General features: G+C 65.3%; 52 protein-coding genes, 1 tRNA gene, 1 other RNA gene and 3 pseudogenes (2 of these 57 cut by a window edge). 29 read left to right on the forward strand and 28 right to left on the reverse strand.

All coding sequences use genetic code 11. The features are described from left to right. Positions 1-624 carry the 5' portion of a DUF6766 family protein gene (locus ACCQ16_RS17865; RefSeq protein ID WP_008577704.1) on the reverse strand. Its footprint begins 18 nt before the window's first position, so the window shows 624 of its 642 coding nt (coding positions 1-624); the start codon lies at positions 622-624; the stop codon falls past the left edge of the window. 218 nt (positions 625-842) lie between these two features. Here ACCQ16_RS17865 and ACCQ16_RS17870 point away from each other — a divergent pair, with 218 nt between their 5' ends. The 6 genes from ACCQ16_RS17870 to ACCQ16_RS17895 all read left to right on the forward strand — a co-directional run bounded on the left by ACCQ16_RS17870 (position 843) and on the right by ACCQ16_RS17895 (position 8,730). After that, entirely contained in the window at positions 843-1,709 is an 867-nt protein-coding gene (locus ACCQ16_RS17870) for an SDR family oxidoreductase (protein ID WP_008577702.1), read from the forward strand. Between the two features lie 435 nt (positions 1,710-2,144). Beyond that, a complete protein-coding gene (galE, locus tag ACCQ16_RS17875; RefSeq protein WP_277573219.1) occupies positions 2,145-3,314 on the forward strand; it encodes a UDP-glucose 4-epimerase GalE in 1,170 nt (389 codons plus the stop codon). Positions 3,315-3,351: 37 nt separating this feature from the next. After that, positions 3,352-4,536: a glycosyltransferase family 1 protein gene (locus ACCQ16_RS17880; RefSeq protein WP_008577698.1), complete on the forward strand. Its 1,185-nt coding sequence runs from the start codon at positions 3,352-3,354 to the stop codon at positions 4,534-4,536. Further along, entirely contained in the window at positions 4,533-5,717 is a 1,185-nt protein-coding gene (glf, locus tag ACCQ16_RS17885; RefSeq protein WP_277573245.1) for a UDP-galactopyranose mutase, read from the forward strand. Before ACCQ16_RS17880 ends, glf begins: the two co-directional genes overlap by 4 nt. A gap of 89 nt (positions 5,718-5,806) precedes the next feature. Then, positions 5,807-6,958 carry a glycoside hydrolase family 1 protein gene (locus ACCQ16_RS17890; protein WP_218560450.1) on the forward strand — a complete coding sequence of 384 codons (1,152 nt, stop codon included), beginning with the start codon at positions 5,807-5,809 and terminating at the stop codon, positions 6,956-6,958. Beyond that, positions 6,955-8,730 (forward strand): ABC transporter ATP-binding protein, encoded by a 1,776-nt coding sequence (locus ACCQ16_RS17895; protein ID WP_127167224.1) that lies wholly within the window; start codon positions 6,955-6,957, stop codon positions 8,728-8,730. The genes ACCQ16_RS17890 and ACCQ16_RS17895 overlap by 4 nt, the downstream gene beginning before the upstream one ends. Before the next feature lie 192 nt (positions 8,731-8,922). Here ACCQ16_RS17895 and ACCQ16_RS17900 read toward each other — a convergent pair whose 3' ends face one another. Both ACCQ16_RS17900 and ACCQ16_RS17905 read right to left on the reverse strand, forming a co-directional pair. After that, the gene (locus ACCQ16_RS17900) at positions 8,923-9,105 is read right to left on the reverse strand and encodes a DUF3606 domain-containing protein (protein ID WP_014091168.1); all 183 of its coding nucleotides are present in this window, start codon (positions 9,103-9,105) and stop codon (positions 8,923-8,925) included. Positions 9,106-9,205: 100 nt separating this feature from the next. Next, positions 9,206-9,820: a DUF4142 domain-containing protein gene (locus ACCQ16_RS17905; protein ID WP_277573220.1), complete on the reverse strand. Its 615-nt coding sequence runs from the start codon at positions 9,818-9,820 to the stop codon at positions 9,206-9,208. A 267-nt stretch (positions 9,821-10,087) separates the two neighbouring features. On the opposite strand from ACCQ16_RS17905, the gene ACCQ16_RS17910 reads away from it, so the two are divergent. Beyond that, positions 10,088-11,251, forward strand: a complete 1,164-nt coding sequence (locus ACCQ16_RS17910; protein WP_277573221.1) for a zinc-dependent alcohol dehydrogenase — start codon at positions 10,088-10,090, stop codon at positions 11,249-11,251. An 85-nt stretch (positions 11,252-11,336) separates the two neighbouring features. Here ACCQ16_RS17910 and ACCQ16_RS17915 read toward each other — a convergent pair whose 3' ends face one another. Beyond that, a complete protein-coding gene (locus ACCQ16_RS17915; protein WP_029820392.1) occupies positions 11,337-11,519 on the reverse strand; it encodes a hypothetical protein in 183 nt (60 codons plus the stop codon). A 288-nt stretch (positions 11,520-11,807) separates the two neighbouring features. Between ACCQ16_RS17915 and ACCQ16_RS17920 the strand changes: the two genes are divergently transcribed. Continuing rightward, the gene (locus ACCQ16_RS17920) at positions 11,808-12,230 is read left to right on the forward strand and encodes a YkgJ family cysteine cluster protein (protein ID WP_372380360.1); all 423 of its coding nucleotides are present in this window, start codon (positions 11,808-11,810) and stop codon (positions 12,228-12,230) included. Positions 12,231-12,263: 33 nt separating this feature from the next. Continuing rightward, on the forward strand, positions 12,264-12,461 hold the full coding sequence (locus ACCQ16_RS17925) for a hypothetical protein (RefSeq protein ID WP_029820395.1): 198 nt from the start codon (positions 12,264-12,266) through the stop codon (positions 12,459-12,461). Between the two features lie 217 nt (positions 12,462-12,678). On the opposite strand, the gene ACCQ16_RS17930 is transcribed toward ACCQ16_RS17925, so the two are convergent. Next, on the reverse strand, positions 12,679-12,891 hold the full coding sequence (locus ACCQ16_RS17930) for a hypothetical protein (protein ID WP_008577678.1): 213 nt from the start codon (positions 12,889-12,891) through the stop codon (positions 12,679-12,681). 325 nt (positions 12,892-13,216) lie between these two features. On the opposite strand from ACCQ16_RS17930, the gene ACCQ16_RS17935 reads away from it, so the two are divergent. From ACCQ16_RS17935 to ACCQ16_RS17950, 4 genes are read left to right on the forward strand one after another with little or no spacing between them, the layout of a single operon-like run. Beyond that, positions 13,217-13,966 (forward strand): DUF3348 domain-containing protein, encoded by a 750-nt coding sequence (locus tag ACCQ16_RS17935; RefSeq protein ID WP_014091172.1) that lies wholly within the window; start codon positions 13,217-13,219, stop codon positions 13,964-13,966. A gap of 10 nt (positions 13,967-13,976) precedes the next feature. Beyond that, the gene (locus ACCQ16_RS17940; RefSeq protein ID WP_372164451.1) at positions 13,977-16,634 is read left to right on the forward strand and encodes a DUF802 domain-containing protein; all 2,658 of its coding nucleotides are present in this window, start codon (positions 13,977-13,979) and stop codon (positions 16,632-16,634) included. Further along, positions 16,631-17,302 (forward strand): OmpA family protein, encoded by a 672-nt coding sequence (locus ACCQ16_RS17945; protein WP_008577671.1) that lies wholly within the window; start codon positions 16,631-16,633, stop codon positions 17,300-17,302. The genes ACCQ16_RS17940 and ACCQ16_RS17945 overlap by 4 nt, the downstream gene beginning before the upstream one ends. Next, entirely contained in the window at positions 17,299-17,964 is a 666-nt protein-coding gene (locus tag ACCQ16_RS17950) for a DUF2894 domain-containing protein (RefSeq protein WP_014091175.1), read from the forward strand. The genes ACCQ16_RS17945 and ACCQ16_RS17950 overlap by 4 nt, the downstream gene beginning before the upstream one ends. A gap of 339 nt (positions 17,965-18,303) precedes the next feature. Here the strand turns inward: ACCQ16_RS17950 and ACCQ16_RS17955 are convergent. The 4 genes and pseudogenes from ACCQ16_RS17955 to ACCQ16_RS17970 form a co-directional block, all read right to left on the reverse strand. Further along, positions 18,304-20,452, reverse strand: a pseudogene (locus ACCQ16_RS17955) (TonB-dependent siderophore receptor). Between the two features lie 83 nt (positions 20,453-20,535). Then, positions 20,536-21,804, reverse strand: coding sequence for a DUF3526 domain-containing protein (locus tag ACCQ16_RS17960; protein ID WP_277569751.1), 1,269 nt, complete (start codon positions 21,802-21,804; stop codon positions 20,536-20,538). Then, positions 21,804-23,240, reverse strand: a complete 1,437-nt coding sequence (locus tag ACCQ16_RS17965) for an ABC transporter permease (protein WP_372380057.1) — start codon at positions 23,238-23,240, stop codon at positions 21,804-21,806. Before ACCQ16_RS17965 ends, ACCQ16_RS17960 begins: the two co-directional genes overlap by 1 nt. 10 nt (positions 23,241-23,250) lie before the next feature. Continuing rightward, the gene (locus ACCQ16_RS17970; protein WP_008577661.1) at positions 23,251-23,973 is read right to left on the reverse strand and encodes an ABC transporter ATP-binding protein; all 723 of its coding nucleotides are present in this window, start codon (positions 23,971-23,973) and stop codon (positions 23,251-23,253) included. A gap of 240 nt (positions 23,974-24,213) precedes the next feature. On the opposite strand from ACCQ16_RS17970, the pseudogene ACCQ16_RS17975 reads away from it, so the two are divergent. Further along, positions 24,214-26,058 (forward strand): annotated as a pseudogene (locus ACCQ16_RS17975) (M14 family metallopeptidase); the annotation flags it as partial. Positions 26,059-26,087: 29 nt separating this feature from the next. Here the strand turns inward: ACCQ16_RS17975 and ACCQ16_RS17980 are convergent. Next, entirely contained in the window at positions 26,088-27,032 is a 945-nt protein-coding gene (locus ACCQ16_RS17980) for a LysR family transcriptional regulator (RefSeq protein WP_372380058.1), read from the reverse strand. A 107-nt stretch (positions 27,033-27,139) separates the two neighbouring features. Here ACCQ16_RS17980 and ACCQ16_RS17985 point away from each other — a divergent pair, with 107 nt between their 5' ends. The 3 genes from ACCQ16_RS17985 to ACCQ16_RS17995 all read left to right on the forward strand — a co-directional run bounded on the left by ACCQ16_RS17985 (position 27,140) and on the right by ACCQ16_RS17995 (position 29,820). Beyond that, positions 27,140-27,541: a Rid family hydrolase gene (locus ACCQ16_RS17985; protein WP_011348740.1), complete on the forward strand. Its 402-nt coding sequence runs from the start codon at positions 27,140-27,142 to the stop codon at positions 27,539-27,541. Between the two features lie 461 nt (positions 27,542-28,002). Further along, complete coding sequence (locus tag ACCQ16_RS17990) at positions 28,003-28,740, forward strand: DNA/RNA non-specific endonuclease (RefSeq protein WP_057680876.1); 738 nt, start codon at positions 28,003-28,005, stop codon at positions 28,738-28,740. 294 nt (positions 28,741-29,034) lie between these two features. Then, positions 29,035-29,820, forward strand: a complete 786-nt coding sequence (locus ACCQ16_RS17995) for an alpha/beta fold hydrolase (protein WP_372380059.1) — start codon at positions 29,035-29,037, stop codon at positions 29,818-29,820. Between the two features lie 51 nt (positions 29,821-29,871). Here ACCQ16_RS17995 and ACCQ16_RS18000 read toward each other — a convergent pair. Next, a non-coding RNA gene (locus ACCQ16_RS18000) (sX9 sRNA) lies at positions 29,872-29,948 on the reverse strand. Positions 29,949-30,008: 60 nt separating this feature from the next. Then, complete coding sequence (locus ACCQ16_RS18005; RefSeq protein WP_011348743.1) at positions 30,009-30,935, reverse strand: LysR family transcriptional regulator; 927 nt, start codon at positions 30,933-30,935, stop codon at positions 30,009-30,011. A 132-nt stretch (positions 30,936-31,067) separates the two neighbouring features. Between ACCQ16_RS18005 and ACCQ16_RS18010 the strand changes: the two genes are divergently transcribed. Further along, positions 31,068-31,718: an FMN-dependent NADH-azoreductase gene (locus ACCQ16_RS18010; protein ID WP_372380060.1), complete on the forward strand. Its 651-nt coding sequence runs from the start codon at positions 31,068-31,070 to the stop codon at positions 31,716-31,718. A gap of 3 nt (positions 31,719-31,721) precedes the next feature. Next, on the forward strand, positions 31,722-32,006 hold the full coding sequence (locus ACCQ16_RS18015; RefSeq protein WP_008577649.1) for a YciI family protein: 285 nt from the start codon (positions 31,722-31,724) through the stop codon (positions 32,004-32,006). 67 nt (positions 32,007-32,073) lie between these two features. Here the strand turns inward: ACCQ16_RS18015 and ACCQ16_RS18020 are convergent. The 3 genes and pseudogenes from ACCQ16_RS18020 to ACCQ16_RS18030 form a co-directional block, all read right to left on the reverse strand. After that, positions 32,074-32,445, reverse strand: a pseudogene (locus ACCQ16_RS18020) (hypothetical protein). A gap of 54 nt (positions 32,446-32,499) precedes the next feature. Beyond that, positions 32,500-32,730 carry a DUF1653 domain-containing protein gene (locus tag ACCQ16_RS18025; protein ID WP_008577645.1) on the reverse strand — a complete coding sequence of 77 codons (231 nt, stop codon included), beginning with the start codon at positions 32,728-32,730 and terminating at the stop codon, positions 32,500-32,502. A 282-nt stretch (positions 32,731-33,012) separates the two neighbouring features. Beyond that, entirely contained in the window at positions 33,013-33,195 is a 183-nt protein-coding gene (locus ACCQ16_RS18030) for a hypothetical protein (RefSeq protein ID WP_057680873.1), read from the reverse strand. A 197-nt stretch (positions 33,196-33,392) separates the two neighbouring features. Between ACCQ16_RS18030 and ACCQ16_RS18035 the strand changes: the two genes are divergently transcribed. Next, entirely contained in the window at positions 33,393-33,638 is a 246-nt protein-coding gene (locus ACCQ16_RS18035) for a hypothetical protein (protein ID WP_057678059.1), read from the forward strand. Here the strand turns inward: ACCQ16_RS18035 and ACCQ16_RS18040 are convergent. Beyond that, on the reverse strand, positions 33,591-35,069 hold the full coding sequence (locus ACCQ16_RS18040) for a SulP family inorganic anion transporter (RefSeq protein ID WP_218507595.1): 1,479 nt from the start codon (positions 35,067-35,069) through the stop codon (positions 33,591-33,593). The two genes, ACCQ16_RS18035 and ACCQ16_RS18040, sit on opposite strands and share 48 nt — an antisense overlap. Positions 35,070-35,331: 262 nt before the next feature. Then, positions 35,332-37,089, reverse strand: a complete 1,758-nt coding sequence (locus tag ACCQ16_RS18045; protein WP_277573247.1) for a chloride channel protein — start codon at positions 37,087-37,089, stop codon at positions 35,332-35,334. A gap of 258 nt (positions 37,090-37,347) precedes the next feature. Here ACCQ16_RS18045 and ACCQ16_RS18050 point away from each other — a divergent pair, with 258 nt between their 5' ends. After that, positions 37,348-37,893, forward strand: coding sequence for a hypothetical protein (locus ACCQ16_RS18050; RefSeq protein WP_011348751.1), 546 nt, complete (start codon positions 37,348-37,350; stop codon positions 37,891-37,893). 30 nt (positions 37,894-37,923) lie between these two features. On the opposite strand, the gene map is transcribed toward ACCQ16_RS18050, so the two are convergent. The 3 genes from map to ACCQ16_RS18065 form a co-directional block, all read right to left on the reverse strand. Further along, a complete protein-coding gene (gene map, locus ACCQ16_RS18055) occupies positions 37,924-38,700 on the reverse strand; it encodes a type I methionyl aminopeptidase (RefSeq protein WP_057680869.1) in 777 nt (258 codons plus the stop codon). After that, the gene (locus tag ACCQ16_RS18060; RefSeq protein ID WP_008577631.1) at positions 38,697-38,921 is read right to left on the reverse strand and encodes a ParD-like family protein; all 225 of its coding nucleotides are present in this window, start codon (positions 38,919-38,921) and stop codon (positions 38,697-38,699) included. The genes map and ACCQ16_RS18060 overlap by 4 nt, the downstream gene beginning before the upstream one ends. Positions 38,922-39,169: 248 nt before the next feature. Further along, on the reverse strand, positions 39,170-40,093 hold the full coding sequence (locus ACCQ16_RS18065; RefSeq protein ID WP_277573225.1) for a LysR family transcriptional regulator: 924 nt from the start codon (positions 40,091-40,093) through the stop codon (positions 39,170-39,172). 131 nt (positions 40,094-40,224) lie between these two features. On the opposite strand from ACCQ16_RS18065, the gene ACCQ16_RS18070 reads away from it, so the two are divergent. The 3 genes from ACCQ16_RS18070 (at position 40,225) to ACCQ16_RS18080 (ending at position 42,881) form a co-directional block, all read left to right on the forward strand. Further along, on the forward strand, positions 40,225-41,007 hold the full coding sequence (locus ACCQ16_RS18070) for an SDR family oxidoreductase (protein WP_277573248.1): 783 nt from the start codon (positions 40,225-40,227) through the stop codon (positions 41,005-41,007). Between the two features lie 56 nt (positions 41,008-41,063). Continuing rightward, positions 41,064-41,471, forward strand: a complete 408-nt coding sequence (locus ACCQ16_RS18075) for a nuclear transport factor 2 family protein (RefSeq protein ID WP_218507593.1) — start codon at positions 41,064-41,066, stop codon at positions 41,469-41,471. A 246-nt stretch (positions 41,472-41,717) separates the two neighbouring features. Continuing rightward, positions 41,718-42,881: an FAD-dependent oxidoreductase gene (locus ACCQ16_RS18080; RefSeq protein ID WP_277573226.1), complete on the forward strand. Its 1,164-nt coding sequence runs from the start codon at positions 41,718-41,720 to the stop codon at positions 42,879-42,881. A 127-nt stretch (positions 42,882-43,008) separates the two neighbouring features. Here the strand turns inward: ACCQ16_RS18080 and ACCQ16_RS18085 are convergent. The 4 genes from ACCQ16_RS18085 to dtd form a co-directional block, all read right to left on the reverse strand. Then, positions 43,009-43,084 (reverse strand) — tRNA-Ile (locus ACCQ16_RS18085). 272 nt (positions 43,085-43,356) lie between these two features. Continuing rightward, entirely contained in the window at positions 43,357-43,677 is a 321-nt protein-coding gene (locus tag ACCQ16_RS18090) for a hypothetical protein (RefSeq protein WP_011348769.1), read from the reverse strand. Positions 43,678-43,870: 193 nt separating this feature from the next. After that, positions 43,871-45,748: an RNA polymerase sigma factor RpoD gene (gene rpoD, locus ACCQ16_RS18095; protein ID WP_008572798.1), complete on the reverse strand. Its 1,878-nt coding sequence runs from the start codon at positions 45,746-45,748 to the stop codon at positions 43,871-43,873. Between the two features lie 108 nt (positions 45,749-45,856). Further along, positions 45,857-46,297, reverse strand: coding sequence for a D-aminoacyl-tRNA deacylase (dtd, locus tag ACCQ16_RS18100; RefSeq protein WP_372380062.1), 441 nt, complete (start codon positions 46,295-46,297; stop codon positions 45,857-45,859). On the opposite strand from dtd, the gene ACCQ16_RS18105 reads away from it, so the two are divergent. After that, positions 46,296-47,312 (forward strand): lauroyl acyltransferase, encoded by a 1,017-nt coding sequence (locus ACCQ16_RS18105; protein ID WP_372380063.1) that lies wholly within the window; start codon positions 46,296-46,298, stop codon positions 47,310-47,312. The genes dtd and ACCQ16_RS18105 overlap by 2 nt on opposite strands. A 9-nt stretch (positions 47,313-47,321) precedes the next feature. On the opposite strand, the gene ACCQ16_RS18110 is transcribed toward ACCQ16_RS18105, so the two are convergent. Beyond that, positions 47,322-47,843, reverse strand: coding sequence for a GNAT family N-acetyltransferase (locus ACCQ16_RS18110; protein ID WP_008572803.1), 522 nt, complete (start codon positions 47,841-47,843; stop codon positions 47,322-47,324). Positions 47,844-48,088: 245 nt separating this feature from the next. Between ACCQ16_RS18110 and ribA the strand changes: the two genes are divergently transcribed. The 3 genes from ribA (at position 48,089) to ACCQ16_RS18125 (ending at position 51,339) form a co-directional block, all read left to right on the forward strand. Beyond that, positions 48,089-49,222, forward strand: coding sequence for a GTP cyclohydrolase II RibA (gene ribA, locus ACCQ16_RS18115; protein WP_008572805.1), 1,134 nt, complete (start codon positions 48,089-48,091; stop codon positions 49,220-49,222). 138 nt (positions 49,223-49,360) lie between these two features. Continuing rightward, on the forward strand, positions 49,361-49,837 hold the full coding sequence (locus ACCQ16_RS18120; protein ID WP_218502679.1) for a PH domain-containing protein: 477 nt from the start codon (positions 49,361-49,363) through the stop codon (positions 49,835-49,837). Next, positions 49,834-51,339 (forward strand): PH domain-containing protein, encoded by a 1,506-nt coding sequence (locus tag ACCQ16_RS18125; protein WP_277573228.1) that lies wholly within the window; start codon positions 49,834-49,836, stop codon positions 51,337-51,339. Before ACCQ16_RS18120 ends, ACCQ16_RS18125 begins: the two co-directional genes overlap by 4 nt. 157 nt (positions 51,340-51,496) lie before the next feature. Here the strand turns inward: ACCQ16_RS18125 and ACCQ16_RS18130 are convergent, their stop codons facing one another. Continuing rightward, the gene (locus tag ACCQ16_RS18130) at positions 51,497-52,555 is read right to left on the reverse strand and encodes a CDP-glycerol glycerophosphotransferase family protein (RefSeq protein WP_209261752.1); all 1,059 of its coding nucleotides are present in this window, start codon (positions 52,553-52,555) and stop codon (positions 51,497-51,499) included. Between ACCQ16_RS18130 and ACCQ16_RS18135 the strand changes: the two genes are divergently transcribed. Continuing rightward, on the forward strand, positions 52,556-53,380 hold the full coding sequence (locus ACCQ16_RS18135) for a glycosyltransferase family 2 protein (protein ID WP_277573229.1): 825 nt from the start codon (positions 52,556-52,558) through the stop codon (positions 53,378-53,380). 196 nt (positions 53,381-53,576) lie between these two features. On the opposite strand, the gene ACCQ16_RS18140 is transcribed toward ACCQ16_RS18135, so the two are convergent. Both ACCQ16_RS18140 and ACCQ16_RS18145 read right to left on the reverse strand, forming a co-directional pair. Next, the gene (locus ACCQ16_RS18140) at positions 53,577-54,854 is read right to left on the reverse strand and encodes an O-antigen ligase family protein (RefSeq protein WP_029820470.1); all 1,278 of its coding nucleotides are present in this window, start codon (positions 54,852-54,854) and stop codon (positions 53,577-53,579) included. 165 nt (positions 54,855-55,019) lie between these two features. Continuing rightward, positions 55,020-56,083: the 3' portion of an ArnT family glycosyltransferase gene (locus ACCQ16_RS18145; protein ID WP_127165553.1), read on the reverse strand. The gene runs 658 nt beyond the window's last position; the window shows 1,064 of its 1,722 coding nt (coding positions 659-1,722); its start codon lies off the right edge, out of view — the gene reads right to left on this strand; its stop codon occupies positions 55,020-55,022.

A 56,083-nucleotide genomic window follows, 5' to 3' on the forward strand; every position in this document is an offset into this window, starting at 1 on the left:
ATGCGGCGCCTCGACCGGCTTGGACTGCGGCGAATCCTTCTGCCGCAACCAGATGGTCAACACCACCAGCGAGAACACCGCCAGGAACTCGCTCTGCCAGTTCTGCATCGATTCGAACCAGAACGCTGCGCTGGTGAAATGCTCCAAGACCGTGATGGGCGGCAAGCCCTTCTGCGCACGTTCCACCACCTCCAGTCGCCAACTGCCGACCAGATGCAGCGCAAAGCTCATCAGGAACAGCGCTCCGAACGCGATGGCCAGCGAATGGTCGTACAGCCGTCGCCATATCCCGCCGGCACGCACCGGCCAGGGCGTGGTGCCAGGCTTGATCTCAACGCTTTCTTCAGCCGGATCGAGCGGGCGCGATTCGGCAGAGCCCACCTGCCGCAACTTCACGGTGAGCAACACGTACATGCCCATCTGCAGGAACTCGCTCTCCCAGTTTTCGAACAGTGCCGACATGAAATGCGGGCTGTGCAGATACGCAGACAGCAGCAGCGTCGGCTGCCCCTGCTCGCGCAATTCGTCGTTGTATGCATGCAACCCGGCATAGATCTGGCAACCGATGAAGAAGATGGTCAACGCAAGCAGACACAACGACAGCCCGTTACGACGCAAGAACATGGATGACCTCCTGACGATGCGCGCAGTATCGAGCGTCCTGGGCAAAACCGCATGAAGTTTGCGTGCAACCGCGCTGTTCCGCATGCCGCGCGATGGGTGACTGCCACGCACAGGGCGCAACCCGCAACACACCACGCGCACATCGTTTAGCCCGGACGTTTACGTTTGCGCGACCACACTGGCGTGCAACCAACGACTTCCACTGCCAGGAGACCACGATGCCCGTACCCAACTATCCACGCCCCCCCTTCAAGCCACAGCAGCAGAGCTTTCCCGGACGCACCGAGAAGATGGACCCGCGCCCGGACCATGGCGAAGACAGCTACGTTGGCCACGGCCAGTTGAAGGGCAAGCGCGCATTGATTACCGGTGGCGACAGCGGCATCGGCGCTGCGGTTGCCATCGCCTATGCACGCGAAGGCGCAGACGTGGCCATCGCCTTCCTTCCCGACGAGCAGGAAGATGCAGCGCGCATTGGCGCGCTGATCGAAAAGGCCGGCGTCAAGGCGCTGCTGGTGGGATGCGACATCAGCGACCCCGGCCAGGCAGCGGCCCTGATCGACAAGGTCAACAGCACGCTGGGCGGCCTGGATATCCTGGTCAACAACGCCGGTTACCAGAAGTACTTCGAGACCTTCGAAGACATCACCCTGGACGAATGGCGCAAGACCTTCGACACCAACGTGCATGCGGCCTTCAATCTGGTACGCCTGTCGGTACCGTTGATGACCGATGGCGGCTCCATCATCAATACCGCCTCGGTGCAATCGAAGAAACCCACGCCCAACATCCTGCCCTACGCCGCGACCAAGGGTGCGCTGGCCAACCTCACCATCGGCCTGGCCGGCGTGCTGGCGGAGAAGAACATCCGCGTCAATGCGGTCCTGCCGGGCCCGATCTGGACACCCTTCATTCCCTCCGGCATGGATGAAGAGTCGGTGGAAAACTTCGGCGGGCAGACGCCCATGGGGCGCCCAGGTCAGCCGGTCGAGCTGGCATCGGCTTACGTGATGCTGGCGGCCGACACGGCCAGTTACACATCGGGCACCTTGCTGACCATCTCTGGCGGCGCAGTCACGCTGTAACGCCGTCGCATTGTTGCCACGCCCGCGTCGCTGATCGAGCGACGCGGGCTTTTTATTGGCTCAATCTTTTAGGTGGATGCTCAGCGCTCACCAGCGCATGCCTCCTCGCGTCTGCTTGTTCGTGCGGTCGTTCGGGCGCATTGCCACAGCGCGCAAAAAAAACGCACAGCCAAGGTGAGTTTCCGGTCAACGTTGCGCTCGCGTGGCACCCACCCGTTCCTGCGGTTGCTCTCACGGTCGGCCTCCTACCGTAGGTGGCGTTGGAACGTGATGCACCACCCCTCTCCAAACAGTGCTGCCCGCCACGCCTGCGTGGCGCAGGTGCGAACCCACTGCTGGCGCAACGACATCGCCCACATGCATCGACGCATGCGGCGTGATGCATCCGCGCCATTGGCAGGCCAGCGCAGTAGCGCCCCCATAAGGCAGACAACAATGCGAATTCTGGTCACCGGTGGCACCGGCTACATCGGCTCACACACCTGCGTGGAACTGGCGCGGCGCGGTCATGACGTGTGCATCGTCGATAATTTGAGCAACTCCTGCGAGCGCGTGCTCGACCATCTGCAGCATCTGATGGGGTTCCGCCCGGAGTTTCATCGCATGGATGTGCGTGCGCCCGAGCTTGCCGACCTACTGACCAGCGAGCGCATCGACGCCGTCCTGCATTTTGCCGCACTCAAGGCCGTTGGCGAATCGGTGCGCGAGCCGCTGCTGTACTTCAACAACAACGTCACCGGCACGCTGGCGCTGCTACGCGCGATGCGGACTGCCAAGGTGTGCAACCTGGTGTTCAGTTCGTCGGCCACCGTGTATGGCGACGCCAACCGCAGCCCGATCGACGAGAGCGCGCCGCTGAAGGCGATCAACCCCTACGGGCGCACCAAGCTGATGATGGAAGAAATGATCGGCGATCTCAGCGCCGCGTGGCCGGATTTCAATGCGGCGTTGCTGCGCTACTTCAACCCGGTGGGTGCGCACCCCAGCGGGTATCTGGGCGAAGATCCGCGAGGCGTACCGAACAACCTGATGCCCTACATCGCGCAGGTGGCAGTGGGGCGTCGCGCGGCATTGCAGGTCTTTGGCGACGACTACCCCACCGACGACGGCACCGGCGTACGCGACTATCTGCATGTGATGGATCTGGCGCGCGCGCATGTGGATGCCATCGATTACCTGCAGCGCGAACGCAAGGGCCTGGTGGTCAATCTGGGCACCGGGCGCGGCTACAGCGTGCGCGAGGTGGCGGCCGCGTTCGCGCGCGCCAGTGGCAGGCGCATTCCGCTGAGCATTGCGCCACGTCGCGATGGCGATGTGGCGGTGTACTTCGCCAGCACTGCGCTGGCCAACCGGCTGCTGGGCTGGACCGCGGAATACGACCTGGACCGCATGTGCCGCGATACCTGGCGCTGGCAATCGATGCACCCGGATGGCTACGCCGGTTCGCGTCTTCCGCGCCCTGGCTCCGCGGCGGCCGTGCCCGAACGCGACAGTGCGCGCGAGCTGCCGACATCACCGCGCCGGCGAACGCCCGGTCCGGACACGCGCCGTCGCAGCGAGCCGGTACGCACGCTGGCGGTCGCCGATGGTTTCTCCGGCGCGTAATGCGCAACGACCCGTTTCTTTCCTACGAGGGCATTCCATGAGTTGGGCTGGCCAGTTCCAATACGCGATCGGCAAGACCCGCCGCGCGGTTCCATCCGACAGCACGCCGCAGTTCGATCCCGCGCGGCCCACGCTGTTGTGTCTGTCGCATCTGCGCTGGAGTTTTGTCTATCAGCGCCCGCAGCACCTGATGTCGCGCTTTGCACGCGATGCCAATGTGCTGTTCTGGGAGGAGCCCATCGCCTGCGATGCAGCCGAACCCTGGCTGGAGGTGCGTGGCCAAGAGCACGGCGTGCACGTCTTGGTGCCGCGCCTGCCCGTCGGGTGCGGGGGCGAGGAGGCCGTGCAGGTGCAACGTCGCCTGCTGGACGGCTACCTGGCCGAGCTTGGCGTACGCGACCTGCTGCTGTGGTACTACACGCCAATGAGCCAGAGCTTCAGTGCGCATCTGCGTGCGCGCATGGTCATCTACGACTGCATGGACGAGCTGTCGGCCTTTCGTGGCGCGCCCCCGGAGCTGGTCCAACGCGAGCGCGCACTGCTGCAGCGCGCCGATGTGGTCTTCACCGGCGGCTACAGCATTTGGGAGGCCAAGCGCGCGTTGCACGCCAATGCACACGCGTTCCCCAGTAGCGTGGACGTGGCGCACTTCGCCGCCGCGCGCACGCCGCAGCAGGAGCCTGACGACCAGGCCGGCATCGCGCACCCGCGGCTGGGTTTCTATGGTGTCATCGACGAGCGGTTCGATGTCGAGCTGCTACGCGCGATCGCGACGCAGCGGCCGCACTGGCAATTGGTGATGATTGGCCCGGTGGTCAAGATCGATCCCGCCGAGCTGCCGCAGGCCACCAACATCCACTATCTGGGCGGCAAGACCTACGACGAACTGCCTGGTTATCTCTCCGGCTGGGAGGTGGCGTTGATGCCGTTTGCGATGAATGCCTCCACCCGCTTCATCAGCCCGACCAAGACACCCGAATACCTCGCTGGCGGCTGCCCAGTGGTGTCCACGCCAATCCACGATGTGGTGCGCACCTATGGCGACACCGGCGTGGTGCGCATTGCCGCGACCGCCGACGCGTTCGTCGCCGCGTGCGAAGCCGCACTGCAGGACAGTGCAGATCGCGCGCAGTTGCTCGACCGCGCCGATGCCGTGCTGGGCGACATGTCCTGGGACCACACCTACGACCTGATGAAGGAGACGCTTTCTTGGACGCAATGACCCCGCCGGCCGCCGCGCCGCTCGCCGCCCGTCGCACGCGCGGCAATGCACGGCGTGGTTTCGATTACCTCATCGTCGGCGCAGGATTTGCCGGCAGCGTGTTGGCCGAACGGCTGGCCGCCGGCCTCGGCAAGCGTGTGCTGGTGGTCGACCGTCGCCCGCATATCGGCGGCAACGCCTACGATTTCCATGACGATGCCGGCGTGCTGATCCATCGTTATGGTCCGCATATCTTCCACACCAACGCGCAGCGCATCGTGGATTACCTGTCCAATTTCACCCAATGGCGTCCGTATGCGCACCGCGTGCTTGCGCAGGTGGGAGACCAGCAGGTGCCGATCCCCATCAACATGACCACGTTGAACCGTCTGTACGGCCTGCAACTCAGCAGCGAAGAACAGGCCGCAGCGTTCCTGGCCAGCCGCGCCGAGCCGGTGGCCGATATCCGGACCAGCGAAGATGTGGTGGTCAATCAGGTGGGCCGCGAGCTCTATGAAATCTTCTTTCGCGGCTATACGCGCAAGCAGTGGGGGCTGGATCCGTCGCAGCTGGACAAGTCGGTGACCTCGCGCGTGCCCACCCGTACCAACGACGACGACCGCTACTTCACCGACACCTTCCAGCAGATGCCGCTGCATGGCTATACGCGCATGTTCGAGCGCATGCTCGATCACCCCAACATCAAGGTGATGCTCAATACCGACTACCGCGAGATCTGCGACGAGCTGGAGTACGACCAGCTGGTGTACAGCGGGCCGGTGGACGAATACTTCGACTATTGCTACGGCAAGCTGCCGTACCGCTCGCTCAGGTTCGAGCACAGCACGCTCGATCAGGAGCACTTCCAGGCGGTGGCCACGGTCAATTATCCGGACGAAGCGGTGGCCTACACGCGCATCACCGAATACAAGCACCTCACCGGCCAGCAACATCCCAACACCAGCATCACCCGCGAGTATCCTTCTGCCGAGGGCGACCCGTATTATCCGATTCCACGCGCGGAGAACGCAGAGCTATATCGGCGTTACGAACGCCTGGCCGCCGAGACGCCCAAGGTGACCTTCCTTGGCCGTCTGGGCACCTACAAGTACTACAACATGGATCAGGTGGTCGGCCAGGCGTTGGCCTTGTACAAGCGCATCGAAGACGCCGAGCCGCGGCGCGCCAAGCTGGCGGTCTGACAACGCACGCCCCGCCCTGCAGCACCGTGGCTGCAGGGCAGTTATCGACGCAGCGCTGCAACCCAGCGGCGCGCGCAGCAGGATGTTGGATGCATACCCCCACACTGTTCGAAAGTTTTTTCATGGCGGGGTTCGAGTGTTCGACCCACCGCCGCCGCGACGGGCGCAGGCTCGACCTGATTGCCGCCACCGGGCATGACCGTTGGGCCGCCAAGGACTACGCGGCGTTGGCGGCGCATGGCCTACGTACCGCGCGCGATGGCCTGCGCTGGCATCTGATCGAACCACGCCCCGGGCATTACGACTGGTCCAGTTTCCTGCCGATGCTGCACGCGGCCAACAGCGTGGGCACGCAGGTGATCTGGGACGTGTGCCATTACGGCTGGCCGGACGATGTGGACATCTGGACGCCGCAGTTCGTCGACCGCTTCGCGCGCTTTGCTGCCGCCGCCGCACAGTGCATCAAGGACGCCTCCGACGCCGTGCCGTTCTACGCGCCGCTTAACGAGATCTCGTTCTGGGCATGGAATGGCGGCGATCACGCCCGCATGCATCCGATGGCGCGCGGGCGTGGTTTCGAGCTCAAGCATCAATTGGTCCGCGCCACCATCGCCGCCATCGACGCGATACGCCAGGTGGATCCGCGCGCACGCTTCCTGCAGGTGGACCCAGCGATCCATGTGGTGCCATCCAACGACCGGCCCGGCCCGCGCCGCGAAGCCGAACGCCTGCGGCTGGCGCAGTTCGAAGCCTGGGACATGATCTGCGGCAAGCAGTGGCCAGGACTCGGCGGGGCGCCGGAGTATCTGGACATCATCGGCCTCAACTACTACTCGGATAATCAATGGTATCTGGGCGGCGTGCCGATCCTGCGCGACTCGCCCGACCACCGCCCGTTCTCCACCATCATGCTGGAGTTCTGGCAGCGCTATCGCCGCCCAATGATCGTCTCCGAAACCGGTGCCGAAGCCGATCAACGCGCCCCCTGGCTCGATCATGTCGGCAGCGAGGTTGCGCTGGCCCTGCAGCACGGCGTGGCGATGGAAGGTGTCTGTCTGTATCCGGTGCTGGACTACCCCGGTTGGGACAACGACCGGCATTGCCCCACCGGCGTGCTCGGCTATGCGGACGAGCACGGCGGACGACCGCTGCACCAAGGCCTGGCCGACCAACTGCGCCGCGAGCACGCGCGTTTCGGTCTGCGCGCACCGCAGTTCGCGCTGGCCGATATCGCCCCGTGAGTACGTCCGCCCACTCCACCTTGCTGCCGGACAAGCCGGCGCGTTTTCTCTGGCACTACGTGGGCCGACGGCCGTGGCATTTCAGTGGCTTGCTGCTCCTGATCGTGGGCGCGGCCGGCTGCGCGGTGTCGGTGCAATACGGCATGAAAATGCTGGTGGACGCGATGGCCACCGATCAACGCAGCCAGGCAAACGTGTGGCTGCCGCTGGGCCTGTTCATCAGCCTGATCGCGGTGGAAAACCTGCTGTGGCGCCTGGGCGGCTGGCTGGGCTGCCGCACCGTGGTGGCCAGCGTGGTGGACATCCGCGTGGATTTGTTCCGCCATCTCACCGGCCACCCGATGCGCTACTTCACCGAGCATTTTGCCGGTGCGCTGGGCAACCGCATCACCGCGCTCGGCAGCGCCGCCGGGCAGATCTTCGGTGGACTGGCGTGGAAGATCGTGCCGCCGATTGTGGATTTCGTCGGCGCCATCGTGCTGCTGTTGACGGTGGATTGGCGCATGGCCGCCACGCTGGTCGGCTTCATTGCGATCGTGGCGGCCATCATCACCAGCTTCGGCATTCGCGGCCGCGCCAAGCATCAGCGCTTTGCCGCGCAGGCCGCCCGGGTGGGTGGCGAGCTGGTGGATGCGGTTTCCAACGTGTGGACGATCAAGGCGTTTGCCGCGCGCGATCGCGAAAGCGCGCGGCTGGCCGAACAGATCGGTCACGAGGCCGTGGCGCATCGGCGCAGCTGGATGTACGTGGAAAAGGCGCGGGTGATTCACGACATCTGCCTGTCGCTGATGGCCGGCGGCATGCTGATCTGGGCCATCGGCATGTGGCGCTCCGGAGCGGTGAGTGCAGGCGATGTGGTGTTGGTCAGTGCGCTGACCTTCCGCATCCTGCATGGCTCGCGCGATCTGGCGCTGACCTTGGTGGACACCACCCAGCAACTGGGCGCCATTGCCGACACCTTGCAGATCATTCTGCAACCGCACGCCATCGTCGATGCGGACGTGCCGCTGGCCTCGGCCGAAGGCGATGTGCGTTTCGAACAGGTGCGTTTTGCCTATCCCGAGCGCGCCGCGGTGCTGGAAGGATTGAATCTGCATATTCCGGCCGGCCAGAAAGTGGGCATCGTGGGGCCCTCCGGTGCCGGCAAATCCACCTTGATTGCCCTGATCCAGCGCCTGGACGATGTGGAATCCGGACGCGTGCTGATCGACGGGCAGGACATCCGCGGGGTCAGCCAGGACAGCCTGCGCGAAAAAATTGCGGTGGTGCCGCAGGAAACTGCGTTATTCAATCGCAGCATCGCCGACAACATCCGCTACGGACGTCCCGATGCCAGCGATGCCGAGGTGCACGACGCGGCGCGGCATGCATTCTGCGATGGCTTCATCCGGCAATTGCCCGAAGGCTACGACACCCAGGTGGGCGAGCGCGGGGTGATGTTATCGGGCGGACAGCGGCAACGGCTGGGGATTGCCCGCGCCTTTCTCAAGGATGCGCCGATCCTGATTCTGGACGAGGCCACCTCGGCACTGGACACCGAATCGGAAGCGGAGATCCAGGCCGCACTGGATCACCTGATGCGCGACCGCACCGTGTTGGCGGTCGCCCATCGCCTGTCCACGGTGATTGGCTTCGATCGCATCGTGGTGCTGCAGGACGGCCGTGTGGTCGAAGATGGCAGCCCTGCGGAACTGCGCGGCCGCGGTGGCGTGTTCGACAGTTTGTGGCAGCGCCAGGCTGCCGGATTCGAGACGGCACCGGAAGCACCGTGAGGCGGCTGCGCCCAGAAGCGCTGCTTGCCTTGCGTCATGCGCGGCGAGGCAGGCGCAGCCAGCGGCTGGCCCAGTGCGACGAGCATGGCATGAGATGTACTTTCCGGCCTGGCAGCAACCACGTTTGCGATCGCTGGCGCGCAAAAAAAACAGGCAGCGTCTGGCTGCCTGTTCCACTTCCTGCGCAACGCCTCAATGCGGTGGCCGATAGTCGCGCAGCCTGGTCGTCACGTTGCCGACCTCTTGCACTGCGCGTTTGAGGTCGTTTTCGGACATCCCCAGTTCGCGCGCCCAGTACTGCAACTCCCATTCCTCGCTGATGCTTACATTGTGCATGTCAATGGGTTGACGATTTGCATCCCGTGGTTCGCCCATGGCGATCTCCCATGTAGGACAGCTGGTGAGCCGGCTGCGACGCCGACGCTTCGCACGGTTTGCCGGCTGCCGCATCGACGCGTTGTCTGGCGAGCTGTGGTCAGTGGGGCTGGCCCTGCTTGGCGCGCAGCGCCTTGGCGTGTTCCAGATGCTCGGCGATGGTGTCGCGTGCGCGCTGCAACTCTTTACCCAGGTCGCTGGAGCCCGGCTCGCTGCTGAGCTGTGTGTCCAGCAGGGCCAACGCCTGCTCGTGGCTGTCCACACTGGCTTGCAGATACTGCGATTCGAACTGTTGCCCGTGCAGGTCCTGCAGGCGCTTGCGCACGCCCTCGGCGCCCGCGGTGGCGGCCTGGGCCAACGTGCCATTGCGATCCGGCGCAAATCGGCTGAGGTCCGTCAACGCAGCGCTGTGGGCTTCGTCCATCTTGCGTGCGAAGGCCAGCACCTCGCCTTCCACACCCTTGACCACCGCCAGTTGCGCAAGCGTGCGTTCGTTCTCGTTGAACACTGCCAGCGCGCCAAGCGCCTGCTTGCGGTCGCGGGCATCGCCCACGCTATCGCGCAACGGGTCGCCGTGAGGCGGCGTGCTACCGACCACCGTGGCTACGTTGCTCTGTAGATCCTGCGGATCGCTCGTCTGCCCCTGCCGACGCTGCCAGGCCTTGTACGCCACATAGCCCACCGCGCCGGCGGTCACCATCTTGAAAAGTCCCATCGCTGTCTCCTGTTGATCGCGATCTTTCATCGCGTCTGGCGGTCGTTGATTGTTGGGTTCGCAGGGACGGCGAAGCGGCATGCCTGCATCCCAGCGCGTCATATGAGCCTGCGAGCGCGGGGGTTATCCAGACGTGACCTGCGCATCAACGCCGCGTCGGCGATCGGGCGCGTCCACACTGCGCCCACGCAGTGTGCTGACAGGTTTAACACCGCTACACGAACACTGCAGTGCGCCGCCGCGTCTAAATGCCCATAGGAGACAGACATGCTTGCCCTCAACTACCACGGTTCACGCGATGTGCGAGTGGAAACGGTGCCCGATCCACTCTTGGTCGAACGCGACGACCTGATCCTGCGCGTCACTGCCACCGCCATTTGCGGCTCTGACCTGCATCTGTATCGCGGCAAGATTCCCGACCTACGCCCCGGCGACATTCTCGGCCACGAATTCATGGGCGTCGTGGAAGAGGTGGGCCCGGATGTTACGGCGGTCAAGCCGGGCGACCGGGTCGTGATTCCGTTCGTGGTCGCCTGCGGGCGGTGTTTCCACTGCGTGCTGCAGGAATTTTCCGCGTGCGAAACCACCAATACCGGCAAGGGCGCGGCGCTCAATCACAAGGGCATGCGCCCGCCCGCCGCGCTGTTCGGCTTCAGCCATTTGTATGGCGGATTGTCCGGCGGCCAGGCGGAATATGTGCGCGTGCCCAAGGCCAATGTCGGCCCGCTGGTGGTACCCGATGCCTTGCACGATGAGCAGGTGCTGTTCCTGTCCGACATCCTGCCGACCGGGTATCAAGCCGTCGTCGATGCAGGCGTCAAACAGGGCTCGACCGTTGCCATCTTCGGCGCCGGCCCGGTCGGCCTGATGGCCGCGGCGTGCTGCCGCATGCTGGGCGCAGAGCGCATTTTCATGGTCGACCGGCACGCATACCGGCTCGATTTTGCGTCCAGGGCCTATGGCGTGATTCCGATCAATTTCGACGAGGTCGACGACCCGGCCGATGTGATCGTCTCGCAGACCGATGGCCGGGGGGTCGATGCCAGCATCGAGGCGGTCGGCTTCGAGGCCGAAGGCAGCGCCATCGAAACCGCACTGACCAACCTGAAACTGGAAGGCAGCAGCGGCGTGGCGATCCGCCAGTGCATCGCCGCAACCCGTCGTTGCGGTGTGGTGAGCGTGCCCGGCGTGTATGCCGGCTTCATCCACGCTTTCATGTTTGGCGATGCATTCGACAAGGGCCTGACCTTCAAGATGGGCCAGACGCATGTGCAAAAGCATATGCCGCATCTGCTGGAATGCATCGGCAATGGTCAGCTCAAGCCAAGCTCGATCATTTCGCATCGCATGCCGCTGGCTGACGCGGCGCGTGGCTACGAACTCTTCGACAAGAAGCAGGACGATTGCCGCAAGGTGGTGCTCACGCCGTAAAAGCGTGAGTGGGATCTACGCAGACGGCGCGATCTTCGACCGCGCCGTCTGCATGTTGTATAGCCGTTGAGTGCTGGCAACAGGCTCAGTCCAGCGGCTTGGCCGGCACGAACGGGGACACCGGGTCGCTGGCCGGGAAGGTCTCTTCCACCGCTTCGTCCTGCAGCGCATCCTGCTTTTTCTTGTCGTGCTGCGTTTGGTCATGCGGCACTTGATCGCGCTGTTCGGCGTGGTCGTTTGCAGAGGAAATCTGGTTGGATGTGCTCATGTGTTTTCCTACGACGTGATGCGAGCCACTACGCTACGGTGCGCTGCGTTGGCACAGGTGAAAAGCGTCTTCGCACATCAACGACAAAGGCAACGGATGTGCTGCACTGTGCATGCCGGGCCATGCAGTGCATTAGGTGCGGTCTCGCATTCCTTCCCATGCGGCGCAACCATGGTCCCTCTCGATCACGCGCGGCGCCCGGGCGCGACCTGTGCTTGCGCAGATGAAGTCAGGCAGCGCTGTGGCGACCAGCAGTGTCGCCGAACGCGGCATCCGGCACCCACGCAGTTGCACCTGCACAGCCGCCATGCGACGACGCGCCTTGGGTTCACATCCGCACGCGTCCAGGGTGTATGGTGCATAGGCGGCCGGAATCCGGTATCGCCCTCATTTCATCTGGCCCTTTCCATCGACAATCTCTGCGAACGCTGCGACGCCGTCTGCTGCCGGCTCACCGTCATGGTCGATCCATCCGACCGTATCCCACACCATCTCACCAGCGTGACGCCGCAAGGCTGGCATGTGATGGCGCGCGACGAGGAAGGCTGGTGCGTGGCCATCGACGCTGCGCGCATGTGTTGCTCGATTTACGAGACGCGACCGACGATCTGCCGGCGTTTCGTCATGTCCGGCCCGTATTGCCGCGACGTACGTGCCACCTACGACGATCAACGCCGCCGGGGCATTCCCTTGACGCTGTACAACGCATGAGGATTTGCGATGCATCATTCCCGCCGCCAGTCGATGACCGTCAGTAACCAGCCGGGCAAGCCGCGGTTGTCCGAACAGCGGTTGGCCGCCGATCTGCAGGCATTTCAGCAATCCGGCGGCGCAATCGAGCGCCTGGGCGATACACCGCTACGTCGCGAAAAAAAGCGCGGCACGCCAGAGGCTGCGCCAGCCGCCGCAGTCACACCGGCCGTCGCAGCCGAGGCCGAGTAAGACAGCAACGGATGCCTCGCGGGCGCCTACGCGCATCCGTCCGCCATCACCGACGCGATGCGACGTAGTCGGCCATCAGCTTCAAACCACGCGATCAGGGCAGCTGCAACTCTGGGCCACACTGCAGAAGCTGCTTGGGCAGTCAGCGCACGCGGACTCAGTGCTCAACAGATCAGGCACCGCGCGCAGGCGTCGCCGCCCGCACGGACATGGGCAGTTACAGCAGTTGCGCGCGCTTGGTCGCGCCAAGCCCTTGTGCCAGTGAGGCCATTTCGTTGGCCAAGGCGACCATGTTGCCGCCGGCCTGCGCCGCGATGCCCATGATGCGCTGGTAGGCGTCCCAGAAGTCGGGCCCATTGCCATAGGCATCGTGGAACCCTTGCAGCTCCAAGACCAGCAGATCGGACACTTGCATGTCGGAGCGGTCCATTGTGTTACCTCGATGGGGATTCCCCGGCCCGCAGCTTATACCCGTTCACCTTACAAAATCGAGTCAGCCGGATGGCCGGAGGCCTGGACCTGAATTGGTTAGAAAGCCTGGCGGATACTGCATGTCGGGCGTCTGGTTGGGGCTGCTTGCTGCCTCCTGAGTGCGCCGGTGGCTGGCAGCGCCGCAGGTCAGGCCGTCCGCCATACCCGGGCCTGCCGCCCGCCTCGGACCGGCTGAATGCCAGCACGCAAGCTTCCGGCAGCGTGCTCGCTGCTGCCGCCTGACGCGCCGACCGGCATGCGTTCCCGTGTAAAATGCCCGGTTTTTGACCGGAAGAATGGCGAAAGTTGCTCCACGGGCGCCCTTGTCGGGCCCGGCGTTCATTCGCCTGCTTGCTCGCCTCAGCGACGCGCACATCGCTCAGTCCAACCACGCGCTGGCCGACCGGCTGAGCCAGTGGATCGACTGGACGCGCGCGGTTGCCGTGTCCAAGGCGCTGGACGGCAAGCTGCCCGACACCGACGACCTGCCCGAACCGCGCCCGCTCGATGCGGAGGCTTGCGCACGCGTGCGCACCGGTCTTGCTGCCAGCAGCGTGACCGAGTTGGACGCGCTGGTTGTGCGCGTGCGTGCCGAGGCGCGCAACGCCGCGCTCGCAGACGCACCCGTCGCCGCGCCGGATTTCGCACCATTCCGGCAGCACTACTTGGCCATGCAACGCGCCATGCGTACCGCCACCGGCGATCTGCGCGGGCGCCTGCGCGACCTGCTCGCATTGGCCTCCACCGACATGGCGCGGTTGGCCGAAGTGGATGCGGTGATGGAGCTCACCCTGAGCCCGCGCGAGCAGAGCCTGTTGAACACCGTGCCGAGCCTGCTCGGCGCACATTTCGAACGCCTGCGCGATGCTGCACAGGCGCAGCACCGGCCGACCGATGACGATGCCGCGCCACGCGCGGTGCCCGATGGCTGGCTGGATGTCTTCCGCAAGGACATGCAGAGCGTGTTGCTCGCCGAACTGGATGTTCGTTTTCACCCGATCGAAGGCCTGCTTGCAGCGCTTCGTACCCGCTAACTGGGACGTCATGTTCAGAACTCTCGTACACGTGTGTGTGTTTCTCGTCGGCCTGCTGGCGGTTTGCTGGGTCGGCATCGGTTATCTCGGCTCCAACCCGCTCGGCGCCTGTGTCGCGGCGGTGATCGGTGCCTGCTATGTGGCCGGCGCGCTGGAGTTGTATCGCTACCGCCAGGCCACGGCGACGCTGGAAGCGGCAGTCGATGGGCTAGCCACGGCGCCTTCTGCCCTAGGCGATTGGCTACAAACTGTTCATCCTGGCCTGCGTAATGCGGTGCGCCTGCGTATCAAGGGCGAGCGCGTGGCGTTGCCGGCCCCGGTGCTGACGCCGTATCTGGTCGGCTTGCTGGTGTTGCTCGGCATGCTCGGCACCTTGCTCGGCATGATGGCCACGCTCAAGGGCACCGGCTTTGCATTGCAGAGCGCCACCGACCTGCAGGCCATTCGCGGCTCGCTCGCAGCGCCGGTGGAAGGCCTGGCGTTCGCGTTCGGCACCTCCATCGCCGGTGTGGCGACATCGGCCATGCTGGGATTGTTGTCGGCGCTGTGCCGGCGCGAGCGCCTGCAGGTGGTGCAACGGCTGGACCTGAAGATCGCTGCCGAACTGCACACGCATTCGGACGCGTACCGACGTGGCGAAGCATTCAAGCTGCAGCAGCAGCAAAGCGCCTTGATGCCGGCCTTGATCGACCAGCTGCAGACGCTGGTGCACAGCATCCAACAGCACAGCATGGCTGCCGAGCAGCGCCTGGCCGCCCAGCAAGCCGATTTCCAGGCCAAAAGCGAAGCGGCGTATGCGCGGCTGGCCACGGCCATGGAGCACGCGCTGCAAGCCGGTGTCGCCGAAAGCGCACGGGCGGTCGGTGCGGCATTGCAGCCGGCGATGGAAGCCACCATGGCCAGCATCACACGCGATACCGCCGCATTGCAGGAACACGTCACGCAAGCCGTGCAGCAACAGCTGGACGGCATTACTCATGGCTTCCAGACCAGTGCCAGCACCACGGCGCAGCACTGGAGCACGGCATTGGCGGCGCAGGAACGCGCGCAGCAGACCCACAACGCGCAGTTGCAGACCGCGCTGGAACAGATTGCCGCGCACAGCGTAGCCGTGCAGGACAGCGTGAGCAGCGCCGTGCAGCAGCAGTTGCACGGCGTCAGTGCAGCCATCGAGCAGAACGCGCGCACGGCGACCGAGCACTGGCAGGCGGCACTGGCTGCGCAGGAACGCACCCAGGCCACGTTGGCCGAACAGTTGCAGGGCACACTGGAACAGATCGACCAGCGCAGCGTTGCCGTGCAGGACAGCGTCACCCAGGCCGTGCAGCAGCAATTGAGCGCACTCAACGATGGCTTTGCCAGCACCACCGCGGCCAGCGCCGCCAGCTGGGCGGCCGTGCTTGCCGAACAGCAGCGTGCCACCGAAACGCACAGCGCGCAGTTGCACACCACCCTCGAACAACTGACGCAGCAGACCAGTGCCCTGCACGAAGGCGTGCAGCAGGCCGTGCAGCAGCAGCTGGACGGGTTGAGCAGCGGCTTCGAAGCCAGCACCGCCACGGCAGCGGCCACCTGGACGGCTGCGGTGGCCGAGCAGCAGCGCGCCAATCACACGCTCACCCAGGAGTTGCAGAACACGCTCACGCAATTTGCCAGCACCTTCGAGACACGCTCCGCCGCGTTGGTGGATGCGGTCTCGCAACGCATGCAGCAATCCAGCACCGACGCTGCCAATGCGTGGCGCGATGCACTGGCTCAGCAGCAACACGCCAGCGCCACATTGTCCAGCCAGCACCACAGCGCACTTGCCGCCGCCACCGCCAGTTTCGAGGCGCATGCGGCGGCCCTGGTCGGCACCTTGCAGCAATCGCACACCGACCTGCAGGCGGCACTGGAAGCGCGCGACACCCAGCGCCTGGCGCTGTGGAGCGAGCGCTTCGGCGCGATGAGCACGGCCCTGACCGCACAATGGGAACAGACCGGCGAACGCGTCGCCCGGCAACAGCAGGCCATTTGCGACACCCTGGCCAGCACCGCCAGCGAGCTGTCCACGCAGGCGCAGGCGCAGGCCAGCGCGACGATCAGCGAAGTGTCGCGCCTGATGCAGATCGCCTCCGAAGCGCCCAAGGCCGCGGCCGATGTCGTGGCCGAGCTGCGCCAGTCGCTGTCCGAGAGCATGGTGCGCGACACCGCCATGCTGGAAGAACGCAGCAAGCTGCTTGCCACCCTGGACACCTTGCTCAACGCAGTCAATCACGCCTCCACCGAACAACGCGAAGCGGTGGATGCCTTGGTGACCACCTCGGCCGACCTGCTGCAGCGCGTGGGCAGCCAGCTCACCGAACAGATCGGCAGCGAAACCGGCAAGCTGGGCGCAGTGGCCGCGCATGTCAGCGGCAGCGCAGTGGAAGTGGCCAGCCTGGGCGAAGCGTTCGGCATGGCGGTGCAGTTGTTCAGCGGCGCCACCAGCGAGCTCAATGAGCGCCTGCAGCACGTTGCCACGGCACTCGATGCCTCGCTGGCACGCAGCGACGACCAACTTGCTTACTACGTGGCACAGGCGCGCGAAGTGGTCGACCTCAGCATGCTCTCGCAGAAGCAGATCATCGAAGAACTGCGCCAGCTCGATCGCGGGCGTGGCGAACCCGGCCAAGCAGAAACGGCATGAGCGACGAGATCGAAAGCGACGGCGAGCTGGGCACGCCCATCTGGGCAGCATTCGGCGACCTGATGTCGGTGTTGCTGGGCGCGTTCGTGCTGATCCTGGTCGGCGTGATCGGCGTGCAGTTGCAGCTTTCCAGCCGCCTGGACGCGGAGGTCAAACAGCGGCAGGCCGAAGCGCAACGTCGGCAGACGCTGGAACAGGCACTGGCCGCACCGTTGGCTGCCGGCCGCGTGACCCTGGTCGATGGCCGTATCGGCATTCGCGGCAACGTGCTGTTTGCGTTCAACTCCGACGAACTGCAGCCGGAAGGACGCGAGGTGTTGAAGTCGCTGGCCACGCCATTGACGCACTACCTGCGCGCGCGCGACGAGATCCTGATGGTCAGCGGATTTACCGACGACCGCCCGGTGCTGGGCGGCAATCGCCGCTACGCCGACAACTGGGAACTGTCCGCACAACGCGCACTCACGGTGACCCGTGCCTTGATCGCCGAAGGCGTGCCGGCGTCATCGGTGTTCGCCGCCGCATTCGGCTCGCAGCAACCGGTGGATTCCAACGCCGACGAAGCCCGTCGCGCGAAGAACCGCCGGGTGGAGATCGCGCCGATCGCGCGCCCGTCGTCGCGCGCAGGCGCATCGGCGCCGCCCGCAGCAACCGCCGCACCGCGATGAGCAAGCCGGCACTGCCCGCACGCGCGCAACTGGAGCGCTGGCGCAGCCAGGGCGCCGATCGGTTGGATCCGGTGCGCTTCCATCTGATGGAAGCGTTGGCAGCGCGTGCCGATGCGCAGGCCGATGCGGTGCGTGAGGTGCTGGAACACAAGCTCGGCGCGATGGTCGATGGCTATGCGACAGCGCTGCAGCAGACAGCGCGTCGCCGTGCCGGGAGCCGGGCAGTGCCTTCCCCGACGCCGGCGTCGCCGCAGCCCAGCGCCTTGGGTGCGCTCACTGCGCAGATGGCCGGGCATGCGGCGCTGATGGAAGTGGACAGCCGCAAGACTGCCAGCGCAGATGCCATGCTGTTTCCGGAGCTGCCGGCGCTGGACGACTTTCGTCGCACCTGGACCACCGTGCGCACCGCCAGCCAGGTGCGGCAGTCGCTGCAGGATGCGCCCAAGGACGCCGGCCCGCTCAACTCCAGCGTGCTGGTGCATCGCTGCATCACGCTGATGCGCGAGCGCTCGCCGGGCTATCTGCAGCACTTTCTCGGCTATGTGGATGCGTTGTCATGGCTGGAGCAGCTGCACACCGGCGGCGCCTTGGCCAACGAGGAGGCTGCGCCGGCGACGCCGGGCAAGAAACGCAGCAAGAGTCCGTCGAAGCGACGCAGTTAGATCCTCGATCGGTCCGGATCTACGTCGGGCCGACTGACGCAGGCTCCGATCTCGGAGATGCAGCCCATCACCGCGTGTGGCAGGTCACCCGCCGTGAGCATGAGGTCACTGCACGCCTCTGGCTGCGAACCGCGCTGCACTTGCTCACGCGGCAGCGGCAGCTGCATGCAAGCGCACAACGATGTCCAGCAAGCACTCGCCGGCGCGTTGCAGTCACTCACTGCAGTCACGCCCGAGCGCGAAGCGTATTCAACTGGAACGTGGCGGCCGTCGGTAACGCTGGCATCCACCACATTGGCGCATGCGCCGATCGCCGCTTCGGCTGTCGTGGAGCATCGCTCAAAACCGCAATTGCGCACCTACCGTCCAACTCCGCGGCGCACCGGGATACACCCATTGCTCGCTGTACGAAAACGCCGCGTAACGGCGGTCGGTGAGGTTTTCCACCTTGGCATACAGGCGTAGCCTCTGGCTCAGATCGTAATGGCCAACCGCTCGCCACACGGTATAAGCCGGCAACACGAAATCGGTGTTGCTATCCACCGAGCCCAGCCGCTCGCCGGTGTGCAAGACGCCCACACCCAGCGCCGCGCTTCGTTTGCCGGTCAGCGGCTGCTCGTAGTTCAGGAACGCGTTACCGCTCAAACGCGGCACATTCGGAAACCGCCGGCCTTCAGCCAGCCCCGTACTGGCGGCAGCAGCACTGCTGCGCGTCACCTGCGAATCGGTATAGGCCAGGCCCACCGACGCGGCCAGGTGCGGGCTCAACCTGCCCAGCAGATCCAGCTCCACGCCCTGGCTGCGCATCTGGCCCACCGGCAGCGAAAAACTGGTGTCGGCCGGGTCCAGGCTCAACACGTTTTTCTTGTCGATGCGGAATGCGGCCACGGTGGCTTCCAGGCCATCGCCGGGCTGCACGTATTTCAAGCCGGTCTCCAGCGAGCGGCTTTTCTCAGGTGCAAAGCTTTGCCCGTTGGCGCCCACACCGCTGTTGGGGCGAAAACCCGCCGCCGCACTGGCGTACAGCGACAGCGCATCGTCGACATGGAAGGTCATGCCTGCACGCGGGCTCGCCACGCCGTCGGATGACCGCTGCGTGGTGCCGCGCAAGTGGTTGTCCAGGCCTTGCCGATAGTGGTCGTAGCGCAGGCCAAGCAAGGCCTTCCAGCGCGCGCCCAGGTCGATCTGGTCCTGCGCGTACACACCCCACACCTGCTGGCGTTCGTCGGTATCGGTGATGGTGGACAGCCGTCCTGGCTGTGCCAGGCCATAACGCGGCGCCAGCACATCGATGCTGTAGGGCGTGGCCGCGGAACGGGCGCGCTGCTGAAAGCGGCTGTCGTCGAAGCGATTGCCATCGATGCCGAACAACACATTGTGCGTGACCCTGCCGGCCTGAAGACTGCCAAGCACTTCTGCACGCGCTGCGATATCGCGGCCCTGGTAGTCGCGGTAGCGGCGTTCGCGGCGCAAGCTGCGCTGGTCGGCCTGCAGCGTCCAGGGCTCGGTGGAAAATCCGCGCATGCCACTGTCGCGGTAAGTCGCCCCACCCTGCACCGACCAGGTCTGATCCAGGCCGTGCACCACGAACAGCTGGTGCCCGGTGGAATGCAGGTCGATATCGCCATCGCGCGGCTCGCCCAGAAAGCGCGAGGCCGGCAGCCGGTTGGCATCGCCACCGATGGCCGTCACGCCACGATCGAAGGGCGTGTGGAGGCGCACCGCTTCCAGCTCATACGACACCGTCGTATCGGGCGTCGGCATCCACAACAGCGACGGCGCCAGCAAGGTGCTGTCGCTGTCGACGGTATCGCGAAAGCTGTGTTGATCCTTGTGCATCACATTCAAACGGTACGCCACGTTCTCGCTCAGCGGGCCGGTGCTATCGATGGCCGCGCGATAGCTGTCGAAGCGGCCTGCCGATACATCCACGCTGTGCTGCGGCTGAAACAGCGGCTTTTTGGTGACGATGTTGACGGCCCCGCCCGGCTCGCCGCGCCCGTACAACGCCGACGCCGGCCCCTTGATCACCTCGATGCTCTGTGTATTGGCCGCATCGCGCAGACCGTTGTAACCGCGGCTGGCATTGAAGCCGTTGACCATGTAATCCGAACTGAAATTCGGATCGCCGGTGAAGCCGCGCATCGAATAGCTATCCCATAGGCCGCCCAGGTTGTTGGCCTTGGTGATGCCGCTGGCCAGTTCCAGTGCGCCAGCCAGATCGGTGACGCCTGCATCTTCGAGCAAGGTCCGGTCGAGTACCCGTGCACTGATCGGCAGGTCACGCAGCGGCGCATCGGTCTTGGTGGCACCGGTAATGCTCAGCGCGCGGTACGGCGTGTATTGGCTGCGCACCTGCACCGCATCCAGGTCGCGCGCCTGCGACTGCGCAGCCTGCGCGCAGGCAGTGCCGCAGGTGCAGGCCAGCAGGCTGAGCAGGGGCAGCGCGTGCAGCGTGCAGCGTGCGGTGGCGCGGGAACACGGGCATCGGGCAGAACTCCTGAAGCGCCCCGGCGCAGTGCATCCGGGGCGCAAGTAAAAGACGCAAGGAAAGGTGAAACGCAGATACCGCTATGAAGCAGGGCCGGCCGTTGTTTCGAAGCGTGGCGCTCGCCCGAAATCGTCGCGCGTGAACGGCCGGTCGCGGAACAGATAGCCGTAGTAGAACGTGCGCAGCGCCCGGTGATAAGCGCGAATGCGATCCTGATAGGCCAGCTGTGCCTGCAGATCGGTGTCGGCCAGGCGCGTCAGCGCCGCCTGCAGCGCAACCGGGGGCAGCACGCTGGCCACGCGTTGCGCCAACGCTTGGCGACGCTGCAGCCCCTGGCGATACGCTGCCACCTGCGGCGCCACCTGCTGGTCGCCATTTTCATGAAATGCGAAGTACCACTTATAGTGGAACGCCGTGGTCAGCGGCGCCGAGTCGGCCCATTGCCGATTGCGCGCGTAGAACGCCTGCATGGTGTCCTGGCGCGGAATGTCCCAGGCGTGGTTGACCGCCTCGCGCTGCAACCGCGCAATCTCGGTACCCTGGTTGACCGGCACTGCCTGATTGATTGCCACGTGCGCCAGCGCCGGCGCCACCAACGCCAGCACAACCCAGCAGGTAGCCAACGCCGTGGCATGCGCGGCAGGCTGCCACTGGAGGCGCCCGACCAGCACCGACAGCAGCACCCAGAACAACAGGTACGCACCGCCCAGTGCCAGCACCGCCAGTTGCTGCAACCACGGCACCGCATTGAACGTAGCGAACATGACGAACGGCACGCTCAGGCACACAAACACCGCCGCTGCGCGCACCACCACGCGCCGTACCAGCAGCGCAGCGCCCGCACCGGGCAGTGCGGCAAGCATGCGTGCACGCCCCGCTTCACGCTCGCCCGAACGCAGATCGAACAGCAGCGCGATCACGAACAGCGGCAGCAGGAACACCAGCACGAACGCGTAGTCGAAGCGGCCAGCCAATGCGAGCTCGGGGTTGTAGCTGTCCCCGTCATGGATCTGCGCTTCCAGCCCCAGCGCGCGCACGCGCAAGATATACGGCGAGACATCGCGCATGCCGACCGCCGCAAACGCCAGCGGCGATGGCAGGTCCCAGGTGGGGTGGAAGCTGTAATAGGCCGCGCTGCCGGCATCGTTGGAACGCGCCACATAGTCTTCTACCGCCGCGCTGTCTTCGCGCTGCAGCGCTGCAATCCTGGCGATGTTGTCGCGCTGCGTCGCCATCACATGTTGCCCGGACAGCAGGCTGCACACGGTGAGCAGCGCAAGCAACAGCAATCCGGCGAGCGCCGCACGTGCGCGTAGCAGCAACAGCAGTTCGTATTTCCACAGCACCATCAGCGCGCCACTCCCACACCTCGCCCGGCTGCCGCCAGCATGCACAGCGCAGCAAGCAGCCAGGCCCCGATCAGGCCGAACGCCGCACCTGCCGTGCCGATCACCTCGGTCGCCGGCGCCGGCTGGAACGCAAACACCGGAATCTCATGCCAGTGCTCGGACGAAATCCGCTTGCGCCGATCGGCGCCTGCATCCTGGGCGGTGTCGTCGGCCATGCTGACCGCGTCGGCCTGCAGTTGGTTGAGCTGCTGCACCAGCGTGTAGCGGTAGTGCTCTGCCTGGGCCAGGAACCGCAGATGCGCGCGCAGGTCGGTTTCTGCCAGCGTCATCGACACCTCGCGCAGCGCCACCGTCGGGCTGAGCAAGGAAAACGCACGCACCAGCAGGTTCTGTTGCTGCTGGATGAATGCATCACGGCCCGCATACCGCTCGAACAGGCTTGCGCTCAGCCGCTCGCCTTCCAGTGCCAGCAAGCCCTTGTAGTTCACCGGCAGGTCTTCCACGCGCTGCACGCCGTAACGGGCCAGCGTCTGCTGCTTGAATTGCGCAAAGTGCGGGTCGTCCGGATTGTGGCTGTCGCCGAGCGTGCGCAGGTCGCGCTGGATCGCCACATCGGTTTCTAACCGGGTCGGCAGGCGGTACGCGGCACTGGCCGCGTCCGGCGCCACGCGCGGTACCAGCAGGGCCAGCCACACCCATACCGCCAGCGACACCAACAGCGCATCGCGGCCGCGCCGGCACCGCATCGACACCGCCAGCACCAGCGCACACCACACCAACAGATACGCGCCATAGGCCAGCACCAGCAGCGCAACCAGCGGCGCTTGCCCTGGCAACAACGCGATCGGTGCCAGGCCGATCAAGGCCGGCAGCAGGCAGGCGCCGGCCACCGCCGCCAGCGCCAGATACTTGCCGCCAAGCAACTGCCGGCGCGTGGCGCCCTGCAACAACAGCGCGCGCAAGGTGCCGGTTTCCTGCTCGCGCGCCACCGCGCCATAGCCCAGGAAGACCAACATCAGCGGCGCCAGCACCTGCAGCACGAAGGCGGGCGTGAGCTGACCGAAACGCACCAGCAACGAGCTCTGACGCACATCGCCGAAATTGGCAGTGTTCTGGCGATGCCCTTCCAGAAACATGCTGTTACCGGTGAACGCATCCACGCCGGAATCGAATGCAGCCAGTGCCGGCAACGGGCGATAGATGAAATGGCCGTAGTGCACCACGCGGTGCGGATGCCGGTCCGGCTGCGCTTGGAACGCCTGCTGCGCTGCCTGTTGCTGCCGCGCGCGGAAATCGGCCACTTCGCGCTGGTGGTGCGCAGCGGTCAACGCCGCCACCAGGGTGAGCAACATCAGCAGCACCACACCGATGGCAGCGGACCGGTTGCGCGCCATATAGCGCAGTTCTTCGCGTGCGACCAGCAACACCGGACTCATACGTGCAGCCTCACGCAGCGCGATCCTGCGGGCGCGCGAAACGCGCATGCAGGGTGCGCACGTCGAAGCCGCTGTCGCCGGCACCGATCTCTTCGGCAATCCGGCCGTTTTCCAGAAACCCGATGCGGTCGGCCACATCCACCGCACCGAGCAGATCGTGGGTGACCATCAGCACCGCGGCGCCGCGTTCGCGCACGCTGCCGACCAGGCGATTGAAGTCGGCGATGGCGCGCGGATCCAGCCCGGAGGTGGGCTCGTCCAGCAGCAGCACCGGCACCTCGCGCAATGTGGCCACGGCAATGGCCACCTTCTGCCGCATGCCCTTGGAGAACCCTGCCAGCCGTTGCGCCCAGGCATCGCGCTGCAGGCCAGCGGCCGCAAATGCCTCGCCAATGGCGGCCTGGCTGCGGCGCTGGCCGGCCAGGGCAAGCAGATAGTCGGCATTTTCCAATGCGCTCAGATGCTCGTAGAGCGCCACGTTTTCCGGCAGATAGGCCAAGCGCGCGCGCGCCTTGCCGGGGTCGGCGACCGGGTCCACGGCGTCCACGCGCAGGCTGCCGGAGACGGGTTTGACGAAGCCCAGCAACGTGGACAGCGTGGACGACTTGCCGGCGCCATTGCCGCCCAGCAAGGCGTAGACGCTGCCGGGCGCGACGCCGAGGTTCAGCCCCTGCAGCACCGCGCGGCCACGGTAGGCCACGTGCAGGTTGGAGATTGAAATCGCGTGGGTCATTGAAGAATTGAAGGGCGTGGACACAGACGTATCAGGAAATGATACGTTATCACATTGCTTGCACCGCCAATCCGCCCGCCGTCGCGGGCAGGAGCCCGGCCGGCACTAATAACCGCCGCGCCGCGCATCGCGCCTGCGGTCAGCGCCTTGCGGCGCGAACGTCCAGCCAGGCGCCTGCGCCGACACGGCTGACCCGCACGAGCAGACACCGTCGCCCACCACTCGAGACCCTCACACACAATGACCTTCGAAACGCGCAGCTGTCATCCGCCCGATGCTTTCCATGACTTCGACCGCCACGCTCCCGCTGACGCCAAGGCCTGCAACACCGCGCGCAGCACCCAACGCCTCGCCAACGGGCTGGCCATCGCACTGTTCGCTGCCGCACAGCTCAACGCGCAGACCATCGATACCAGTGCCCCGTTGCCGCCGGTCCGCGCGTGGCACGGTGCCAGCGAAGCATTGATCGTGGCACCGGACGATCCGTGGATGACGCCGGCCGAGCGTAGCGATTTCGTCAGCACGCCCAGCTACGCGCAAACGCGTGCGTGGCTGCAACGGCTGGTTGCTGCTTCGCCGCTGCTGTCGCTGGAGGTGTTCGGCAAGACCGGCGAAGGGCGCGACTTGCTGCTGGTACGCGCACGCAAGGGCAAGCCCGGCAAACCGGTCGTGCTGGCACAGGCCGGCATCCACGGCGGCGAGATCGATGGCAAGGACGCCGGCCTGATGCTGCTGCGCGATATTGCACAACGCGGCAAGGACGATCTGCTGGACGAGGTCGATTTCGTGTTCGTGCCCATCCTCAACAGCGATGGGCATGAACAGCGCGGCCCGCTGATCGGCGCCGCATTGCGTGGCCCGCAACAGATGGGCTGGAACACCACCACACGCGGCATCAACCTCAACCGCGACTATCTCAACCTGGAAGCGCCGGAGACGCGCGCGATCGTCAAACTGCTGCACACGCTCGACCCCGCCTTGTATGTCGACCTGCATGTCAGCGGCGGGCTCGATCATCAGTACGACATCACCTTCACCTTCGCCGGCTGGGGCACCTACGCGCGCTCGCGCGCCACGGCCGGCTGGCTGCAGCAGCGCTTCACGCCAGCCGTCGACGCCGCGCTGCGCCGCCAGGGTCATGAACCTGCGATCTACCCCAGCCTGATCGACGAAGACGCGCCGCGCTCGGGCTTGCGCTATTCGCCTGAAGGCCCGCGTTATTCCACCGGCTATGGCGACTTCGCCGGCATCCCCACCGTGCTGGTGGAAAACCACCGCCTGAAGTCATACCGGCAACGCGTGCTCGGCGATTACGTGCTGCTGGAAGAAGCCCTGCGCCTGGTCGGCCGCGATGCACACGCCATCGATGCCGCCAAGCGTGCCGATCGCGCGGCGCGCCCGCAGGAATTGATGGTGGCGTGGGAACGCCTGCCGCAGCCGATCGACCATATTCCGTTCAAGGGCGTGACCTACACCCGCGCCCTGTCGCCGGTGTCCGGCCGGCCGGAAGTGCGCTGGGAAGGCCGCGACGAAACCTGGACGATGCCGGTGATCGGCTACCGGCAGACGCAGGCGGTGCAGTACCCGGTGGCGTGGTGGATTCCGCCCGGCAACGACGATGTGCTCGCCTTGCTCGATGCGCATGGCATCGGCTACGACCGTCTGCAACAGCCGGCCCGGCGCGCGGTGCAGCAGATACGCATCAGCAAGACCGGCGGCGATCAGGTTCCGCACACCCACGACGTCGAAGAAGTCTTTCCCGCCGGCAGCGTCCGCGTGCCGGCCGATCAACCGATGCGCATGTTGGCCGCCGCCTTGCTGGAACCGCGCAGCAGCGATTCGTTGCTGGCCAGCGGACGTTTCCGCCATGCCGGCAGCCCCGACAGCGGGCTGTATGCCACCGAGCTGGTTGAATTCACCGAACGCATGTTGCGCAGCGATGCCGCGTTACGCAGCGCGTTCGAGCAAAAACTGGCCAACGATGCGGCGTTCCGCGCCGATGGCGATGCGCGCCTGCAGTGGGTCTATGCACGTTCGCCCTATGCAGCGATCAGCGGCTGGCGGTACCCGGTGCGGCGCGAAGTGAGCAATAGCGCCGCGCATCCCTGTGGCGCTCACCGCGGTGCGGGCGCCATCACTGGCGCATGCTCGGCCATCAGCGCAATCACCCAATCGATGAACACGCGCAGCTTGGCGCTGACATGGCGGTTGGGTGGGAAGGCGATCGACAGCGGCATCGCTTCCAGCTGCCAGTCCTGAAAGATCGGCACCAGTTCGCCGCTGGCGACATGCGCGTTGGCCATGTACACCGGCAGCCACAGCACACCCATGCCGGCCAGGCCGGCGGCCAGATAGGCATTGCCATCGTCGGCGGCCACCACGTGGCGACCATGCACGCGCACCGCCTCGTCGCCGCGTTGCATCACATACGGCACGGTTGTGCTGCTGCCCCAGCGCATGAAGCCAACGCAACGATGCCGTGTATTTTCCAGCTCGGTTGGATGCGTCGGGGTACCCAGCCGCTGCAGGTAATCGGGCGCTGCGTACACGCCGGCCTGCAGGTCGCCCACGTGACGCGCGATCAGCGACTGGTCGGTGATGGTGCCGCCGCGTATCACGCAATCGACGTTTTCGCCGATCAGATCCACCCGGCGGTCGCTCACGCCCATGTCCAGCTGGATCTCCGGATAACGCGCATGGAATGCCGGCAACGCCGGCATCAGGATCAGCCGCGCCAACGGGCTGGGCACGTCCACGCGCAGGCGCCCGCGTGGCAAGCTGGCTGCAACCGACAGGCTGGTTTCGGCATCGTCCAGGTCTGCCAGCAGGCGCAGCACGCGCTCGTAATAGGCCGCGCCATCGGCACTGACCTGCACCCGGCGCGTGGTGCGATTGAGCAGCTTCACCCGCAGGCGCGCTTCCAGTTGCTGCACCAGCTGGGTCACGCTGGCGCGGCTCATGTCCAAGTGTTCGGCCGCCTTGGTGAAACTGCCGGTCTCGACCACGCGCGCAAACGCCTGCATTGCATCGAATCGATCCACCACTGCTCCCGCGGCCAAGATTGTTTGGATTCTACAAACAGTGTTGGTCGATGCTGCCGATTTATCGCGCCTGCAGACCCGCCTAACGTGTGCCTTCGTTCTGATGCACTTCGATGGAGAGCCACATGGCCACACGCGACGTCGTTTTCCCGCAGGGGCGCCACGCCCTGTACGAGCGCCACCATTACTCGCCGGCGGTGCGCGCCGATGACCTGCTGTTTGTCGCCGGCCAGGTCGGCAGCCGCGAAGACGGCTCGCCCGAGCCCGAGCTGGACGCGGAAATTGCCCGCGCCTTCGTCAACCTGGATGCCGTCCTTGCCGCGGCCGGCTGCACCTCGCAGGATGTGGTCGACGTCACCTTGTTCATGGTCAACCCCGAGGTGGTGTTCGAGGCAATGTGGGACAAGTGGGTCAGCTACTGGGGCCCGGCCCCCTACCCCACCGTCACCGCGGTCGGCGTGACCTGGCTGGCCGGCTTCCAGTTCGAAATCAAGGTGGTGGTCAAGCTGCCGGCGAAGGCTGCATAACACCTCCCATTGCCTGCGCGGTAGTCATCGCGCCATCCCGCCTGCAGCAGATCTGCACCTGCGTAACGCAACCAGCGCGCGCAGGCGCGCGTCTCGCATTCGATCGGCCACGCCTGGCTTGCCAGCGCGTGGCGTTGCCTGTGTCCACGCCGCGCGACGTGCCCATCGCACCGTGTCAGATCTCTAAAGATCAGCGAAGAAGATCGCCGAGAGCATCAGCCTCATCAACGGCATCGCCTCCAGACCGAATACAGAGCGCTTGGCTACACGCCGAAACAAGATCTGGGCGACCGCACGCTGCTCGGGCCCAAGTCACCAACAAGCAACATTCGTATGCGATAGCTGTAGCGCTCGCCATGCCGCGAGCCCTCTGTTTCCCTGGCGCGTTGTCCAACGTCGATGTGCTGACGCATCGCGGCGGCGGCTTCGTGCGTCCGATGATTTCAAGGAGATTGACTTCCATGCGCTTGAAGACCTTTTTCGTCGTTGTGCTTCTCACCACCTTCAGCGCCGCCGCACAGGCGCAGGTGGTGACCCTCAACAAGGGCGGCTATACGCTGACGTACGACTGCACCAACCGCACCGCACTGCGCTACGAATACGTGCTGCAGGCCGACACAGGCTCGGCTGCACGCCCGTCCAGCTTCAATCTGGATACCGAATTGCCCAGCGGCTGTGCCGGCCAGACCTCCACGGCCTCGTATGCCAGCGTGCGTTCCGGCTATGACCGCGGCCATCTGGTGACGTCCAACCACATGGACTACAACGCGACCTACATCCGCCGCGCCAACCTCATGAGCAACATCGTGCCGCAGGTGGCCAGCTTCAATCAGGGCATCTGGGTACAGGCAGAGAACGTGGCCGAGTGCTATCGCGATATCGCCAGCGTGCAGGTTTACGGCGGCGTGATCTACAGCGACACCAGCAACGATTACTTCCTCAGCAGCCACGGCATCCGCACGCCGGATTTCTTCTGGAAGACCATCATCACCGCCAACCCGGGCGGCGGTTCGCGCGCCATCAGCTGGCTGATTCCCAATAGCGCCAACCTGGGTGCGTTGGACAGCTATATCGTCAGCATCGACGAACTCGAAGACCTCTACGGCGCCAGCACCATCGGCATCAGCGCACCAGCGGCTGTCAAAGCCATGCTGCCGTCCACCACCTGGCCGCAGCCGAGCAATTGCGATCTGGGTTGAGTCGCGCTGCATCCACGGCATGTCGCCCAGCCCGGCCTGTGCCGGGTTGGGTCACGGCGCGGCGGGCACTGGCTGCGTGGCGCCGCGCCGCCTGCGTGACAGCCTGCGCGCGGCTCGACATCTCCATCGCAGAGCCGGCGTGCCGGTGGAATGGACTGCGGTCCCGCGGGCGCCAGCCATGTGTCAGGTGTGTCAGCGCTGCCACATTTATTGGCGAGGTCTGCGCTGTTTTGACGGCCAACGGCCGACATGTGCTTGATCGCACTCTCTCTCCCACCTCTTGCGATCACGCTCATGCCATCCCCCTTGTCTGCCAACGCCGGCCTCGCCTTGCTGAGCGCCCTGTCGATCTTCGCTGCCAGCCCGGCAACCGCCGCACCTGTGCAGAGCCTGCCTACCATCGTGCTGGTGCATGGCGCATTTGCCGATGGCTCCAGCTGGTCTGGCGTGATCGAGGCGTTACAGCGCCAGGGCTATCACGTCACTGCAGTGCAGAATCCGCTCACCTCGCTGGCCGACGACGTCGCTGCGACCCGCCGCGTGCTGGAGCGACAAGCTGGCGACGTGCTGCTGGTCGGGCACTCCTGGGGCGGCGCGGTGGTGACCGAATCGGGCAACGCCGACAACGTCAAGGGCATCGTCTATCTGTCGGCCCTGGTACCCGATACCGGCGAGTCGGTCGGCACGCTGCTGGCACGCCTGAAAGCGCCGATGGAAGGTTTGCAGCCGGATGCGCAGGGCCTGATCTGGCTCGACGACGCGGCGACCTACCAGCACGTGATGGCCGCCGATGTGCCGCTGGCCAAGGTCCGGCAGCTTGCCGCCGTCCAGCAGCCGATGACCGCTGCCGCGTTCGGCGACGCGGTTTCGCAGGCCGCGTGGCATCGCAAACCGACGTGGTACCTGATCACCGACAACGACAATGCGTTGCGTCCGGATGTGCAGCGCGCCATCGCCAAGCAGATCGGTGCCACCAGTACCACCATCGCATCCAGCCATCTTTCGCTGGTTGCGCAGCCCGCCAAGGTGGCCGAGTTCATCGCACGTGCCGCGCGTACCATCGGTACGCCATCGCGGTGAGCACCAACACGAACCTGGCCTGTCGCGGCGGCCCTTGCATGCGCTCAGGTCGGCTAACAAAACGTAGCGAGCAGTCGTCCGGCGGGTGCGGACGGCGCGCTCGGAACCGCAGTGTACGAGTGGTATATGCCGATTCCGGGCAGCGGCCGCGCCCGCCTGGCGCTGCACAGTCGTTTTGTTCGCTGCGCTTAGCCTGATACCTCGTGTTCGGCGCTCTCCAGCACCGCAGGCAGGACGTCGACCAGGAACTCGATCAAGGCGCGCACGCCTGGCGCCAGTCCGCGACGCGAGGGATACACGGCGTGTAGTTGATGCACCGGCAACGTGTGGTCGCCCAATAGCACCACCAGTTCGCCACGGGCGATGCTGCCCCTGCACAGGGCCAGCGGCAACTGCGCCACGCCCATGCCGGCCAGCGCCGCTTGGTGCAGCAGCTCGACATCCTCGGTGAACAGGCGCGAACGGTAGTCCACCAGTTCGCTGGTGCCTTGCGGGCTGGTGAGCCGCCACCGGGGCGGCTCGCCATTGACGCCACGCGGGCCCATTCCCAGTACCTCATGCAGTGCCGCCGCAGAGGCGAACGGCCCATGCGCGTGCACGAACCCGGGGCTTGCCACCAACGCCTGCCGGCTGACGCCGAACGAGCGCAGGATCAAGCCGGAATCGTCCAGGCTCGAACGCACCCGTATCGCCACGTCGATGCCTTCGGCAATCAGTTCCACCCGTCGACTGGTCAGCTCCAGATCGACCTGCACATCCGGATGCGCCAACAAAAACCGCGGCAAGAGCTTGGCCAGAAACAGATGCGCCACACCGGTCGGGCAGCTCACGCGGATCCGGCCGGAGGGATGCTGCGTGGCGCGCTCGGCCACATCCAGCGCCCATTGCGCCGAGCGGGTGATGGATTTGCAGTGCGTATAGAACTCGGCACCGACCTCGGTGAGGCTGACCGCACGGGTTGAACGCTGCAACAGCCGCACGCCCAGGCGTTGCTCCAGATCTGCCACCCGCCGACTGACCTTGGAGCGGGGAAACCCCAACGCGCGACCGGCCGCCGAGAAGCTGCCGTGGTCGACCACTGCCACCAGCAGCGCGAAGTCGTTGAGGTCTTCCATCTGAATCCAACCCCACGCAAGGAGGCCGTCATTGTCCTGCCACGCAGGACAGTTTGTCATCCGCCAGCGGCCTACCTGCGCCCGAGGGCGCTTCGTAGAGTGCCGCCACCGACCACAGCACACGAGCCCACCATGCGCTTGCTCCATCTCGATTCCAGCATCCTGACCGACACGTCGGTCTCCCGCCAGCTCACCGCCCAGGTGGTGCAGGACCTGCACGCAGCGATTGACGATCTACACGCCACCTATCGCGACCTTGCCGCGGTTCCCATCGCGCACCTTTCCGGCGCGATTGCTGCCGGCTTCCGCCCGCTGCCGCAACCAGCCAGCGACGCGGCATTGGTGGCCGAACATGCATTGTCCGAGCAACTGGTGGAAGAATTCCTCGCCAGCGACATCGTGGTGATCGGCGCGCCGATGTACAACTTTTCGGTGCCGACCCAACTCAAGGCCTGGATCGATCGCATCGCCCAGCCCGGCCGTACGTTTCGTTATACCGCTAACGGGCCCGAAGGCCTGGCCGGCGGCAAGCAGCTGATCGTGGCGTCCTCGCGCGGGGGCATGTACACGCAAGGGCCGATGGCCTCACTGGATTTTCAGGAGGCGTATCTGACCGCAACGTTCGGCTTTCTGGGCGTGCGCGAGGTGCACTTCGTGCGCGCGGAAAATCAGTCGCGTGGTCCGGAGCCGGCCGCGGCCGCATTGATCAGTGCGCAGGCCTCCATTGCCGATGTCGTGCGCAGTGTCGGGCGCGGGGTCGCGCACGCGCGCGTGGAGGCCTGAGCCATGTTGCATCTCATCACCCTCACCTATCGCGTCGCCCCGCCGGCACTGGCCGCACATCTGGACGCCCACAAGCAGTGGTTGCGGGAGCACATCGATACTGGGCTATTCCTCGCGGCCGGCCCATCGGCCGATGGTCTTGGCGGCATCGTGCTAGCCCACCACACCGATGCGTCGGCACTGGATCGGGTTGTGGCGCAAGACCCGTTCGTGCTGCATCAGTTGGTGGATGTCGGCATACGCCGCTTCGAGCCAGCACTGCGCGCCAAAGGGTTTTTGCCCGGTTGAACGAGACCATACCGGTGGAATGCGACGCCACGGCAGGTCATTCGTCGTAGCGACACAGGCGTCGCTGTCAATCGAGACCTGCAGGCGTGTCGACGCTTGCAGGCCGGGGCGCATGGCCGCTTGCCGCAAACCACGCAGCGTACGGGGTGTTCTTGACCAGATGCCGGTTGAAATCCTTGGCACCATCGGTCCATCACACCGCGCCGCGTTCACCCAAGGCGACCTTGGCTGCATCGACCGCACCGCGCGCGGCCAACAGGCGTTGTGCATCGTCGTCGCGCTTGGCGGCCTTGACCGCGCGTCGCGCATCCATGAGCGCACTGACCAACGCGGCACGCACCTCTTCGCTCAGGTGCGGGTTGCTGGTGCGCCACAGGCGCTCTCGCACGATGAGGTAACGGCCGTCGGGCGTCGTGAGGGGCGTGGTCGCGGCAGTCATAGCGCGCTCAAGGCCAGGCGTACGGTTGCCGCATCGCGGCAGTGCGTGCGGCGCTCACTCCACGCGTTCGAAGCGAGCGCGGGCAACACCGTCCACCTCGACCTGCTCGACGAACATCGCATACGGGCGCACCCACAACCCGATATCGCGCTCCAGTGGCCGATACAGCACCAGCGGCTCCAGGGTTTCGCTGCTGCGCACCACACCGAGCACCTCATAGCGGCCGCCTTTGAAATGACGGTACTCGCCCAGTGCGATGGAAGGTAACGGCGGCAGGGTGTCCATGGCGGTATCAACGCGATCGAAAGGCCCTGGAGTTTAGGACCGCACGCAATGTGTGGCGAGCCGGCTTGTGTTGACGCTGCACGCCGGCGGTCGATGACGGACATCCACACGCCTCGCATTCTCGGCAGGCCGGGTCCGCCACGTCGCTGGCGTCTGCCTTGAAAGAGGCGGACCGGCCGCCACTGCAGCGGCGGCCATGGCACCTCGCGCCATCGAAAGCATCGGGGCCTGTCGTGCGCCGTCGGGGCTCGCCGCAATCGCGTGCGTCCCGCAGAACCAAGCTCAGGTGTCCTCTTCGTCCTCTTCGTCCTCATCCAGTTCGTCCTCGATGCTGTCGTCGTCATCGATTTCGCTGTCCTGCGCAGGCCCGTCCTGCAGCAGATCCTCATTCTTGCCCGGCGCCTTGACGCCGTTGGGTGGCGTCGGGTCGTCGATACCCCGGTTGGCGTTCTGGTTGTTGCTCATGGTCAGCTCCCGCGGCAGAAGACCGCCTGCCCACCCTCCTCCCGGCCCTGTGATGCGCACGTGTGCCGCACCCAAAAAATGCGCCGTTCATCGCAGTATCTGAACCATTGTGGCTCCGCGCAGGGTCGCCCCGCGCCGGCCTGCATCCGCGTATCGCCTCTCCCCGTAGACAGCAGGACGCCTACCGAGGAAACACCATGCCGAGCTTGATCTGCGATCTGGAAGACCTGCTCGCCTCCTGGAAGGCCGAAGCACGCACCTTCGACGCCTGCGACATGCCGGCCTCTGCACTGGCCTTCCGCGATTGCCATCGTCGACTGTCCGCATTGCTGGACGCGCATGCACGCCAATCGGCCTCGCCGACAGCCGCGCTGGCTGGACGCGAGCAGCCCAGCTCAGTGACCGAGCTGCAGCCGCGCGCCATCGCGCCGATGGGTTCCTAGGGTGTCGATCAGCGCGTCGCTGGCCTGATTCGCGCCAGCCACCTCGACCTCGGCGCCGTGCGCACGCAATTTGAACACCACCCGATCCAGCGCCGCTACCGCACTGATGTCCCAGAAATGCGCGTGGCTCAGATCGATCAGCACCTTCGGCGGCGTGCCGAGGAAATCGAAGCTGGCGACGAATTGCCCGGCCGATGCGAAGAACACCTGGCCGCGCACCGCATACACGCGTACCCCATCGTCACCATCGCTGGCCTGCACCTGCAGCATGCGCCCGACCTTGCGCGCGAAGAACAGTGCCGACAGCAGGACGCCGACCAACACGCCGCGCGCCAGATCGTGCGTCCAGACCGTGACCACGACGGTGCCCAACATCACCACCGACGAACTTGCCGGGTGCCTGCGCAGATCGCGCAGCGATCCCCAGTTGAAGGTGCCGATGCTGACCATGATCATCACCGCCACCAGTGCCGCCATCGGAATCTGGCGCACCCAGGCCGCGCCATAGACCACCATCAGCAGCAGGACGACGCCGGCCACCAGGCACGACAAGCGCCCACGTCCGCCCGAGCGCACATTGATGACCGACTGCCCGATCATCGCGCAGCCAGCCATGCCACCGAAGCAGCCCGCCACCATGTTCGCCAGTCCTTGACCTGCGCATTCGCGGTTGCGCTGCGATGGGGTATCGGTCAGGTCTTCGACAATCTGCGCCGTCATCAACGACTCCAGCAAGCCGACCACCGCCAGCGTCGTCGATACCGGCAGCAGGATGCGCACGCTGTCCCATGTCAGCGGCACGTCCGGCAGCAAAAACACCGGCAGGCTGTCGGGCAGGTGGCCCATGTCGCCCACGTGCCGGAGATCGAGGTGCCAGTACGCGCATGCCGCCGTCAACACCACAATTGCGACCAGCGGCGAAGGAATCGCCGTGGTGACGCGCGGGAGCAGATAGATGATGACCAATCCCGCTGCACACACCGCATACACCGGCCATGGCATGCCGACCAACTCCGGCAGCTGTGCCAGGAAGATCAGAATTGCCAATGCGTTGACGAAGCCGGTGATCACCGAGCGCGAGACAAAACGCATCAATGCGCCCAGACGCAATGCGGCTGCAATCAGCTGCAGCACGCCCGCCAGCACGGTCGCCGCCAGCAGGTACTGCACCCCATGGTCCTTGACCACATCCACCATCAACAACGCCATGGCACCGGTGGCGGCAGAAATCATGCCTGGCCGACCACCGGCGATCGAAGTCACCACTGCAAGACAGAACGCCGCGTAGAGCCCAACCTTGGGATCAACGCCGGCAATGATCGAAAACGCGATGGCTTCGGGAATCAGCGCAAGCGCGACCACGATGCCGGCGAGCACATCGCCACGCACGTTGCCGAGCCATTGCTGGCGCAACGGGAAACTTCTGGACATTGAACGACTCCATGCGCCGGCAACCACACGGCGCATTACATGCACGTCAAACACCTGGACCTTCGCAGCAACTGCGAGCGCGTAAGGCCTGAGGTCAGGGTGGTGTCATGTGTCCAAGGAGATCGTTCTTGAGCAGTGGCGATACTAACGCGCTCAGGCCAGCCCGAACAACCCGACGCTGCGCCTGTGCCTCCGCATCGAACATCAGACACAGATCAACGATGCGCACGCATGCGCGCAGCCGTTGCTGACAGCACGCGGCTCAGTCGTCGCTAGCCACGCGTTCGCCCATCAGTTCGCGCTCGCGTTTTTCCAGTTCTTCGGCGTAGCGCTTGCGCACGAATCCCTCCGACAGCACGCCCAGTACCTTGCGATCGCTGTCGATCACGGCCAACTCATCGGCCTGTGTCGTATCGAAGACCTTCATGATCGCCACGATGTCGGTGTCGGCCAGCAGCGCCGCATCGCGGTGCTTGGCATAGTCGCCGACCGGGGCGTCCAGCTGCACATTGTCGGCGTACAGCACGGCCAGCGGCACCACGCCGGCATAGTGTCCGTCTGCATCTTCCAGCACCACGCGTTGCGTGGAGCCCAACGGGAACCGCCGGCGGAATTCGGCCACGCTGATGTCGTACGCGGTGTGGTTGGCATCCTTGCGCATCATCTTGCCAGCCGACAGATTGCGCACCCAGCCCACATCGCGCGCACTGCGGATGTTTTCGCCGCGCAGATGCAGCCGCCAGGTGGAGAACGAATAACCGAACACCTGCCGCACCACGGTATTGGCCACCAGCACCGCCGCCATCACTGCGCTGGCCAGCACGAAATCGTGCGTGCCTTCCAGGATCAACATGGCCATGGTCATCGGCGCGCCAACGATGGCCGCCGCCAATGCAGCCATGCCCACCAGCGATGCACTGGTGGTGTCCACCACCGCAGCGCCCAGCAACAGGTTCAGGCTCACCGCGAACAGGCTGCCCACCAGCGAGCCCATGAACAACGAGGCGAAGAACAGACCGCCGCGGAAGCCGAAACCCAGCGAAATTCCCGACGCAATGCACTTGAGCACCAACAGGATGGCGAGCACCTGCAAGGTACTGCTGCTGGTCAGGTCCAGATGCAATGCGCCATGCCCCGAGGACAGCACCTGCGGCGAATACAGCGCCAACGGAATCAGCAGCAACCCACCGATGACCGGGCGCCCCCACACCGGCAGATTGATGTGGCCCACGCCACGTTCGATGCCGGCGACCAGGCGCATCACCGCAATGCCGATCAACGCGCACGCCAGGCCCAGCGCGATGTAGACCGCATAGTCGCGCGGCTGCAATTGGTAGGCCACCGCAGCAGGCAACGAGTACGGCGCTGCGCCCAGGGCATTGGCCATGAACGCGCCAGCCAATGCGGCGGCGGCCACCGGTGCCAACGCCGATGGCGTGTAGGCACCGATGACGATCTCGAACGCATAGAACGCACCGGCCAGCGGCGCGCCGAAGGCGCCGGCAATCGCACCGGCCGCGCCGGCGCCCACCAGCGTGCGCATGTCGGCACGCCGCACCCGCAACACGCGCCCCAGCTGCGAGCCGGCACCCGACCCCATTTGCGTGTAGGTCGCCTCCAGTCCCACCGACGCACCGAAGCCGTTGGACAACAAGGTCTGCACCGCAACGATCAGGTTGTCACGCATCGACATGCGCCCGCCATGCAAGGCATTGGCTTCCACCGCATCCACGAGGGGCCGCTTGCGCCGCCGCGCCATCAGCGTCACCAGACCAACCAGCAAGCCGCCCAGCGGCAACACCAGCAGCTGCGTTGCCGTCATCGAGGTGGCCGTGCTGAGCCGCTGCTCGGGCGCGAGCGCGTACAGCCAGCTCTGCAGGCCATGCGCGATACCGGCCTGCAGCACCATCAATCCAGCCGCGATCAGCCCCACCAGCGCGGCCAGGGCGATGAACCAGAGATCGTTGGCGCGCAGCTGCCTGCGCAAGCCGTCCAGCGGCCGGCGGAGTTGCGCCGCCATGGCGTGCACGGCCGGCAAGGTGTGGGAAAGTGGCTGCATGGGACCAATGATTGCGGGATCGGCACCGGCAGAGCCGGCGTCCGCTGTGGGGCCTAGTGTGCATGAGCGCCGCTGACCTGAGCCAATCTGGCGCGGCGATGAAACGCGCGCCGCGCCGCAGGCGTGATTGCAGGGCCAGGCATTCAGGCGCCAGAATCGGAGCCGGCACGCGGCGCACCTGCGCGTGCGATCGTTGAGCCACTCGAACAGGGATGCACGATGCTCTACCTGCTGCTGGGCTTGATTGCCACCGAAGGCCTCTTGCTGATCACCTGGAACCGCCCCTACTTCAGCTGGGGCCTGCCGGTGTTTACACGGCGTATTGCGGTGACCCGCGATGCGTTGGCCTGCTTTTCGCTGGCGCAGGTAGAAAATGCGGTCGAGCCATCGCGCTGGCCCGACTTGCGGTTCCATCGCCTGTCCGAAGACGTGTATGCGTTTCGCGAAACCTTCCTGTTCGTCGGCGGTGTCTATCCGATGATCATGCGCGGGCGCATCGTGATCGACCGTCGGCAACGCGAGATCATCGTGAGCGGTTTCTGCAACTGGACCGTAGTGATGATGGTGGTTGGGTTCCTGGTTCCGGCAGCCGTCGTCAGGCCAGGGGCCACGCTGATGTTCGCGGGACTTCTCATGCTGTCCTATCTGCTGCAACGCAGCCGTTTCATCAGTGTCGAAGCGGCCGTGCGCATGCTTCTGCACACCAACACCACCCCGCTGATTCCGCGCCGGCCAGAGGCGACGCCGCGCGTCCCGGCCGACTGACAGCCGCCTGACGCAATGCGTTGCGGTGCGTCACTCCACCACGCACAGCGGCACTTCGGTAGGCCGCAAGGTCAACACACGTACGCCAGTGCGCGTCACCGCCACGGTATGCTCGAACTGCGCCGACAACCTGCCATCGCGCGTATGCACCGGCCACTGATCCGGTTGCGAACGGATCGCCGCACGGCCCTGGTTGATCATCGGCTCGATGGTGAACACCATGCCTTCCTGCAGTTCCAAGCCGGTGCCCGCGTGGCCGTAGTGCAGGATCTGCGGGTCTTCATGCATCTCACGGCCGATGCCGTGCCCGCAGTATTCCTTGACCACGCTATAGCCGTGCGCACGCGCGTGCCGCGCAACGGCATGGCCGATATCGCCCAAGCGCGCGCCAGGGCGCACCGCTGCAATCCCTTTCCACATCGCCTGATACGTGGCCTGCACCAGGCGACGTGCCGGGTAAGCGACCTCGCCCACCAGGTACGTGGTACTGGAATCGGCGATATAGCCGTTCTTTTCCAGCGTAATGTCCAGGTTGACGATCTGCCCGCTGCGCAACACGTCGTCTGCCGATGGCACGCCATGGCAGACCACATCGTCGATGGATGCGTTGAGTACGAACTCGAAACCGTACTGCCCCTTGCTCGCAGGCCGTGCGTCGAGCTCATCGACAATCATGCGCTCGACAAACCCGTTGAGTTCCAGCGTGCTGCGACCTTCCAGCGGCAAGCGATCCAGCGCATCGAACACCTGCGCCAGGAGCTGGCCAGACACCGCCATCAGCGCGATCTCGTCGGGCGACTTGATCACGCCCGGCCCGGCTTCAAGGCTTGCGGCCGTACGCCCGGCCGTACGCCCGCCGCGCGCAATTGTTCGGCCACGATCTGCTGAAACGTCGTGTCCGGATGCATCTCGCACAGCATGCCGACCTTGATCCAGAAATTGGCCTGCGCATTGATCGAACGGCTACTCACCGTGCACGCACGGCGCAGTTGGTCGTGCAGGTCGTCGTCGATATTGACGATGCCCATGATGGCTCCTGTTTTGCGTCGATATACGAATCGTATATGAAGCGTATATTCGCACGCAATCGCTTCGGGGCGGGGCGCCGTGGAGGGCGATGCCTGTCCGGCGCGTGCTGCATGCCTTTTCGGACAGGCCCGGCAGCCTCGCAGTACGGTGAGCACGGCACAAAAGCGAATCGGCCCCGGGCCGATGCGATGCCACAACGCCCGGAAGCAAACGCCGCACATCGCGTGAACGCCACAGGTTGCGTTCGTCAGCGCTCGATTGCCGAATGTGTTCGCCCGATCCGGGCATAGATCTCGCTCACCCACTCGATAAACACACGCACCTTGGTGCTCAACTGTCGGCTGGGCGCATAGGCGATGAAGACATCCAATGGCGCCGGGCGCCAGTCCTGCAGGACCGGCACCAGCGCGCCGCGTTCGATGGCCGGCCGCACCATGAAATCGAGCGTGTGGATCAGCCCGAGCCCGGCCAATCCGGTCGCCAGATGCGCGTTGCTCTCGTTGACCATCACGCTGCAGTTGGGAACGATCTCCAGCGGCGCGCCATCGTCCAGGAAATGCAGCGGCGGCGCTTTGCCGCTATGCGCGGAGAAGTAGCCCACCACGGGAAACGCCAGGCTTTTCAGCTGTTTCGGATGGGTCGGGACACCGTAGCGTGCGAGATAGTCAGGGCTCGCGCAGGTGGTCCAGGCAAGGCTGCCGATCTTGCGCGATATCAGCGCGCCGTCGTCTGCCGTGCTGCGGATCGCGCAGTCGATGTTTTCGCCGATGACATCCACCGTGCGATCGGTGACGCCAAGCTGCAGCTGGATATCCGGATAGCGCGCACAGAACTCCGGCAATGCGGGGATCAACAATCCGCACGCCGTCGAGCCGCCCGTATCTACACGAAGCCGGCCCTTGGGGCTGCCCTGGGCACGCCCCAACGTGGCTTCCACGTCGTCCAGCTCCGTGAGCAGGTGCCGCACGCGCGCGTAATACGCAGCGCCGTCGTTGCTGACACGCACGCGGCGCGTGCTGCGTTCAAGCAATTTGACTCCCAGATGTTTTTCCAGCGCGCTGATCGACTTGCTCAGCGTGGCATTGGGCATCTGCAGCGATTCCGCCGCACGGTTGAACCCGCCGGTTTCCACAACGCGCGCAAAGGCACGGATTGCCTGCAGGTGATCCATTGATCGCTCCGCCTAGAGCGCCGGATTATTCCCGCAGGGAAATAAAGAATCAACGATACGCCGATTTATCGCCGCAGCGAGGGTCAATAGACTGCCTGCAACGCGGGAACTCCGCTCAAGAGGCAAACACCATGCACGTCCAGGATCTGGCCAACATCCACCCCACCAAACACGCCGGGAAGATTGCCCTGGTCACCGGCGGCAGCTCGGGCATCGGCCTGGCCGCCGCAAAGCGGCTGGCGCTGGAGGGCGCAACGGTAGTCATCAGCGGCCGCCGGCAGCAGGAACTGGACCGGGCGGTCGCCGAGATCGGCCATGGCGCCACGGCGGTACGCGCCGACATTTCCGTTGGTGCAGCGCTTGACGCCGTCATGGACGTCATCGCCACCGCGCATGGACGACTGGACCTGCTGCTTGCCAACGCAGGCGGCGGCGAATTTGCACCAATCGAATCCATTACCGAAGCAGGCTTCGACAAGTACTTCAACATCAACGTCAAGGGCACCCTGCTGACCGTGCAGAAGGCGCTGCCACTGATGCGCGCCGGCAGCGCCATCGTGGTGACGGGCTCCATCGCGGCCAATCAAGGCGTCGCCAATTTCGGCGTGTATGCCGCAACGAAGGCGGCACTGCGCTCTTTCGTCAGGACATGGGCATCGGAACTGAAAGGTCGCGACATTCGCGTCAACCTGATCGCGCCCGGCGTCGTGGTCACACCCGCCTATAAATCCGAATTGGGCATGAGCGACAAAGACATCGACGCCTACCTGGCCGAAATCCAACTGAAGGCCCCGCTGGGCCGCGCAGCGAGCCCGGATGAGATGGCCAAGGCGATGTCCTTCCTGGCATCGGACGATGCCTCCTACATCACCGGCATCGAGCTGACAGTGGACGGCGGCCTGACCCAGATCTGACCATACGTGCAGCGCGCTACCGTGAGTGCACTTCCAGCCCACCAGAGACAAACAAGATGAGCATGCAAAACAATTTGGCGATTGCGCAAAACTTCCTTGAAAAGATCGGCTCCGGTGCATCGCCTGAGACGATCGCGGCGATGTTCAGTGCGGATCTGCAATGGCATATCCCAGGCGATCCATCCGCACTGCCGTGGATTGGGCGACGCAGCGGGCGCGGCGCGGTAGAAGCGTTCGTGCGTGATTCCGGCACCCTGATGGAGCGCATCCGGTTCGATGTGCATGACCTACTGGCCAGCAACGACCGCGCTGTCATCGTGGGCGAGCTCGCCAGCCGCATCACCGCCACCGGAAAGCTCATCGAGACGCCGTTTACGATCGTGCTCACCATCACGGGGAACGAGATCTCGCACTTCCTGATGCTTGAAGACAGCTTTGCGGTGGCTGCCGCGGCGCGGCGCTGATCCGCCCACGTTCCGAGTGCGGCTGACGCGTTACGAACCTGCTCTCCCAAGGGATTGTTCGAGGAAGCGGATCAATGCAAGAATGCGCGCGACGCGAAAAACGTTCGCCTGGGTGCCGTCGGCACCAAGAGATCGAATACACGCCATCCCGCATGCTTGCTAGGTTGGCCAGCGCCCCTCGCCGAGATCACCCGGCCTTTCTTCGAGCTGCCGCCTGTGCGAACGCTCGTTGTATTTGGAGCGCTCATGACAGCCAACAACACCAACCCACGTCCATCTTCAACTGCTCAGATCGCTATCGTCGGCGCTGGTCTGGGCGGTTTGACACTCGCACGTGTCCTCCACATCAACGGCATCTCCGCCACCATCTATGAGGCCGAGGCTTCACGCAACGCCAGATCACAAGGCGGCCTGCTAGACATACACGAATGGAACGGGCAGCTAGGCTTAACCGCGGCAGGCCTCCACGACGCCTTCCTGTCCCTCGTCCTCCCGGGCGAGGACGCCAAGCGCGTCAGTGACAAGCACGGCACGATTCTGTTCGACAGACAACGCTCTGTCGGCTCTCTCAGACCGGAGGTGGACCGCAGCGCACTCCGCCGGCTGTTGATTGACTCTCTGCCCTCCGATGCCATTCATTGGGGTCGCAAGCTCATACGGGCAGCACGCAATGCGGACGGAGCGCTTGCCCTCACTTTTGCCGACGGCTCATCGATCACAGCGGACCTGGTTGTCGGAGCGGACGGCGCATGGTCGAAGGTTCGGCCGTTGCTGTCGACCGCAACCCCAGCATACGTGGGCACCACTTTTATCGAGACATCTCTCACCGATGCCACCAACAAATATCCGGCTAGCGCCAAGATGGTCGGGCGCGGCACATTGATGGCTGTAGCCCCCGGCCAAGGCATCTTTACCCACAGATACGCAGACGGCGCGCTACGCAGCTACATTGCGTTGACCAAGCCCGAAGCATGGTTTCGCGAGCTCGACTTTGGCCGGCCTACAGCCGCGATGCGCCGCATTGCCAAAGAGTTCGAAAATTGGGCTCCAGCTCTGTTGGCCATGATTACCCACACTGACAGCGCACCCATCATTCGCCCGATTTATGCATTGCCGATCGAACATGCTTGGGCACGCACCCCGGGCGTAACGCTCGTCGGCGACGCTGCGCACCTGATGTCACCGTTTGCGGGAGAAGGTGCAAACCTCGCCATCTACGACGGAGCCGAGCTCGCACGTTCGCTCATTGAGAACCCGGGACAGATCGAGGCGGCACTGAGTGCCTATGAAAATGCGCTGTTCCCACGTAGCACCGTTCTCGCGGAGCAGAGTGCGAGCAATCATGCACAGTTCTTCGGCTTCAATTCGCCTGCCAGCGTGGTGAACTTATTTTCTGCCCACCAGGTGTAAGGGAAGTAGGTGGCGTTCAAGCGCGACGCGCTAACCGCGGTGGTCTTGCGTCGGCGGAAACGAGCTTAGCAGGGATCCTCAAGCCAACTATGCCTACAGGAACAGGAGAGCGCTACGCATGCGCAATTGGTGGGCCCACCAGGATTCGAACCTGGAACCAAAGGATTATGAGTCCTCTGCTCTAACCGTTGAGCTATAGGCCCGTGTGTCTGGCGGCGAGATGGCGAGCATGTCGGGCCGTGCCGCGGACGCGAAAGTTTACCTGTGTGGACGTTGCCGTGTCTGCTATGCGCCCTCTGCCGGCAGCAATACAGCGCTCACTGCCGCGAGATCCCGTGTCGGCTGCCTACAACGAAAAGCCCAGCGGCGGCTGGGCTTTGGCATCAGATTTCTAGCGTGATGCACGCGATCGCGTCATCTAGACGCACCCAGCAAACCTACCAATCCCGAATCACCAATCCCAAATCCCCGCCCCTTACGCATCAGCCGTCTCAAACTGCCCATCAATCAGCTGCCGACCCGCGCGGAAGCCGTGCGCAATGGCCTCCTGGTACGTCGCATAGGCCAGCCCATTGCAACCGATACGCGGCTGGCGCTTGCCGCCGAGCGCGTACACGTCCACCCAGAGCGTCCACTTGGCATCAGGGGAAGCCTGCTCGGCGCGTACGCGGATCTCGTGTTCGCGGTACGTGGTGGTTTCAAAGCGGCTTTGCCTGCTCATAAAGCAATCTCGTCTCCATTCGTCGGCCAACTTAGAAGTCGCGGTCAGAACGCCACGTGAGGTTTGCAGAAACATCGGTTTAATGTTGCGTGGCCGTGTAGCTTCGTCGGCGGTACGTGAAACATCGCGGCGCTACCTCACTGACGCATGCCTTGCATGCGACCAACCGCTACCCGCTACCAAGCATAGCCAACTGCCTGCGCCATAACGCAACAGCCCCGCATGAGCGGGGCTGCTGTGTGATCACTGCACGGTTACGACCGCGGCATCAGTCGATATCCAGAAACGAGCGCAGCTGTTCCGAACGGCTCGGGTGACGCAGCTTGCGCAACGCCTTGGCCTCTATCTGACGAATCCGCTCACGGGTGACGTCGAACTGCTTACCGACCTCTTCCAGCGTGTGATCGGTGTTCATGTCGATACCGAAGCGCATGCGCAGCACCTTCGCCTCGCGCGGGGTGAGGCCGGCCAACACGTCACGCACCGTCTCGGAGAGATTGATGTTGGTGGTGTTGTCGATCGGGGACTCCACATTGGTGTCCTCGATGAAGTCGCCCAGATGCGAATCCTCGTCGTCGCCGATCGGGGTTTCCATCGAGATCGGCTCTTTGGCGATTTTCATCACCTTGCGGATCTTGTCCTCGGGCATGTCCATTTCCTTGGCCAGCTCCTCAGGCGTGGCCTCGCGACCGAACTGCTGGAGCATCTGACGGGAAATGCGGTTCAACTTGTTGATCGTTTCGATCATGTGCACCGGGATACGGATGGTGCGCGCCTGATCGGCGATCGAACGGGTGATGGCCTGACGGATCCACCACGTGGCATACGTCGAGAACTTGTAACCGCGACGGTATTCGAACTTGTCCACGGCCTTCATCAGGCCGATGTTGCCTTCCTGGATCAGGTCCAGGAACTGCAGGCCGCGGTTGGTGTACTTCTTGGCGATGGAGATCACCAGACGCAGGTTGGCCTCGACCATTTCCTTCTTGGCCTTGCGCGCCTTGGCTTCGCCATAGGCCATCGCACGGCTGATTTCCTTGATCTCGCCCAGGGTCAGGTAGTTGGCCTTTTCCATCTCGATCGAGCCCTGCTGCTCGGAGATGATCTGGTCCTTGACGTCGCGCAGCGCCGACGACCACTTCTGCTTGCGCTTGAGTGCGTCTTCCACCCATTCCAGGTTGGTCTGGTTGCCTTCCCAGGAGCGGATGAAGTCCTTGCGCGGCATGCGTGCCACGGTGGTGGCCAGGTGCAGCACCTTGCGCTCGTGATCCTTGATGCCATTGACCACGCCACGCAGCTGGGTGACCAGCGCGTCGGTCAGCGGCAGCGGCAGCTTGAGCGTGGTGAAGATGGCGGCCATGTCTTCGCGGGCCTTGACCACCAGCTTGTGCTCGGCGCCGTTCTTGGCATAGGCCTTCTTGAACTTGGCGTATTCGTTGGCCAGGTTCTCCATGCGCGTGGCCACTTCCACCGGATCCGGACCGGTCGGGCCGGCCTCTTCTTCGGCGGCCTCGTCATCGCCGTCTTCGTCGTCGTCTTCGTCGACCGCTTCATCGTCGGACACGGCGACCGGGCCGGCCGCGGCGAGCGCAGCAGCAGCTGCATCGGCTTCTTCGATCAGGTCGTTGAAGCCAACCACGATCTCGGCCAGACGCTTCTTGCCTTCCTTGTGCGCTTCGTAATCGGCCAGCAGCATTTCGGTCGACAGCGGGAACACGCCCAATGCGGCCTGGACCTGGCTGAGGCCTTCTTCGATGCGCTTGGCGATGGCGATTTCGCCTTCGCGGGTTAGCAGCTCGACCGTGCCCATTTCGCGCATGTACATACGCACCGGGTCGGTGGTGCGGCCACCTTCGGTGTCCAGCGCGGTCAGCGCGGCGGCAGCTTCTTCGGCGGCGGTGTCGTCAACCTCGCGGTTGCCGGTGTTGCCATCGTTGAGCAACAGGGTTTCGGCATCGGGTGCAACTTCATGGACATCGATGCCCATGCCGTTGATCATGCTGATGATGTCTTCGATCTGCTCCGGGTCGACGAGGTCGTCGGGCAGATGGTCATTGACTTCGGCGTAGGTCAGATAGCCCTGTTCCAGGCCCTTGCTGATCAGTAGCTTGATGTCGGATTGCTGGGCAGGACGTTCGTTGGCCATGAGTGCTCGCGCCACCGGCTTTGAGATTGGAAAGAGAACCTAGCATTATACCAGCGTGAAGCCCGGTCTGCCGGATTCAAGACGGGACCGCTGGTGGACGTGGTGTATCTAGGGTCTAAGAAGGAAGGTCACCGGGCCATCGTTGACCAGGTCGACAACCATATGGGCACCGAAACGCCCGGTTTCCACCCCACCGCGATGTTTTTCGCGGCAGATCGCCACCAATCGATTGAACGCCGGTTCAGCCTCCAGTGGCGGCGCGGCGGTGCTGAAGCCTGGGCGGTTGCCGGAACTGGTGTCCGCAGCCAGGGTGAACTGGCTGACCAGCAGCAGGCCGCCGCCGGTATCGGTGAGTGAGCGGTTCATCTTGCCGGCGTCGTCGCCGAATACCCGGTAGCTCAGCAGCCGCTCGGCCAGGCGCCGGATCTGCGCGTCGCTGTCGCCGGGCTCCACGCCGATCAGCGCCAGCAGCCCGGGGCCGATCTGCCCGAAGATCTGGTCATCGACCGTGACGGCGGCGCGGGTGACACGCTGGATCAGTGCAAGCATGGGCATTCTCGGGCGGCAAACTGTGCCGCGCAGCATGCCCAGCGCTGCCGGCACTGTCACGCGCGGGCCTTCGTGGTCTGCGCTGTTTAGAATTGCGCCGATGACACCTGATGTTCGCGCTCGCCTGTTGTATGTCACCGCCGCCACCGTGGGCCGCTTGCCGTGGCCGTTGCTCAAGCGCGTGGCCGACACGCTGGCCTGGAGCTGGCGCAAGCTCAATGCACGCGAATCACGCGTGGCGCGCCGCAATCTGGAACTGGCGTATCCGGAACTGAGCGCCGAGCAGCGCGCGCGCTTGCATGCGCAGATCCTGCAATCGACCGCGCGGCAGACGCTGGAAGTGCTGCGCACCTGGACCCGCCCGCCGGCGGAGAACCTGGCACGCCTGCAGCGCAACGGCCAGGAACTCTACGACGCCGCGCTGGCTTCCGGGCGCGGGGTCATCGTGGCGGCGCCGCATTTCGGCAACTGGGAATTGCTCAACCAGTGGCTGTCCGAACGCGGGCCGATCGCGATTGTCTACCGGCCGCCGGAGTCCGAGGCGGTGGATGGCTTCCTGCAGTTGGCACGTGGTGGCGACAACGTGCGCCAGGTGCGCGCCGAAGGCCCGGCAGTGCGGCAGTTGTTCAAGGTACTCAAGGACGGCGGCGCGGTCGGCATCCTGCCCGACCAGCAACCGAAGATGGGCGATGGCGTGTTCGCGCCGTTCTTCGGCATTCCGGCCTTGACCATGACCTTGGTCAACCGGCTGGCCGAGCGGACCGGGGCGATCGTGTTGTACGGCTGGTGCGAGCGTGCCGGCAACGATCTGGAGTTCGCGCTGCATGTGCAACCGGCCGACCCGGCAGTGGCCGATGCGGACCCGGTGCGTGCGGCCAGCGCGCTCAACGCCGGCATCGAACAGATCGCCCGGCGCGACCCGGCGCAATATCAGTGGACCTACAAGCGCTACACCTTGCGTCCGCCGGGCAGCGGCGAGGCCAACCCGTATGCGACCGAGCGGCATCCGCACTAGCGACCGAGCTCAGTCGTCGTGCGGATCGGCAGGTGTGTCCAGGATGCGTTGGTAGAACGCCAGGTCCAGCCAGCGCCCGAACTTGAAACCGGCTTCGCGCACGGTGCCGGCGTGGGTGAAACCGAACTGTTCGTGCAAGGCGATGCTGGCCTGGTTGCTGGCATCGATGCCGCCCACCAGCACGTGCACGCCGCGCACTTGCGCCGCTGCGATCAGGGCCTGCAGCAGCAGACGTCCCAGGCCCTTGCCGCGATGGTCGCGATGCACGTAGATCGAATGCTCGACGCTGTACTTGAAGGCGGGCCAGGCGCGAAAGGTGCCGTAGCTGGCAAAGCCCATCAGGGTGCCGTCGTCGTGCTCCACGCCGATCACCGGAAAGCCGCCCGCCTGCTTGGTGGCGAACCAGCCGACCATGCTCTCCGGTGGCCGGGGACGGTAGTCGTACAGCGCAGTGGAATTGGCGATGGCTTCGTTGAAGATGTCCAGGATGGCGCTGGCGTGGCGCGCGTGGCTGCAATCGACAATGTGCATGAGGCCCGACGAACATGGAGGTGGCCCGATTAGAAAGCATTGCCGCACCCTGAACAACGCGGGCCGCAGGGCAACCAAGCGGCGCAGGCCCGCCCACTCAATCGGCAGCGGCTGGATGCAGCGTTCTACCCGGTTGTGGCGACTGCCTGTTGCCAGGCGCGCGACAATGGGCAGATGCGATCAGGCAGTGACCGCGGCGGCGTCCGCCTTGAAGCGGCCGTGGCAATCCCCATTTGGAGTCGTGCATGAGCAGCCCCCTCCCCTCCCCCAGCGCACAGGCCTTCGGCGATCCGGCGGCCATTCGCTGTGAGCGCGCCGCCTCCGAACTGCGCGCCGGGCGCCCGGTCCTGCTGACGGCGGCGGATGGGCAGGCGCGTGCGGTGCTGGCGCTGGATAGCAGCACGGCGCAGTCGTATGCGGCTTTCGCCCGCGCCGCGCGGGGCCGCCACTATCTCTTCGTGACGCCCACCCGCGCTCAGGTGCTGGGGCTGAGTGCGCCGCAGGGCGCGCGCGTGGGCTTGCTCGATCACAGCTACGACCAGCTCGCCGCGCTGGCCTACCTGCGCGACACTCCGGTGCCCGCGCAGTGGACGGCCGGCGATGCGCTGGATGCCGGCGGCGTGGAGATCGCGCGGCTTGGCCTGCTGCTGCCGGCGCTGCTGGCGGTGGAGCTGCGCGATGTGCACGACCATGCCGCGTTCGCCGGCTGCCAGTCGCTGGCGCTGGACGATCTGAGCCGCGGCTGTGCCACCTCCTCGGCTGCCGGCTACGAGTTGGTGACCCGCACTCCGGTGCCGCTGCGCGGCCTGGGCATGAGCGAGTTCGTGGTGTTTCGCGGCGGAGTGGCGCAACGTGATCAGGTGGCGATCGTGGTCGGCCAGCCTGACCTGGGCACTGCCGTGCCCGTGCGCGTGCATTCGTCGTGCCTCACCGGCGACCTGTTCGGCTCGCTCAAATGCGATTGCGGCGACCAGCTGCGGCACGGCCTGGCCAAGCTGAAGGACCTCGGTGGCGGCGTACTGCTGTATCTGGACCAGGAAGGTCGCGGCACCGGCATCGCCGCCAAGATGCGCGCCTACGGCTATCAGCATGCAGGCCTGGACACCATCGATGCCGACGCGCAATTGGGCTTTGGTCCGGACGAGCGCCGCTACGGCAGTGCGGTGGCGATGCTGCGCGGGCTGGGCATCAGCCGGATCCGGCTGCTGACCAATAACCCGGCCAAGGCCGAGCGCCTGCGCGCGGCCGGCATCGTGGTCGAAGACCGCATCGCGATCACCGGCGACATCACCGCCGAAAACGAGCAGTACCTGCGCACCAAGGCCGCACGCGCCGGCCACGCGCTAGATGTGGATGCGTTGATCCTGGCCGCGCAATAACGCGCCCGGCGCCGGGTGCGCCTGCACTGGGCAGCCGGCTATGCTTGCGCACCGCTTCTGCAGGCCAGCCACGTGCACGACGCTCCACCGCCGCACCCCGACGTCATGGTCCAGCCCGCTCCGGCACAAACCCCAGCCGTGACGCACTGCCAGTGGCAGTCGCTGCCGCGTCGCGGTGCGTATGTGGCGGCGATCAATGGCGCACTCGGCGGCGGATGTGCGGGCCTGATCGCAGCCGGCGTCACGATTGTCTGGCTGCACGCCTGGCGTTACTGGCCGATGGCGCTGGGCGTGACCGCGGTCATTGCCCTGCTGGGCGCCTGGCTGGCGGTCAAACGGCATCGGCTGACACATTGGAAACTCGATCAGCACGGCCTGGCGCTACAGCGCGGCCATCTATGGCAAAGCGATACGCGCGTTCCGATTTCGCGCGTGCAGCATGTGGACCTGCGCCGCGGGCCGATCGAACGCGCCACCGGCCTGACCACGTTGGTGGTGCACACCGCCGGCAGCCGGCTCAACGCGGTGGCGTTGTCGGGGCTGGATCAACACGATGCCGAGCGCCTACGCGACCGCCTGGCCCGGCAGCTCGATCACGACGACGACGCGCTATGAGCGCCGTTGCACATCCCGGCAACGACGAGCAGCGCCTGCATCCGTTGTCGTGGGTGTTCGTGTTGCTGCAGCAGATCCGTCAGTTCCTGATTCCGCTGGCTGCACTGATCCTGTTCGGCAGCCGCGACGGCAATCGCGATGTTGCCGACCAGATCGCCACCGGGGTGGTGATTGCGGTGCTGGTTGCGATTTCGGTGCTGCGCTACTTCACCTACCGCTACCGGATCGGCAGCGATAGCGTAGCCATTCGCAGTGGCCTGCTGGAACGCAGCCGGCGCGATATTCCGTTTGCGCGCATCCACAACGTGGTGGTGCATCAATCGCTGCTGCACCGTCTGGCCGGCGTGGCCGAGGTGCGGCTGGAATCGGCCGGTGGGCACAAGCCGGAAGCGGAAATGCGCGTGCTGCGGCTGGATCAGGCGCTTGCGCTGGAAGATCTGATACGGCGCCGTGCAACCGAGGCAGGCGTGCCGGCGCCGCAAATCGAGGAAGACAGCGGCAGCCTGCTGCGCCTGCCGATGGCCGAGGTCATCCGGCTGGGCCTGATCTCCAATCGCGGCATGGTGGTGGTGGCGGCCGGCTTTGGCGTGATCTACCAGATGATTCCGCGCCGCACGGTGTCCAATTTCGTCGAGCATAACGGCGAGCTGGCCTATCGCTACGTCAGCCAGATCCATCCCGGCGTCGCGGTCACGGCAACGCTGGCGATCCTCGCCACGCTCGCCCTGTTGCTGGCGATGCGCGCGCTGTCGGTCGCCCTGGCGGTGACCCAGTACCACGGCTTCCACCTGAGCGAATCCGAGCGTCGCCTCACCGTGGAGCGCGGGCTGCTGACGCGGATCCGCAGCAGCGTGGCGTTGCGGCGGATCCAGTCCTGGACGTTGTACGAGGGCCTGCTGCATCGCCTGTTCGGCCGTCGCCAGTTGCGGGTGGACACCGCAGTGGCCGGCACTGGCGACACCCACGGCAGCGCGTTGAAAGAACTCGCGCCCATTGCCGACCCGCAACAGTGCGACGCCTTGCTGCAACGCCTGCTGCCAGGCATCGCCTGGCCGCCGACGCAGTGGCAGACGATCGCCACGCATTGCTGGTGGCGATTGAGTCTGCCTACCGCGCTGATGCTGCTGCCGCTGACGGCGGGCCTGGCGTGGCAGCTCGGCAGCCAGGCCTTGTGGTTGCTGGTGTGGCTGCCGTGGAGCGCGTTCAAGGCGCAGCGTCAGGTGCAGCGCATGGCCTATGCGGTGGATGCGCGTTACGTTGCGGTGCGCGGCGGCTGGTGGAAGCGCTGGTGGCGGCTGGCCGAGCTGGACAAGTTGCAGGCGCTGCAACTGCAGCGCTCGCCGCTGGATCGCCTATCCGGCACCGCCACGCTATGGCTGGATACAGCCGGCGCCAGTGCCACCGGCCCGGCATTGCGGCTGCGCTTTGTGCCGCTTGCCCAGGCGCAGGCGCTGCAGGCGCAACTCGGTGCCGCGCTGGCACGGCGCAAGCTGCGCTGGTGATCAGCGTTAGCGCTCAGTAGTTGCACTGATCAACATCCGCGATCAGCCTTGGTGCTGCTCGTCAGTCGCAATCCGGGTCAGTGGTCTGATCAATGACAAGGACGTAAGTTCGGCAAAACGTCGCCGATCACCACCCGCTCGTTGCCGCTGATCGCGCTCAGCGCTGCGCCGGCCCCCAGTAGCCCAACTCGCGACGGATCTGCAACCCGCGCCACACTGCACCCAGCGGTTTGCGACGCAGCCCGCCGAGCTTGCCGGCAATGAAGTCTTCAGTGGCGGCAATCACCCGCTCGGAAGAATGCCCGTCGCGATACGGGTGAATCGCATCGGCATAACTGGCAAGCGCGCTACGCAAAGCCGCATCCGGCGCCAGCGCGCGCGCCAGCTGCTGCGGCAAGTGCTCTGCCTGCCGGAAGTCGAGCATGTGCGGCTGCGGCACACGGTTGCGAAAGGTCACCACCGGTTTGTGCTGCACCACGAACTCGGACACGATCGACGAGGTATCGGAAACCAGCACATCGGCCGCACGTTGCGCGGCCATGACCTCTTCGGGTTCGATGAAGCGTGCGTTGGCGCCTGCCAGTGCGCGATAGCGATCGAACAATTCCTGCGCGCACTTCGGGTGCAAGGTCAGCAACCAGTAATGCGCGCCGCGCGCGATGTCGGCGGCGATCTCGTCGTAGAGTGCGGGCGCCGCGCTCAGGCGCTCGGTAAAGGTGGAACCGAACAGGATCACCGGGCGGCCGGCGGCCGGTGCACGCAAGGCCGCGCTGCGGCCGCCATCGTCGCGAAAGACCGGGTCGAGCTTGGGCCAGCCGGTTTCCACCACGGCAAAATGGCCCTCGCGCTGCGCCAGCACGCGGAACGGCGCGGTGGTGGCGGGGCCTTGCGTGCAGTACAGATCGAACAGGCCACGCACCCGGAAATGGCCGCGGTTGTCCTCGCGCTTTTGCACATTGAAACCGTGAAACAGCTGCACTTTCGCGCCCGACACAAACGGCGGCACCCAGTTGGCGGCACTGAATACCGCACGCGGGCGCAGCGCCAGCGCCTCGCGCAGGCCAACCTCGCGCACGCCCGGCAGCGCCAGCCCGCGCGCGCCACCTTCGAACCAGGCCGACACCACGTGCCCGCAGCCCTGTAACGCCTGCGCCAATGGCGCCAGAATAGGCAACGCGTAACGCTCCGTTGCGAACAGCAGGTAATCGGCCATCACATGTCCTCTTCGACCGCACCCGACGAACGGCCGCGCATCAGCGCCTGCATTATCGCGTTCAACGAGGCCGATCGCCTACGCGACTGTCTGGCCTCGCTGGCGTTCTGCGACGAGATCGTGGTGGTGGACTCCGGCTCCACCGATGCCACCACCGCCATCGCCAGCGCACACGGCGCGCGCGTGCTGCAACGCACCTTCGATGGCTACCGCAGCCAGAAGGCATTCTGCGTGGCACAAGCCAGCCACGACTGGGTGTTGTGCCTGGACGCCGACGAACGCGTCAGCGATGCCCTGCGCGCGGCGATCGTCGCTGCGCGCGACGCCGGTTTCGCCACGGCGGCCGGCTACCGCTTCGCACGCCTGTCCGACTACTTCGGTCGCTTCCTGCGCCACGGCAATGCGTATCCGGACCGGGTGCTGCGCTTGTTCGATCGCCGTCGCGGAGGCTGGCGCGGCAAGCGCGAGATCCACGAGGCGGCCAGCGTGGATGGCCCCGTGGAGACCTTGGCGGGCGATCTGATCCATTACCCGTACCGCTCGCTGATGCAGCAGCTGGCCAAGACCCAGCGCTACGCGCAGATGATGGCCGAGCACGAACATGCACGCGGCAAACGCGCCACCTGGAGCAAGCTGGTGCTGGCGCCGGCCTGGCGCTTCTGGCGCGGCTACCTGTTGCGCGGCGGCTTTCGCGATGGCTGGCATGGGCTGATCTACGCCTATGTGCGCGCCAACTACGTCCGCCAGAAGACCATCATGTTGTGGCTGCTGCAAAACAATCAGCCGGTGCAGGACCCGCCACGGGCGCCGGATCGGCGCAGCGAATAACAACCGGTAAAAACTCCGAGCTGCAGCCACGCTGCTGCGAACGCGCCAACGGTGCGTGGAAGTCGGTCTGTGCAAGCCAACGCATGCCGACTCCGGCAACAACCGCCCCCCTTCTGTTTGTGCACGGGCGTGTGCCCAGGCACCGAAAGCGCGCTGCCAGGGCATGCGCCAAATGCAGCCGGTGGATCATCCGCCGCTATCGAGCGCGTGCCACGTCCGACTGCACCTGTTGCGCCTGCCGCGCCGACAGACCCACCAGCACGCCGACCATGGCCGTGTAGAAGCTCGCCGCCACCTGGTGCGCGAACATTGATTGGGTCAGGCCGCACAGGGCATAACTGATCACGAGCATCACCCCGGCTGCCGCCGGGCCGCGGAACTGCTGCTGCCCGCTGCGCCGATGCAGTCGCACGAACATCCACAGCGGCACGCCGTAGACGGCAAGCAGCAGCAACAGCCCGGGCACGCCCTGGGTGGCACTCCATTCGGCCAGATCGTTGTGCGCATGCCCCAACTGGCAACGGAACAACGACGGGTCGGCGGCACAGGCCGGCAGGTCGTGCATCGCATCGTCGAAACGCCCAACGCCCACACCGGTCAGCGGATGCGCCGTCACCGTGTCCCAAGCCACATGCAGGCGTTCGATACGGGCACCGGCCGACGAATCGGTGTCGCCCACTTCGTAACGCTGCAGGTCGCGCTGCAATTCGCCCAGGCGCATCTGATCGGTCAGCGCCGGCACGCTGAGCGCGACGCCCACCGCCAGCACCGCGCCGCCGATGAAGGTCAGCAGGCGCACGCGCGTGCTGTGCCAGGGCGCACCCCAGATCAGCACGCCCAGCGTGGCCAGCATCGCCAGCCACACCCCGCGGCTGCCGCTGAGCACGATCACCACCACGGTGGCGACCCCAGCGCCCACCAGCCAGCGCACGCTGCCGAGCGGGCGGCAGAACACTGCCACCACCAGCAACATCAGCACGATGTCGGCAAACACAATGGCGTTGGTAAAGCCTTCGGCGCGGTCGGCACCGTTCATCACCTGCAGCAGCGCGATCAGCATGGCCGCAAACACGCCGACCAAGGCACCGCGCCACAACCACAGCTGGCGCGGCTGCAACGCATAGGCCCACAGCGCCGCCCAAGGCAGCACCAGGAAGCGCGAGCGATTGCCCACATCGCGCAGCCCGTGCTCGAACAACGCGATCGACAGCAGCGACATCGCAATCACCGCCACCGTCAGCCAGCCCACCACGCGCAACGACCACTCGCGCGCGGCAATGGCCTCGCGCAAGCTGCGCCAGCCCATCAACGAACCAAGCAGCAGGCACAGGCCGAACGGCAGCAATCCGCTCGGCATGCTCACCACCAGCGCAGTCAATGCGAACGCGCCCAGCTCGGCAATGCGCACGCCTGCCCGCGAGGTGGTCGGGGCAGAGGGCGAAAGTGACGCGGGTTGGGGACGCAAGGAATTCATCTACAAATCGGTGGGAAAAGGGAGGCGACGCAGTGCGCGGGCTTCGGCAGCGCCGGCCAAGCTAACGATGCGACGCATGAATCCCTGCTAGACAGCGACCGGCCGCTGCATTGACGCCGTGCCAATGGCACCTGATACGCGTGTGTGCCGGTGGAGTCGGCCGGCTCATTCGGTATCCAGGTTGCCCTGCTCCTTTGCTTCCACCGCACGCTCGCTGGAGCTGGCCACGCAGGGGCCACGCACGGCATCGGCCGGCACCAACCACCAGCGCCGGCGATTGGCCACGCCCACCAACTGGCTGCGGCTGCGATCCACGCAGGCCAGCAATGCGGTCTCCTGTGCCATCAGCCAGCGCTGGCCGGGTTGCTCTGCCTGCCAGGCCACGCCGCGCTGCAATTGGGCTTCCCACGGCACCTTGAAGCCGAAGGTCTGCGCAGGCCGGTCGGCCATCAGCAGGTTCTGCTCCTTCCACGCCACCAGCCCGAGTTGCGCATCCGGGCCGATGCGGCGCCCGGCCTCGCGCATCACCGCACCGGCCGAACTGGAATCGTTGAAGATCGGGTAACACACCAGCCCGAACGCAACCCACCACGCGCCAAGCAGCGAAACCACCGCGAACGCGGAGCGGCGCACGCGCACCAGCAGCAGGCTGGCGATGCCCCAGCTACCCACCGCCAGCAGCAGCCAGCCCAGCGGGTCGGTGGCTTCGCTGCCGACCCCGCGGCTGTCCATGATCTTCTGCTCGAAGCCCGGGTGGCCGATCAGCATCGCCACGCCACCCGCGCTGAACGCCACTGCCAACAGCAGCCCGAACCCGAACAGCAGCCGCTGCACGCCAGCCCGGCGCAGCAGGCCCGGCACCAGCGGCGCCAGCCCCAGGCAGAACATCGGCAGCGCCGGCAGGATGTACACATCGCGCTTGCCGCTGGGAATGGTGAAGAACACCAGCACCAGCAGCCACCAGGCCAGCGGCAGCAGATAGCGCGGATCGCGTCGCTTCAGCCGGCGCCGCCACGCCGGAATCGCCCACGGCAGCAGCAGGATGGTCGGCAGCCACATCGTGGCCATGCTTTGCAGGTGGTACCAGACCGGCTGCGCATGATCCCAGGAGTTTGCGTAGCGCTTGGCGGTCTGGCGCAGCAGGATGTCGTTGAGATACACGCGGTATTCGGGCTGGCCGGCGGTCAGCGCGGTCACCATCATCGGCACGAACCACAGCGCGATCGCCA

It is taken from the genome of Xanthomonas sp. NCPPB 1062, assembly GCF_041481705.2.
Classification (GTDB): Bacteria; Pseudomonadota; Gammaproteobacteria; order Xanthomonadales; family Xanthomonadaceae; genus Xanthomonas; species Xanthomonas euvesicatoria.

Bases quoted from the DNA above. Each gene is read 5' to 3' on its own strand.
- ACCQ16_RS17905 (WP_277573220.1), bottom strand. From the start codon at position 9,820: ATGGGACTTTTCAAGATGGTGACCGCCGGCGCGGTGGGCTATGTGGCG.
- ACCQ16_RS17995 (WP_372380059.1), top strand. From the start codon at position 29,035: ATGCCATCCCCCTTGTCTGCCAACGCCGGCCTCGCCTTGCTGAGCGCC.
- ACCQ16_RS18025 (WP_008577645.1), bottom strand. From the start codon at position 32,730: ATGGACACCCTGCCGCCGTTACCTTCCATCGCACTGGGCGAGTACCGT.
- ACCQ16_RS18075 (WP_218507593.1), top strand. From the start codon at position 41,064: ATGAGCATGCAAAACAATTTGGCGATTGCGCAAAACTTCCTTGAAAAG.
- ACCQ16_RS18105 (WP_372380063.1), top strand. From the start codon at position 46,296: ATGGGCATTCTCGGGCGGCAAACTGTGCCGCGCAGCATGCCCAGCGCT.
- ACCQ16_RS17900 (WP_014091168.1), bottom strand. From the start codon at position 9,105: ATGGGCGAACCACGGGATGCAAATCGTCAACCCATTGACATGCACAAT.
- ACCQ16_RS17990 (WP_057680876.1), top strand. From the start codon at position 28,003: ATGCGCTTGAAGACCTTTTTCGTCGTTGTGCTTCTCACCACCTTCAGC.
- ACCQ16_RS18135 (WP_277573229.1), top strand. From the start codon at position 52,556: ATGTCCTCTTCGACCGCACCCGACGAACGGCCGCGCATCAGCGCCTGC.
- ACCQ16_RS17940 (WP_372164451.1), top strand. From the start codon at position 13,977: ATGTTCAGAACTCTCGTACACGTGTGTGTGTTTCTCGTCGGCCTGCTG.
- ACCQ16_RS17985 (WP_011348740.1), top strand. From the start codon at position 27,140: ATGGCCACACGCGACGTCGTTTTCCCGCAGGGGCGCCACGCCCTGTAC.
- glf (WP_277573245.1), top strand. From the start codon at position 4,533: ATGACCCCGCCGGCCGCCGCGCCGCTCGCCGCCCGTCGCACGCGCGGC.
- ACCQ16_RS18125 (WP_277573228.1), top strand. From the start codon at position 49,834: ATGAGCGCCGTTGCACATCCCGGCAACGACGAGCAGCGCCTGCATCCG.
- galE (WP_277573219.1), top strand. From the start codon at position 2,145: ATGCGAATTCTGGTCACCGGTGGCACCGGCTACATCGGCTCACACACC.
- ACCQ16_RS18040 (WP_218507595.1), bottom strand. From the start codon at position 35,069: ATGTCCAGAAGTTTCCCGTTGCGCCAGCAATGGCTCGGCAACGTGCGT.
- ACCQ16_RS17930 (WP_008577678.1), bottom strand. From the start codon at position 12,891: ATGGACCGCTCCGACATGCAAGTGTCCGATCTGCTGGTCTTGGAGCTG.
- ACCQ16_RS18090 (WP_011348769.1), bottom strand. From the start codon at position 43,677: ATGTTTCTGCAAACCTCACGTGGCGTTCTGACCGCGACTTCTAAGTTG.
- ACCQ16_RS18110 (WP_008572803.1), bottom strand. From the start codon at position 47,843: ATGCACATTGTCGATTGCAGCCACGCGCGCCACGCCAGCGCCATCCTG.
- ACCQ16_RS17970 (WP_008577661.1), bottom strand. From the start codon at position 23,973: ATGACCCACGCGATTTCAATCTCCAACCTGCACGTGGCCTACCGTGGC.
- rpoD (WP_008572798.1), bottom strand. From the start codon at position 45,748: ATGGCCAACGAACGTCCTGCCCAGCAATCCGACATCAAGCTACTGATC.
- ACCQ16_RS18070 (WP_277573248.1), top strand. From the start codon at position 40,225: ATGCACGTCCAGGATCTGGCCAACATCCACCCCACCAAACACGCCGGG.
- ACCQ16_RS18005 (WP_011348743.1), bottom strand. From the start codon at position 30,935: ATGGAAGACCTCAACGACTTCGCGCTGCTGGTGGCAGTGGTCGACCAC.
- ACCQ16_RS17890 (WP_218560450.1), top strand. From the start codon at position 5,807: ATGCATACCCCCACACTGTTCGAAAGTTTTTTCATGGCGGGGTTCGAG.
- ACCQ16_RS18060 (WP_008577631.1), bottom strand. From the start codon at position 38,921: ATGGGCATCGTCAATATCGACGACGACCTGCACGACCAACTGCGCCGT.
- ACCQ16_RS18015 (WP_008577649.1), top strand. From the start codon at position 31,722: ATGTTGCATCTCATCACCCTCACCTATCGCGTCGCCCCGCCGGCACTG.
- ACCQ16_RS17880 (WP_008577698.1), top strand. From the start codon at position 3,352: ATGAGTTGGGCTGGCCAGTTCCAATACGCGATCGGCAAGACCCGCCGC.
- ACCQ16_RS17965 (WP_372380057.1), bottom strand. From the start codon at position 23,240: ATGAGTCCGGTGTTGCTGGTCGCACGCGAAGAACTGCGCTATATGGCG.
- ACCQ16_RS17910 (WP_277573221.1), top strand. From the start codon at position 10,088: ATGCTTGCCCTCAACTACCACGGTTCACGCGATGTGCGAGTGGAAACG.
- dtd (WP_372380062.1), bottom strand. From the start codon at position 46,297: ATGCTTGCACTGATCCAGCGTGTCACCCGCGCCGCCGTCACGGTCGAT.
- ACCQ16_RS18045 (WP_277573247.1), bottom strand. From the start codon at position 37,089: ATGGCGGCGCAACTCCGCCGGCCGCTGGACGGCTTGCGCAGGCAGCTG.
- ACCQ16_RS18035 (WP_057678059.1), top strand. From the start codon at position 33,393: ATGCCGAGCTTGATCTGCGATCTGGAAGACCTGCTCGCCTCCTGGAAG.
- ACCQ16_RS18010 (WP_372380060.1), top strand. From the start codon at position 31,068: ATGCGCTTGCTCCATCTCGATTCCAGCATCCTGACCGACACGTCGGTC.
- ACCQ16_RS17950 (WP_014091175.1), top strand. From the start codon at position 17,299: ATGAGCAAGCCGGCACTGCCCGCACGCGCGCAACTGGAGCGCTGGCGC.
- ACCQ16_RS18030 (WP_057680873.1), bottom strand. From the start codon at position 33,195: ATGAGCAACAACCAGAACGCCAACCGGGGTATCGACGACCCGACGCCA.
- ACCQ16_RS18080 (WP_277573226.1), top strand. From the start codon at position 41,718: ATGACAGCCAACAACACCAACCCACGTCCATCTTCAACTGCTCAGATC.
- ACCQ16_RS17945 (WP_008577671.1), top strand. From the start codon at position 16,631: ATGAGCGACGAGATCGAAAGCGACGGCGAGCTGGGCACGCCCATCTGG.
- ACCQ16_RS17925 (WP_029820395.1), top strand. From the start codon at position 12,264: ATGACCGTCAGTAACCAGCCGGGCAAGCCGCGGTTGTCCGAACAGCGG.
- ACCQ16_RS17960 (WP_277569751.1), bottom strand. From the start codon at position 21,804: ATGGTGCTGTGGAAATACGAACTGCTGTTGCTGCTACGCGCACGTGCG.
- ACCQ16_RS17915 (WP_029820392.1), bottom strand. From the start codon at position 11,519: ATGAGCACATCCAACCAGATTTCCTCTGCAAACGACCACGCCGAACAG.
- ACCQ16_RS17870 (WP_008577702.1), top strand. From the start codon at position 843: ATGCCCGTACCCAACTATCCACGCCCCCCCTTCAAGCCACAGCAGCAG.
- ACCQ16_RS18140 (WP_029820470.1), bottom strand. From the start codon at position 54,854: ATGAATTCCTTGCGTCCCCAACCCGCGTCACTTTCGCCCTCTGCCCCG.
- ACCQ16_RS18050 (WP_011348751.1), top strand. From the start codon at position 37,348: ATGCTCTACCTGCTGCTGGGCTTGATTGCCACCGAAGGCCTCTTGCTG.
- ACCQ16_RS18065 (WP_277573225.1), bottom strand. From the start codon at position 40,093: ATGGATCACCTGCAGGCAATCCGTGCCTTTGCGCGCGTTGTGGAAACC.
- ribA (WP_008572805.1), top strand. From the start codon at position 48,089: ATGAGCAGCCCCCTCCCCTCCCCCAGCGCACAGGCCTTCGGCGATCCG.